Origin of the sequence: Paraburkholderia elongata (assembly GCF_013177735.1) — a bacterium.
GTDB classification, from domain to species: domain Bacteria; phylum Pseudomonadota; class Gammaproteobacteria; order Burkholderiales; family Burkholderiaceae; genus Paraburkholderia; species Paraburkholderia elongata.
This window is the reverse complement of sequence record NZ_WOEZ01000095.1, coordinates 1-44,599: the sequence shown is the minus strand read 5'-3', so window position 1 is coordinate 44,599 and position 44,599 is coordinate 1. Positions and strand designations below refer to the sequence as shown.

Genomic DNA, 44,599 nt, shown 5'->3' with positions numbered 1-44,599 from the left:
TCTTGGTGCCGTCGACCGCGACCGTGCCGAGCTTAACCAGGCCGCACTCCTTGGCCAGTTTCACCACTTGCACGAACAAGTCCGACAGTTCTTTGAGGTGAAAGGCGCGGAAGTCGCACAGCGTCCGCGACATCCTCATGCAGCTTCCTGGCCAGCTTGCGCGAGGAAAACACACCGGTCGCGTAGCCATAAACGAGCACCTTGACCATCATGGCCGGATGAAAGGGCTGGTTGCGCGCACCGCCGCCGGCATACCGGGCATGGAAGGCGGACAGGTCGAGCGAGTCGACCGTATCGCTGATGAAGTAAGCAAGGTGGCCTTCAGGCAGCCAATCTTGCAGCGCATGGGGCAGCAGGAACTGCTGTTGTGGATCGTAGGGAAGATAGCTCGTCGTCATCTGCCTACAACGTTTACAACAGGCAATCGGATGACAGCGCGGCTTCTGCCGCGCAGACTCCTAGGGTAAGTCCCGGCAGACGATCCCTTTTGAATCGCGCAACGTCACCGGCACACAACCGTATTCGCCTGTTTTCATCTGTCTATGCGCTTACTCCACCCCGATCCGCTCGGTCATGGCAATTTCCTGATTGGTGTTCGACCCAAGACGCTTGGCTCGGCGATCAGCTCAGTTGGGACTTCCGAATTTGTCAGCACCGTCGCCGCATTCGTGAACGAGAGCATCGCCGCGGATGCGGTTCACCTGGAACGGTGGCGCGCCGATGCGCGCAGCGGCTCCGGCTATCAGGTTGAATGGCTGGGCAGCGGAGGGGCGCAATACGCGGATCTTTGCAGACGGATGGACACCTACTATCAGACCTACTGCCAGATCGATCCGCTATTCCAACCGGTTCGAGGCAAAGCGGGGACGGTCCTCGTTCAGCGGAACGTGAGCGGAATTGCGGATTGCGAGTTTCGCAAGAAGATCTTCGACGAACCCGAGATAACCCAGGAATGCGTACTGGTGCACGGCACTGCAAATGTCCAGTACGCGTCGCACTCGCACGGACCAAACGGCAGTCCGCGTTCACGACGAACGAGCTGTTCTACTTCCGTCAAATGGCGGAGCTCCTTTTCCCCCTCTTCGAACTCCACGCTCGAACAACCGCCGCTCGCAGAACAACCGCTGTCCCCGTCAGCGGCACGCCGCACGCGGGATTCGATGAGCGCTTGTCGAAGCAGAATGTGCAACTTTCCCGTCGCGAGTATGAGATCTGTAAGCTGCTGCTGAACGGAAGAACGATTCCCGATGCGGCGGCCCACCTGGACGTCAAACTCTCCACGGCCGAGTCCTACGTGAAGCGGGCCTTCGCGAAACTCAGCGTTCGCACCAGGCGCGAGTTATTCGACTGGGCGTTGCTGGCGAGCTAGAGGGTTGGCGGCCAACAGTTTCGACTGTTCGATAAAGGCCGCGCTCGCATCACCAACGTGGCCTTTTCGCGAGTAGCGGTGTCATTGCAATGAGACCCAGAACGGGACCTGGCAATAGCAGCCACGCCACGTGCACATCGAGCGAGCGATACGCGCTGGTTGACAAGAGAATCGAGCAGGCCGACAGGAAAAAACCGAAGCTGTTTTGCAGTGTCAACGCACCGCCGATTTTGTCCGCCGGACACGCCCGCACGGACAGCGCCGAGAACTGCGGCGAGTCGGCCACAACGCTCACGCCCCATACGAGCAGCAAAGCGAGTTGCAGGGAAGCGCCGAGCGTCGACGCGAACGGATAGACGGCGCACAGCGTGCCTGAAGTCGCCAAGGCCAGCGCCGCTGTGCGCGCGCTGCCCGCCCGGCGGCTCAAACTGCCACCGAGCACACAACCCGCCGCGCCAATGCCGATGATCGCGAACGACCAGAACGCCACCGCGCTAGCCGATGGCTGCACCGTACCCGTCAACGCGCGCTGCACGAAGAGCGGCGTAAGCGTCCAGAACGCGTACAACTCCCACATGTGACCGAAGTATCCGAACGCAGCGGCCCGGAACTCGCGGATTCTGATCACGTTCCACACGCCGCCGGTCAGCGTCGGGCGACGCGCGGCGCCAGCGCGTGCATGCGGCCCTTCCCCAAGCACAAACACCAGCAAGGCGCCGAGCACAGCGAGCCCGGACGACGCCAGCACCACCATCTGCCACGGCACGTTTGAAAACATGGCACGAATCGCATGCACGGACGCCGTGCCGAGCGTCAGCATGGCGACCAGCAATGCAAGCGTTTGCGCTGCGCGCCCCGGCGCCCACGACACCAGCAATTTCATGCCCAGCGGATAGATACCGGCGAGCGCAATGCCCACGCCGAAGCGGAACACGAGTGCCGAGCCGAGCCCCGCGCTGCACAGCGCAAAGAGCGCATTCAGCACGGCACCGATCAGACCGCAGAGCGCGAACACGCGGCTTGCGGGCACACGATCGGCGATCCCGGTCGTAGCCGAAAGCAGCGTCCCGACGATAAAGCCCGCCTGTGTCGCGTTCGTGAGCCAACCTATGCCGGATGCGCTGAGGTGCCAATTTGCCTGCAACTCCCGCATGGCGCCGTTCGCGCTGAACCACAGGGAGGTACCGAGCAACTGCGCGACGGCGATCGCCAGTACCGCGCGGTTCGCGGCCGCCGCTTGGTCGCCTGCCCGGTCGATCTCCGGTTTGTCTCCCACTTCGCCTCCTTCTGACTGCTTGTGCGCGGCTCGTACTCTCCACGCCGCGTAGCGGTACTAATAGCACGCGCTGGCGCCTCCCACCCTGGTGCAATGAAGCACCGACCAATTGGAAACGATCGCCTCCGGGTTGTCGGCAACGCTGCGCGAATCGACGGACAGGTTGCTTGCCAAAGCACACCCCACGTAGCGGTGCCATTGCAATCCGGTTAATTGATCGAGCGTTGGAGTCGGCTCGCCGCTGCCCGCCGCGTGTGCCAGACAGCGGCTTGTTACGTCGGCGGCCGATGGTAGCGTGGGACCGTTTTCGCTTTGTGGACCGGTCGCGGTGCATGCTGCCAATAGAGTCAACGCGAATGAGACAAGAGCAAGCAGCCAGCGATTATTGTTATTCATTTGCGATTCCACTTGTCAGCCATTCTGAATGCCTGTTTGCGATTCTCGGCGATCTGCGCGCCGATGTCGATGATTGCAAACGGGCCGTGCAAAGCCGGATGCAATTGTATTTCGCGCCTTTATGCCAAAGCGCGTTTGAATTGTCTATGTCCCGTCCGTGCAAGGGCGGTTAAGCGCAACCCTGTGCGATGCGAGCGAACAAACGGACACACCGCACCGGATTTCTCTAGAGTTAAAGGATCGTCGGTCAATCCTGACTTGCGACGCTGCGCTGGCCGTTCAGCGTAACTTCAACTTAAGGGAAAACAAATGAGAACGTCTCTTCACAAGGAAATATCGACCGATTGCGACGGGCACGGCACATTTTGCTCGCACTCCAATAGTGCGCCGTTGGCACTCAAACACACAATTCACCCGGAAGAAATACGGGACAATCTTCCCGCCGGTCAAGGCGGCGTCGGCTTTTTGTTTCACGCTACCGATTGGGATACGCTTTCATTTTCATTTCACAATGTAAAAGATAGAAATGCGTCATTCGAAGAAGAGCTTTGGAGAACAAAGCCTTTCATTGCATCACCTATCTATTCGGGATCCCAGGTCATAGGGGCCAACATTGCGTGTCCGGTTCCCCTTGAGCTGTGGCTTGGAAGCCCACGCGGCATCAAGCGGTTTCGAGAGACGCAATTTTTCCCGGCCCTTGAACTGGCAAGGCAGGCAGGATTGAATATGGTGGCGATGGGCGCGTCCACGCCGTATGCCTGCAACTATGGCGCACTCCCGCGTCATACAAAGCCACCTCACATCACCACGGGTCATGCGGCTACCGCGGCGATGCTGAAAGACTGGGCCACCCACTGCTGCAATGAACTCGACCTCGAATTCGGCAGGACGAAGCTCGCTCTATTTGGCGCAGCCGGACGGCTCGGCACGACGGTAGCTAAATACCTGCTCTACAAAGATGCGCCGAAAGAGCTTGTTTTAATCGATTTGCCGGACAAGGTGAACCTGCTCACGGAACAAGCGAGAGAACTGATGGCCTCGGATCTGCTGGGACGCACCCGGGTTTCGGTCCACACCTTCAGTGCGGACACGCCACTGCCTCAGTTCGATGGTGCAATCCTCGCCAGCAGCACCAGCGTTCCCTACCTGAGCTCTTCCGACCTCAAACGGGCACAGTTCTGGATCGACGACTCCCACCCCCGGGCGGCAAGCGTCGAGGCTGAACTCGCGTCACGGGCTCATACGCTATATATTGAGTGCTTCGCGCGTGGTCCCGCCGGACTCGACACCAAGTTCCCGTTCAGACTGCCGAGCACCCGCGATTGCTATACTTGTTTCGCCGAGGGGTACGCCGCCTGGCAGGAAGGCATCGCTTCCGATTTCATCGTTGGCAGCCCGCCTGTGTGGTCCGTTTCATATACTCACGGTCTTCTGAAGAAGTACGGGTTTTCGGTCGGACCTTTTCACGGGAAAAACGGTTCGCCGATAACGCTGGACGTGCAACATCGCGACACGCATGAACTGATAGGGTCGTAAATGGCATCGGAGGCCTGATGGTGATACCGCGCGAGAGCATGCGGGATTTGCTGGAACGAAGCCGGCTAGCAATTCGATGGGGAGGCATATTGGGCCTCCTGTGCCACCCCATCTACTACGTCGTCTGGACCTACGTTCTGCCGCAGCCGTACGACAATCTCTTCCTCCGATTGAGTGCGGCGGTCATCTGCATTCCATTGATCTTTCAGGCGCGTTGGCCAAAGCGGTTTAACAGCTACCTGCTGATCTATTGGCACTGCTGCCTGATCTACGTATTGCCATTTGTTTGTACGTTCCTCGCGATCAGAAATTCATTCTCCACTATGTGGATGATGACCGAGGTCATGATGCTTTTCATCATGGCGCTATGCATCGACAACCCGCTTTTGCTGATGGCCTGTATCGGCATGGGTGTTTTTTCCGGCACGCTGGCTGCGGTGGTCAGCTCGCCGGCTCCGATCGTTCTAAGCGCGGCCAACAAGTCGGATCTCGCCGTGCTGCCCGTTGTCGTCTTGTGCAGCATGGCCTTCAGCTATGCGATCAGCAAAGGGCGCATCTTTGTCGAAAGAAACCGGGCATTGCAGGCCCTCGCGGGCTCGATCGCCCATGAAATGCGCAATCCCCTCAGCCAGCTGAAGCACGTTCTGGATCGCGTGGAAGAGGCGCTGCCTGCGACGATAGAATCCGACCGGTCGCCGGCCTTGCCGCACCACAGTGCGGCGCTGCTCTATCGTCATGTCGCCCACGGCCAATTGTCGATTGAGCGAGGCCTGCGCATTATCGCGATGACACTGGACGAAGTCAGCGCAAAACCCATCCGCTCAGATTACCTCGCCTACCTGAGTGCGGCGGTTACCACACGTAAAGCGCTAGACGAATATGGCTTCGGTGATGAAAAGGAGCGCAGCAAGGTCAGACTCGTGGTGCTGGAAGATTTCACTTTCAAAGTCGACGAAACCGTCTATCTGTTCACCCTGTTCAATCTGATCAAGAACGCGCTCCATCACATTGCCACGCATCGATCAGCAACGCTTACGCTTACGATCGACCGCCAATCGGTTATCGTTCACGACACCGGCCCGGGCATTTCGCCCGACATGCTGCCGCATCTATTCGAGCCCTTCCGTACAGCGGGAAATTCGGGTGGTACAGGACTAGGGCTGGCCTACTGCCAGCGTGCGATGCGTGCCTTTGGCGGCACCATCGGCTGCCGGTCGGAAGTCGGAAAATTCACGCAATTTACGCTGCAATTTCCAGCCGTCACGGAAAGCGAAGTCGCGGACCATGAGCACAAGATTTTTGAACGCGCCACGCCCATTTTCAAGGGGAAGCGCATCCTTCTCGTCGACGACGACGCGGGTCAGCGAGCGAAAACCCGTCGCGCATTGTCTAAGGTAGGCGCACGCACAAGCGAAGCCGAAAACGGGCAAGTGGCGTTGACCATGCTCCGAGAGTCGCCTCCCTACGACCTCGTATTGATGGACGTCAATATGCCCGTCCTGGACGGCTACACCACCGCCGAAAAAATTCGCGCCGACCATGAATATCTGGACTCGAATGTTCTGATCGCCGCCTATACGGCGGAGCCCGGCAATGTGGTGCGCGTGCTCGCCCGAAGAGCCGGCATGGACGAAATTATTAGAAAATCCTGCAGCGTGGTGGAATTGATAAGCTCGCTCCAGGCGCTCTTCGAAAACGGCAATCGGCACCATCTGAGCCAGCGGTTCGACGGGTTCTCCGGCAAATCGATCCTGGTGGCTGACGATGACACATACAGCAGGCTGGTTGCCAAAGCCTATCTGGAGCGATGCGGTGCGAGCGTTTTCGAAGCCGAACATGGGCAGGCTGTGCTGGCTCGGCTGCAGGAGAACGGCACCATCGATGCCATCGTGATGGATATGAATATGCCGGGCATGAGCGGCGTGGACACAACCGCGTTGATTCGCGCCCGCGCCGACGCGTATGCCAAAGTGCCGATCATTGCCTTGACCAGCCAGTCCGATATCAAAGCGGTGCAGGCATGCCTGAGCGCCGGCATGAACGAGGTCATGATAAAACCCGTGCAGGTCGGGTCTCTTTATGCGTGCCTTGCAAGACAGTTTGCCCAGCAACGTGGTTCGAATGCTCCAACGAAGGCAGAGCTATCAGAAACGTCGGCGAGGCCAAGCGAGAAAACCGGCAAGCTTGCGACCATCGCGGAAGGCGGCCTGCTCGATGAGAAACACCTCGAAGAACTGGTGGCGCTTGATTTGCTGGACCAATCGTTCCTCGACGGCATTGAGCAGATTCGTTTGCTGGTGGCGCGACTTGGTACCAGTGTGGCGGCCCTTGACTTCGAATCGACGCACGGAGCATTGCACGCCCTTCTTGGCGTCAGCGGCAATACCGGAGCCAAAGCGCTGCATCAATTCGCGAGGCAAATTTATCCGCGGGTGGTTGAAGGTGAATGGCCTTCGGAGGCCGGCTGGCTTGAACAAATTTCCCTGTTGGGCGGCCGCTCAGCCGACGCGCTACAGATGTATTTCGCTTCAGCCAAAGCACGTCGCGATCATCGGGACGTGCTGAGCGATGGATAGCCACTTTTGAAACCCGGAAAACCCATTGTGACTGTGGTGCCCGCACCCAATTCGGATTCGATCCGCAGGCACCCACCAAAAGATTGCATGATGCGGTTGCAAAAGATCATGCCCATGCCGTGCCCGCCGGCCCCGGCGTAAGTCGTGACGGGATCGAGCAGCAAACGCGCTTTTATCTCCGGCGCAATCCCCGGACCGTTGTCGCGAACACGGATCTCCGGTTCGCCCCCCCTGCTACTTCAAGGCACACCGAAGGCGCAGCTGAGCCATTGAGCGCACGCAAAGCGTTGGACAACAGCGAGGAGAGTACGAGCGCCACGCAATTGGGCATTGCGCGCACAACAAAATCCTCTTGCACGTCGACTTCTATCCAATCGCGCTGCGACCCGGCAAACGGATAGGTATCGAGCAAGGTGGCGATCAATCGCGTCGCCTGTGTTTCGCGGGGCCCACTGCCCGATGCAGACTGCTGCCCGCCACTTTTGTGCACCGTCGCCCAGAAAGACGAGATCAGCGTCAAGCAATACTGCGCATTGTTAAACATTGACGTTGCGGCGTGGCCGATTTCCCTTTGACGCTCCGGATCGTATTGCTCGGCAACGTCAGACTCGACGGCGCGTGCAAAAAGCGAGATCGATGCCAATGGCGTATTGAGCTCATGGGCGAGGAAGGCAAGCGTCTCATCCATCGCCAATAGCTGCTGTTGACGCGTTTCCCGCTCGGTGTAGCGCGCGATCGCCAGTTTCAGGACCTCGCGCACCGATTCCGTCCGAAGCGGCTTTTCCAGAATACGGAATATGTCACCGGTATTGACGGTCTGCAGCAGCATGTCCTTGTCAGCGTAGGCGGTCACAAGTATGCGCACGATTTGCGGATACTCCTGCGCCACCTGGCGCAGGAGATCATCTCCGTCGCGCCCCGGCATACGGAAATCGGTCACCAGTACGGCAATCTCCCGTCCGTACTCGCTCAGCACGGCAATCGCCTCGTCTGCGCCATGCGCCACATGCACACGGTAGTCCTCGCGGATCGCGCGTGCGAAATGGTTACGCGACATCTCGTCGTCATCGACGAAGAGAACGGAAAACGGCGGTTGCATCGTGTCACTCATCGTGGTCGCGGCAGGTCGAATTCGGCATCAATCCACGGACTCCTTTTATGCCAACTGGATTAGTTGTAAGGTCTTTGGTCATTGCTGTCGTTTTTACATCATATCAAGATCGACCTGGCAAACCGGGCGGTGTCTCCATCCACCCGGCGCCGAGAGCCCGACGTCAAGGCATCCGTCGGAACTGCGTGATGCGCCGTCGCGTCCGCCCGTGGTGTGAGTCTTGCACGTGTGGGTTGCGGCCTTGCGGCGCCCACGGTTACAGGCGCCGTTTCGGTATCGCGTCAATACCGCTTGCATTCGCGCGATCGTTTCTATGCGCCCTGGACGGTTCATTCGTTAGCGGTGTAGCGGCGCGCGGGCGTGTTGGACGAATGTTCCGGCAACATCGCCTGGCGCGCGGCTTCGAAGGCGTCCCACTTTGCGCCGTCGTGCAGGGACGGAATCGTGACGAGCTCGCCCCGATCAAAGCCCGTGAGCGCCGCATCGACCATGTCGCCAGCGGACATGACGATGGCCGGATCGAGGTTGTCGAGCGGCAGGCCACCGGTCTGCCAGAAATCGGTGGCCGTGGCGCCGGGCAGCACCGCCTGCACCTTCACGCCCTTGATGGTGAGCTCGTGATGCAGCGACTGGCTGAACGCAAGCACGAAGGCCTTGGTGCCGCCATACACGCCGTTCAGGATCTCCGGCGCGATGCTTACAATCGAGGAGATGTTGATGATCGCGCCCTTGCCACGCGAGACGAAGCCCGGCACCGCGGCGTACGTGAGGCGGGTAAGTGCGGTGACGTTCAGGTCGATCATCCGCGTCATGGCGTCGACATCGCTGTCGAGCAACGGCGTGTGCGTGCCGACACCCGCGTTGTTCACGAGCAGCGCGATGCTGGCGTCTTCCCTCAGCTTCGCTTCCACCCGGGAGAGCGAAGTCGGGTCATTCAGATCGGCGTCGATGATCTCGACGGACCGGCGCGTTCCGTTCGCGATGCGTTCGGCGAGACTCACGAGCCGGTCGCGGCTGCGCGCAACGAGGATCAGATCGTAGCCGCGTTTTGCGAGCCGCTCGGCATAGACCGCGCCGATGCCGGTGGATGCACCCGTAATGAGCGCCGTACCCTGATGTGCCTGAGTCATGATGTACTCCTGTTGGAAGTTCGTCGGTGATTGCGTGAGGCAATTGTGGTCCGGATTGACGCCGACGCAAATGACACATATGGTTGTGATTAAGGACATCTCTTCGCATAGAATGTCTGACTTGATGAACATCGGAGGGCCGACATGCACCGGATCGGATATTTGTTGAGCGATGGCTTCCAGGTGATGGCGCTCGCGTCACAGTCGGTTTTCGAATACGCGAACCTTGTGACGGGCGAAGCCTTCTACAAGCTCGAGAACTTTTCGGTGGCGGGTGGCGAGGTGCACTCCTCGCTCGGCATGTCCGTCGGCACGCGGCCGCTAAGCTTGCGCACCCCGATCGACACGTGGTTCGCGGCGGGCGTCAACACGCCGCTCACCTCGCCGCCAGCCGCCGAAGTGCTCGCGTTCCTGCGCAAGGCGGCTACGCGAGCGCGACGCATTGCCGGCATCTGCACGGGCGGTTTTGTACTGGCTGAAGCAGGGCTGCTCGCGAACCGGCGCGCGACCACGCATTGGGCCTTTGCCCGCGAGATGACGAGCCGGTTTCCGGACATCCATGTCGAGGAAGATCGCATCTACATTGTCGATGGACCGATCTGGACATCGGCGGGCATGACCGCGGGGCTCGACCTCGCGCTCGGGATGGTCGAGAAGGATCTCGGCGCCGATGTGGCGCGTTCGGTCGCGCACAAGCTCGTGATGCATCAACGGCGCTCGGGTGGCCAGTCGCAGCATTCGGAAATGCTCGATCTGGCACCAAAGTCCGACCGCATCCAGGACGCGCTGAACTATGCGCGCAAGAACCTGAGCCGGCCGCTTCAGGTGGAGGACCTTGCGAATGCGGCGCATCTGAGCCCGCGGCAGTTCAGCCGGGTGTTCACGCTGGAGACGGGACAGTCGCCCGCGAAGGCGATCGAAGGGTTGCGGCTTGAAGCCGCGCGGTTGATGATCGAGAAGAGCCGCCACTCGCTGGAAGTGATCGCGAAAGAGACGGGGTTTCGCGACCGTCGGCATATGCGCGAAGCGTTCATGCGCGGGTTTGGCCTACCGCCGCAGGAAGTGCGACGTGAGGCTCGTGCCGGTGATCGGATCGGTGTTTAGGTGGGGGTGGGAAGATGAGATTGCTGTCAACATGCATCAATCCTGCTCCACCAGCTCATCGTGCATCGACGCAGCGAGAAGCTCGGCGAAGCGCTCAAGCGCCGCGACTGAGCCGTGCACTGTGCGGTACTCCTGACGTCCAATCTTCGCGTCAAGAACCAACGTCATTCCCGATTTCCGAGCCAGGTCAAGGATGTCCATCTGATGCTCCACATCGTTGAATCATGCGATTCAGTTAGCACTCTGATGCGCGTGAATGGTTTGTCCACACAAGCCAGTCTAAGCACTATGCGCTGGACATCAACGCAGCCACGGTGAATTCACCGTTTTCAAAACAACAACAATAGAGACGGCAGCCGGATGCTGCAGAGTCCCAGCCACATTCCGAATGCGATGAAATACGAATCGTCGGAAGATTGGCCACGAGGTTAATCCGCGATTGCGTCGGCCAAGCGGGCCTGATATGTCCGATCCCGTATCGGCCCCGTCTGCCGCACCAACTGATACAGACGCACGCTATTCACGGTCCCGCTGCCGTCGGCTGCGATGTCGGCGCCATGCGATGCGCCCGGCGGCAGGCCGTCGATCGTGACGCGCAACCGGACAGGCTTGCCATCTGCCTGCGTACCGCCGGCTGGTTCAGCACCATGCGTCGCACAGCGCGGCTTATTCCTTCTGCTGCGCCGCCTTGATGAGATTGTCGCGCAGCTTGACGACGCCATTTTGCATGCTGGAGAACTCATCGGCCGTCAGGCCGGTGGCGTCGAAGAGACTTATGCTCAACGCGCCCTCCCGTAGTTGCCGGCCGGCGTCCGTCAGGGTGACCAGCACCTGCCGCTCATCTGCCGGATCACGCTGTCGCTGAAGGTAACCCATCCCTTCGAGCTTCTTGAGGATAGGCGTCAGGGTGTTGGATTCGAGAAACAGCTTTTCGCCCAGCGCGCTAACGGTCTGACTGCCGCCTTCCCACAGCACGATTAGGGCGATGTATTGCGTGTATGTGAGGCCAAGTTCATCGAGAATCGGCCGGTAGGCCCGGCCAAAAGCGAGATTGGCCGAATAGATCGCAAAGCACAGGAAATCCGAGAGTCTCGGGCTCGCCGTGTCTGCCGCTGCGATGCGAGCGGTAGAGGAGGTCCTTTTCATCTGCATATCCTTCGAGGGCTATGACGCGAAGTCTCGTGTCGAAGCATTATACATCGCATCCGATTTAATCGGAAATGCTTGACATTGCTCGGCGCTTGCACCACACTGCATCGCATGCGATTTAGTCGCATGCGATTTTAAATACTCTCGTCACCTACCAAGGAACGCAAAATGAGCCAGATCGAAAAAGTCCTCTACACAGGCAAAACCCACGTCTCGTCCGGCGGCCGGAACGGCACGGCACGGAGTTCCGACGGCCGTCTTGACATCAAGCTCTCGTCGCCCGGCAGCGCGGGCAACGGCACCAATCCGGAGCAGTTGTTCGCTGCCGGGTGGTCCGCGTGCTTTATCGGCGCAATCGGGCTTGCAGCCAGCGCGATGAAAGTCGAGCTCCCAGCGAACCTGGCGGTCGACGCCGAAGTGGATCTCGGCACGACGGACGGCGCCTATTTCCTCCAGGCGCGCCTGAATGTCAGCGTGCCGGGTCTGGACCGCGATGTCGCTCAGGCCCTCGTGGACGCCGCGCATCAGACTTGCCCTTATTCCAAAGCCACGCGAGGCAACATCGACATCGCGATCAATCTGGTCTAACCCCCATCTTTCACCGATCAGATCAACGCACACACCTCTTTTTCAAGTTTCAACTTTTTTCTGGAGCTCTACCATGAAGACCAAACTTGTCACCGCTCTCCTCACCGCGCTCTGCGCATCACTGACTGCGCCGGCGTTTGCCAGCGGTTACGGCCCGGCACCTTTCTACCGGCCCTCGGTCGGCGCACCGGCGTTGCAGCGCGGTCAAAGCGCAGAAACGATCGCCGCCGAGCGCCAGGATTCGGCCACCACGCAGCAAAACTATGGCGGCGTGACCGTCCAGTCCTCGCAATCGGGTGGCCCTGCGGTCACGACTCTGCGAGGTGATTTCTACGCGCACCACTAAGCGCGTCAGGAATTCATTGCGCAGCACCGCATCACCCCTTTTTCAAACTAACCCGTTGAATCAAATAAACCTCCATTTGATTCGGATTACATATCATGAACAAGAAACTTTTTGCAGCAGTCGTTGCGGCCGTTCTGAGCATTCCCGTGGTCTCGCATCCGCCCAGCAATCGAACGCCGGTGTCACGCGCGCCCAGGTGCGTGCGGATCTGGTTCAGCTTGAAAAGGCTGGCTACGATCCGGCGCGCGCCAACGGTCCGCATTACCCGGACGACATCCAGGCAGCTACCGCCAGGCTACGGGCGGCCGACAGCGCGAATCAACAGGCCGCAACCTCGGGTTACGGTGGCGTCGTGGAACAATCCTCGCAGTCGGGCCACAGTATCGCGATCCGCTCGGTGGAGCGGTCAATCTATTTCGGCCATTGAGCAGGATATTCCTTCATTAATTCCTATCGCGCGCTTCACGTGGCCAGCAGCGGACATAAATCGCGGGTACCCTGGGGTCAGTGTCGTCTGCTGTGGATTATCGAACGATGCGGACGACGCATAGCGGCGTCGTCCGCATCTTCGAGGTCAGCGCAGCGTCCGGAAACTCACGCGAACTTCTTCCGTGAACGCCTGCGGCTGTTCCCACGCCGCGAAGTGCCCGCCTTTCGGAAGCCGGTTGTAGTGAATCAGCTTCGGATACGCCTTCTCTGTCCAGCTCTGCGGGGCCGCGTAGATCTCATCCGGAAACACGCTGACGGCAACGGGAATTGCAACGTGCTTCGGCGCAAAGAAGTTGAGCTTGTTTTCCCAATACAGCCGCGCCGACGAAACGCCCGTATTCGTGAGCCAATAGAGCGTGACATTATCGAGGACGTCGTCTCGCGTCAGCCCCTCGGTCTGACCGTCAAAGACGCGCGCGATCATTGCCTGACTGGCGGCGTCGTGATCGAGCATCCATGCAGCGAGGCCGATAGGCGAATCTTCGATCCCATACAACGTCTGCGGACGGTTCGCCATCTCTTGCGCGTAGCCGAGACCGTGCTTGTAGAAGTAGTCGAGCTGATCGAACGCATGCTTCTCATCGGGCGAGAGGCCGGCCGGCGGCGGGTTTCCGTATTTCAGTGCATTGGCAATGTCGTCCGGTACGGTGGCCGGCATGTTGGTATGAATGCCGACCAGTTCCGGTGGCGCGATGAGCGCCATCTGTTCCGTGACAGCATTACCCCAGTCGCCTCCTTGCGCCACATAGCGCGTGTATCCGAGGCGCTTCATCAACACGATCCACGCGCGCGCGATACGTGCAGGATCCCAGCCGGTCGTAGTCGGCTTGCCTGAGAAACCGTAGCCCGGCAGCGACGGAATCACGATGTCGAAAGCATCCAATGCATTTCCGCCATGAGCCGTCGGGTTGGTCAGCGGATCGATGATCTTCAACTGCTCGATGATCGAGCCAGGCCATCCGTGCGTGACGATGACTGGTAACGCATTCTGATGTTTCGAACGAACGTGGATGAAATGGATGTCGAGCCCATCGATCTCGGTGACGAATTGCGGCAGCGCATTCAGTCTCGCTTCGACCTTGCGCCAGTTGTAATCTGTCGACCAATACCGCGCGAGCTTTTGCATCGTCGCAAGCTGCACGCCTTGCGATGCATCCGTGACGGTTTCGCGTTCCGGCCAACGTGTCGAGTTGATGCGTCTGCGCAAATCGACAAGCTGCGATTCCGGCACATGCACACGAAGTGGGCGAATTGCGGTCTTGTCGCCGCCCAAGGGCGGAGCAACTTCAGTAATGGGTTGAGTCGTTTCCGCAAACGCGAGCCGGCTCAATGAGGCTGCAGCAAGGGACGCCGCCGCCACACCAATAAAACGACGGCGCGACGACGTGTAGAGATCGGTAATGTCTAACACATAAACTCCTGAATCTTAGTAATCTTAACGATAAAATGGAAAACGACACAGCGTCATGCCACCTTGGGCGGCTGGTCGACGTTGGACAAGAGGCTGATCATCGACGCCGCCAGAGCGACGCCGAGAAGTGCGAGGTCTGGACAGGCCAACGGGTGGGCGCTGGCGCTCGCTTTACCAGCGTGGGGCAATACCAGGCGCCCGCATCTCGGACATCCGTCGGGAGCCCGCAATGCGTCGCATCGAATGGCCAAAGTATCATCCAGTGCAAAGATTGAAACGGAGCCGTAGGGGCGGCCTCGGCAGCCTCCGGGGCACGCCTCAGTCGTCGACGCCTGCGACGACGCGCGCGTCCCTTTCGGCACCATCCCCCAGCACGGCCAACGCCTCCTGATAAGCCTCGCTCTGATACGTGGCAAGAGCCTGCTCCAAGCTCGGGAATTCGACCACGACGGTCCGCTCCTTCAGACCCGCTTCGAATGCAACGACCTCGCCGCCTCGCACCAGGAACTTTCCGCCTGCCGCCTTCACCACCGCCGTCGCAAGGGCGCCGTACGCCGCGAGCTTGCTTGCGTCATGAATCGCTCGATACGCTGCCACCCAATATCCTTTGGCCATTTCGCTTCCTCAGTTGAAAATTACTTGACGATACAAATAGCTGAGCAATGTGCTGAAAAGATTCACCTTTGTGCCAGTTCTCCCACATCAGCGCCTTCAGGCTCTCTGCGTAGTGAATCCGCCGACGACGCGGGCGTCGCGGTCAGCGCAGTTGGCGACGCGTTTTTCACCGAGTCCGGAAGACCGCCGACGAGGATCCCCGCCTCGACAGCTACGCGCACTTCGTTCTCCGAAATGCCTACGCTGCGGAAGACCTGTTCGTTGTGCTCACCGCGAAACGCCGGCGCGCTGCGCGGGCCGAGCTCGTCGTCCGAAAATCGCCACGGATAGCCGTGGATAAGATACGAGCCACCTCGCCGGTCGGGGACTTCCTGCACGGCGCCCCACTGCTTCGCCCAGTCGGTCTCGGCGAGTTCCTTCAGCGAGCGGATCTGGCCGATCGCGATCTTCGCTTCGTCGAGCTGCGCGTCGAGCGTCTTCAGGTCGCGGAACGATAGCATCCATCTCTGGATCAACGCATGCAGCGCGCCGTAGTTCTGCAGACGCCGCTCAGCGGTACTAAAGCGCGGATCGCGCCCAAGGTCCATTCGGCGCATCGCGCGGAGATAGTTCGGAAACGTGTTGCTGCCGACGATGCTCTGCGCCGCGACGAACGCCTCGCCGCCCGGCCCGACGAAGTGCGGGCCTTCGGTCGCGCCGAGCACACCCGGCTCCGCGCCGGTATCGATACCCGCGAGATCGAGATGCGCGCGCTCGTTGATGGACAGCATCACTGCTGCCATCGCGACGTCAATGTACTGCCCCCGGCCAGTCACTTCGCGCTTGCGCACGGCGGCGAGCACCGCAATGGTTGCCTGCAGGCCCGCATAGACGTCTGCGTGTGACAGCGGGTCTGTCCATTTGCGGCCGGCATCGATACCCTCGAAGTGATGCATTGTGTTGTGCGTGAAGCCGGTTTCGGCTTGCACTGTGGGGGCATAGGCCATGCGCGACGCCCACGGCCCTTTCTGGCCATAGCCCGTGATGGACACGTACACCAGCTTCGGATTGCGCTGGCTGAGCGTCTCGTAGTCAAGGCCGAACGACCTTAGAGTTCCCGCGCGGAAATTCTCGACGATGATGTCGGCTTCATCGCAAAGGCGCAGCACCAGCTCGCGCGCGTTCCCCACATTCAAGTCGATACTGACGTTGCGCTTGCCGCTGTTCTGCTGCGCGTAGTAGCCCGACATGCCGTCTTGGTTCGGGTACGCGGCGCGCGACACGTCCGGACGCGGCGGCTCGATTTTGATCACGTCTGCGCCAAGATCGGCGAGCGTGCGCGCACAGAGCGGTCCGGCCAACACCCGCGAGAAGTCGACGACCTTGAGTCCTTCTAGTGGTCCAGCCATGTCAGTTCCCCCCGAACTCGGCCGTGCCGGGGCCGGTCTTGTCGAAGACTTCGAGCCCCCGCTTAAGATCCTGCGACGCCCAGATCGGCATTTGCAGCTCGAACATCGCTTCGTCGGCTGCGTTCAGGCCTTCGTTAAGCGCGATGCGCACAAGCTGCTTCGTAACGCCGTGCGCAATTGTCGGGCCGGCGGCCAGCTCCTGAGCGACCGACAGCGCAGCCTCGTCGAGCTTGTCGTCGGGCACCACGAGGTTGATCACGCCCCAGCGCTCAAGCGTCGCCGCGTCATAGCGACGGCCGAGCATCGACATCTCCTTGGCGCGCGCCGGTCCCGCACGCAACACCTGACGCTGGATACCGCCGAGCAACGGATGCAGGCCAAGCGCGACCTCGACCGAACCGATCTTGGCTGATTCGGCGACCACGCTGTAGTCGCAAGCGAGCACCACTTCGAAGCCGCCGCCGAGGCAGGTGCCATTGACGGCCGCGACGATCGGAACCGGCAGCGTCTCGAACGCGCGCAGCACTTCGAGCGGATCGATCAGCCCTTTGCCCTGTCGCGCAATGCGATCCGGGAACAGCGACACCTCGGCGCCTGCCGAGAAATGCCGCAATCCGCTGCGCAACAGGATTGCGCGCGAACCGCGCGTGAGCGCCGCGTCGAATTCGTCGAGTAGCGCGCGGTACATCGTTGGGCCCATCAGGTTGTGCGGACGATAATTCATCGTCAGTACGGTCACGCGGTCCTTAATCTCTGTCATAACGATCGGTTCGTTCATCATTGCTCCATGTCGTTAATACGGGTGTTGTCGAATTGAAACGGGAACACCACGAACATTAGTACGTGTCCACATACGAGCTTTTCGAGCCTCTTCTGCACGGACAACGTTCGTCGCGAATTCCCTTGGCGTGGATTCAAGTCATCAGCCGAGCTGCCAGGTTAAGTTCATCCGACTGCACCTCGGAGCAACTGGACACCCGTCAATTCGTAGAGCTCATCGAACGATATGTCGGTGCAGATCTCGATCACCTCCAGGCCCGAACGCGTGATATCGATAACTGCCAGGTCGGTGTATATCCTGCTCACGCAACCCATTCCCGTGACGGGATAGGAGCATTGTTCGACGATCTTGCTTTCGCCCTGTTTATTCAAATGCTCCATCATTACGTAGATATTCTTCGCACCAGACGCGAGATCCATCGCACCGCCAACCGCCGGAATCGCGTGTGCTTGCCCGGTGTGCCAATTCGCCAGGTCGCCCTTGACCGATACCTGGAACGCGCCCAATACGCAGTAGTCAAGATGTCCGCCGCGGACCATTGAAAACGAATCGGCATGGTGGAAGAACGCTCCTCCTGGAAGAAGCGTGACCGGCTCCTTTCCCGCGTTGATCAGGTCCTCGTCTTCTTCGCCAGGTGAAGGCGCGGGTCCCATCCCGAGGATGCCGTTTTCGCTGTGCAAAATGATTTCTCGGTGTGGATCCAGATGATTGGCCACAAGCGTCGGAACGCCAATACCCAGATTGACGTATGCGCCTTCCGGGATGTCTCGCGCGACGCGCTGCGCCATTTCGATCCGTGTAAGCTTTCTCATGTCTACGATCTCGTCTCTAACTCTTCCGCTCGACTTGCAGGAAACTACGAAACCTGCACAACGCGTTGTACAAAGATTCCTGGGGTAACAACCGCCTCTGGGTCCAAAGTACCGAGTGGGACGATTTCGTTGACTTGAGCGACAGTAGTCGTCGCCGCGCTGGCCATAACAGGACCAAAATTGCGACCGGACATCCTATAAGTCATGTTGCCCCATCGGTCTGCGCGATATGCCTTCACGAGCGCAAAATCAGCTTCCAGCGGCAATTCGAAGACGTAATTTTGGCCGTCTATCTTGCGGGATTCTTTCCCTTCCGCGAGCTTGGTGCCATAGGCTGTTGGCGTATAAAACCCACCGATTCCGGCGCCCGCCGCCCTGATACGCTCCACCAAAGTGCCTTGTGGAACCACTTCAAGTTCTACGTCTCCGGCCCGATAAGCCGCGTCAAATAAAGTCGCTCCGGCGAGCCGTGGAAACGAACAGATGAGTTTCCGTACACGCTTCTGCCGAATGAGCGCACCGAATCCCGAATCGTCGCTTCCGGAGTTGTTACTTACGATTGTGAGATCACGCGCACCCTGCGCAACCAGCGCGTCAATAAGTTGCGAGGGAAGGCCTGCCCGCCCGAATCCGCTGATCATGATGGTTGCACCATCCTTAACGTCCTCTAGTGCGGCGCCGCATGTTTCCAAAATTTTGTTAAGCATAAGAATTCAACACGCTTGCTGGAGACGGCTCCGTCCCTCGAACATCTTCTTTCGGGCATAACAACTCAAAATGCGCCGTGGAACGTCTCCGCCCAGCAATAGGCGCACATGCTCAAGGACGCAAAAGACGTCGTCCTTTTGGTAGAAAACGATACTTGAGAGAAACGAGCCGCCAGAAGGTTGGGAGAGACTGCGGTGTAGGTTCGGCCTGCACCGCAGTCTGTTGGGGTTCAGCGTCCGAGTTGTTTCAGACGAAACTGATCCATTCAACCTTCTTGCGGATCATATGGCGACGCTCGGTTTTCAAGCTTCCATTTCTTCTCAGCTTCCGTATCAGGCCGAGGTGGTCGAATGCCGTCGATCAACCAGAGTTCTTGCGGCGTTTCGCCGACATGCAACTCGTAGTGGTAACCTCGATCCTGGACAAATGGCGCAATCGCGGCGTTCGCCTTGCGGAGCCAGGACGCCGTCCACTCGACGTCCTTGGCGATGTGTCTGGCGAAGTGGTCTAATCTAATTCTGACAAAATCGCCTCGCGACTCGCCCCCCATGAAGAAGGAGTCTTTCGGCTGCTCATGAAACAGAACGCCTACGTAGAAGGGAGGAATGATGTAAATGTTGGTGATTCGCTTCGCCATCTCCTGTTTTTCATCTGCCGTGTAGGCGCCGACTGGATGATAGATATTCCACAAAGGCATTTTTGTCTCCATGCTCCAAAGATGCCGCGTTCTTTATGTCAGTACATCTGATTGTCTTGAGAAAATGGATGAACTTGACATTGATGAGGCGGCGGTATCGGTAGCCCAACAATAGGCTACCGGATGAAATCAATGCTTTTCGTAAGCACACCGTTCTTAGGGAAGGCGATCCCCGCGCTGCCCATCAGCTTCCTTTAGGCTTCGTGGGCGGAGTGCACACCGGGTCCGTCGTGACCAGCTTCTTATTAACGAATTCCTCGAAGCCAGCCATCGACAATTCCCTCCCGAATCCAGAGTTTTTGATACCGCCAAACGGTAGCTGGGGAATCGTCGCAAATGGTCGATTTACAAACACCATACCGCTGTCAATACGCGCAGCAATCTGCTCGCCGCGCTCAAGATCGGCGGTCAATATGGAGCCTCCGAGTCCATACTGTGTATCGTTTGCGATACGAATGGCGTCTTCTTCATTGGCGGCAACGAAGAAAGAAGCGATTGGGCCGAAGAGCTCTTCCCGATAAATCGGATTGCCCGTGTTGAGGTTGCTAAGTATGGTGGGTTCAATATAGAACCCTTCCCGATCGATGCGATGGCCGCCACACTCAATTACTGCGCCTGCGTCCACTGCGCGCTGGATCTGGTCAAGAAGGTGTTCAAGGGCCCTTTCTGACGAAATCGGCCCAAGCGTCGTATTCGCGTCCCCAGGGTCGCCCGCCTGCAGGGCGGTCATGGCCTTTTTGAAACCTCTGAGAAATTCCTCGCCGCGCTGCTTGCCGACGACTATGATGCGTTTCGAGCCAACGCAAACCTGTCCGCAATTGAGAGTCCGGCCGATTAACGCGGTATTGATCGCCCAATCGAGCGGAGCGTCCTCCAGAACGATCATTGCGTCATTACCACCGAGTTCGAGCACGACTTTTTTCAGGTTTCGCCCGGCGCGCTCAGCAACAGAGGCGCCGGCTCTTTCACTACCCGTGAGCGTTACTCCACGCACGCGCGGATCGTCGATGATCTTCCCGACCTGTTCAATCGACGCGAAGACGTTCGTGTAGACCCCAGGAGGCGCACCAGCCTCTTCAAACAGCCGAGCAAACGCCAAGGCACATTGCGGCACGTTTTCGGCATGCTTCAATATGAGTACATTGCCAACCATGAGCTGTGGAGCGGCAACGCGGGCAATTTGGTAGTACGGATAATTCCACGGTTCGATACCCAGCAGGACTCCAACGGGGTAAACATGGACTTTTGCGCCGGACACATCCGGCAATTGTTGCGGCGCCAGGAATTCGTGTGCGCGCTGCGCGTAATAGTCGAGGATGTTTGCCGATAGAGCCACTTCGACGCGTGCTTCGGCGATCCTCTTTCCCATCTCTCGCGTGATGGTCTGCGCATACTCTTCCGCTTTATCTCGCAGGATAGACGCCGCCTTCGCGATAACACGCGCACGATCCGCAACGGACCGATGCCGCCAATCCAGTTCAAAAACACCATGAGCCGTCGCAATAATGCCCTCGATCTCGTGGTCCTTGGCGCCTTCGAACGTCTGGACCAATTGTCCTGTCGCCGGGTTGATTGCCTTGTATTCCATCTAACAGTCCTCGCTGTGTCAGTCGATTGCCTCAATCAAATGCCTTCGCATTCGCTTTCCCGGACATCGTTCCGATCGCGCCAATGGGCATCCTGAATCTCTTAACCATCCTTGTATCGTTGGCTCATTCTGCAGTTGACCCGACCGGCTGACAATCCCATTGGGACAGGACGAGGTGTTCACCGCCAGTTAACATGGTGCCGTCAACGTCGGACTCCAAAACGGATGGCAGGGCACGTCGGCCGGTGCGCATGTTGCGTGGCATTGCGCAGCGCGGGCGGTCACTTCCGCTGCGGACCTGGCGTGAATTCCGACGGCCTGTTGGACGCAAACGCAGCGGCGGCAGCGCCGTTTGATCAGACAAAGCCAGTGGCTTTAAGGGGGATTGTGTCGCAGCGTCCGGGCTGCTTTCAACGGGATGTCATTGACGACTATCGAACTGAGACGTGAATAGCGCTCAGGCTTTGTGCGAAAAGCTTTGATATTTTCAAGCGATTTCTCGATGCCGACTGCATGGCCAGCTATCCCGGTCGCGCCAAGGCCGCCATTAGATAGAGCAACTATCAGTGGCGCAACATAAGGCGCTTATTTCCAGCTCTCAGCGTATTCCATCAATTCTTTAACAAGATATTCCATCAATGCCTGTTTTGCGGGTGAAGGAAAACGATTCGGAAGCGTGAGAATGTACAGTTTGTTAAGCTGTCCGACGATCCGATACTGCGGAAGTACGTGCTGCAGATTTTGGGCAGCCGGCCCGCTCACTGCATACGTTGGCAAAATACCGATGCCCATGCCTTCCAGTACGGCATCGAGGAGAAATGGGTAGTCTGCCGATTGTAACGTTGGCTGGATATGGATGAGCTGGGCATCCGCATCGTCACTTCGGTTTCTGAGCTCGATCGTGGACTCCTGACTTGGCGGTGCCCCAATAAAAGTCTTTGACACGAGGTCCGCAGGATGGTCAATCGGCCCGCACCTTCGAAGATAATCCGAAGATGCGGAAAGGATCCAGTCAATCGAACAAACTTCACGAGCCACGTAATCCAAAGGCGGTGTTCTCTCGATCCGAAGCGCAATGTCGATTTCGGAGGCGATAATATCTTCGATCCGGTTATTGAAGGTGATCGTCAGCGAGATTCCCGGATGACTCCGCGCAAACTCACGTAGCTTCGGTCCGACAAATGACCTGCCAATGCCGGTGGGTGCGCTGATGCGAATCCGCCCCGTCAGCGTGTGGCCAAGCGTGTCGATGGATGCACGGGCGTTATCCAGATCATCCAGCATACGTCGTCCGCTGGCGTAGAGCATCTGACCTGCTTCGGTCAGTTCGAAACTGCGCGCCGATCGTCGAACAAGCTGCGCTCCTGTTTCAAGCTCGAGAACCTTGAGTCTCTGGCTGATGTTTGACCTCGACATATTGAGCGTGCGCGCTGCTGCGGCCAAACCCTGACATTCGACAATCTCTACGAACAACGTGATCAGATTCAGGTCCATTCGGTGTACTCGATGAGTAGCGGAACCGCGAATTCGTTGAATAAGCGCTGTCATTTCAGGGCTCCATCCCTTCAGACAACCACGTGGCACTCGTAAACGTAGATTGCGCGGGGACTAACGGCTCTGGATCAATCCCGCGTTCAACCCGAACAGCCGCCACTCCGAAAGCGCGTACGTTTCGAACACGCCCTCAGCGTGGTACGGGTCCTCTAGTACCAGCGCCATCGCTTCGTCTTTCGACTGCGCCCGATAAATGAACAGCGCGCCCGAGCCGTCTGCAAAAGGACCAGCCATGATCAGCTCGCCGTTCGCCTTGATCGTCCGTGCATACGACTGGTGCGCCGGCCTCACCCGCTCGACGTGCGAGAGGTCGGAAACGTATTTCGCGTAATTGACGTAGGTTCGCGCGGCGTGCGCGTCCGGTTCGACTGGCGTAGCGCCAGATGCACGCGGTGCTTTGAGCGGAACACGCCGATCCGCCGGGACGAGCGAGGCAGCGAGCAACTCGACGTTGCTGTCGAGCACGGTCCACTCGGCCAGGCGATAGTCCGCAATCGCACCTTTCAGAACGAACGGATCTCTTTGCGCTAACGTCTCGGCTTGCTGTTTCGACACGACGTCATAAACGAGCAGGACGCCGCGGGACCGCCCGTCGTCGTCGAGCAGCGGACCGCCCATCACTAGCCGGTCGTGCTCGCGAAGCGCATCCGCATAGGCCTGATGCTCGGCTCGGGACGCGTCCACCCTGTCCCGGTCCTGAACGTACATCGCGTAGTTCACGATTTTCATTGGGCCTGGATCTCCTGAGAGCACCTCAGAAAGCGTGGGAAGCGAAGACGCCGGCCCTTGCACGGCAGCGTTTTTGGAGGGCGAGGACGCTGCCATGGCCGAGGGCATGTCGGTAAGCGCGAGGCTTGCGATGCCTGCGGCGGCGGATACGAGAAAGCGGCGGCGCGACAGATCTTGCGACACGATGTTGTCCTTGAGTGGGACTACGGCTGATGAAGGTTGGTTAGTTTTCTTCAATGCCGACGATGAGCTCGCTGCCAAGCCAGCCGGCGACGAACGCCCGGCGCATTTTCAGGTGACGTGGCGCAGCCAGATGTCGAATGTCGCTTTACTGCCCCTTCGATGCTTTCATCAACACGGCATGCACCGCCTTCAATATTTCATCGGACAACGAAGGGTCGCTTTTGGCGACGGCACGGGCGGCGGCCATAGCCCCGATTTCCGCCGCGACGATGGCCATCGCCAGACGGCGCCGTTCGGCCTCGGGGATAGCTTCGTCCAGCACCGCCTCGAATGCGCTCGCCTTGTCCTGAAACCCTTTGGCGAACCGCGCACTGATGTCCTTTCCGTGCCGCCCGATTTCGCTCGCCGACGCCGTCATCGGACAACTCATGCCGGGATCGTCCCGGTTTAGCGGCGAAAGCAGGTAGTCGAGATACCCCGACACGCTGCGCTTGCGACGCGTTCCCTTGCCCCGGAACGCTTCGCGGCTCAGCGCCAGGCCCTGCGAAAAGGCTTCCGTCGCAAGATCGTCCTTCGAGCGGAAATGCGCGTACAGCGCTCCATGCGTCAGCCCGGCTTCGCGCGCGATTTCCGCGACGCCCACGCCATCGATGCCTCGTTCGCGAAACAGCCGGCTGGCCGTGGCCAGCAGCGCTTCGCGGTTTTCGTCGGATTGCTCACGTTTTACATACACCACGGTCTTCTCCTGAAACGGGTCCTGCGAATAACTCACAAATGTCGCGCCTGATTGATGCCGGCTTACTTCAACCTTCGAACAAGCTTCATCCGCTCCCGCCAATCGCGGCCGCCAAGCGGCGCAAAGCCGCCTGCGACGGTGACACGGGCGAAGCTCAGCCCTCCGCGAACGCCAGCAGCGGTTTGGCGTCGTGTGCGGCGCGCTCCGCGGCCGTGAAGGCTTCGAGTGCGCGATCGACGTGGTAGCGGCGCGCTGCCGGCGGCTTCAAGCTGCCCGCGGCCATGCGATCAAGCAGACTGCGCAGCGCCTGGCTGCCTTCATTCACCCCCTTGCGTGCCAGCCACGAAAAGAGGAACCAGCCGCGCACCTCGGCACCTGAGTAGACAAGCGCCGGGGCGAAAATAGGCATCTCGAAGGCCGCCGGGTCGGTCTGGCGGTGCGAAGACAAGGCTCCGTAGACGAGCAGGCATCCATTCGGGGCGAGCTGACGCGCAAGCGTGGCGCCGGTGCGGCCGGCGACACAGTCGATCGCGCTCACGATGCCATTGCCGCCGGTGGCCTTCTTCAGCTGCTCGGGCCAGCTTTCGTCCGCAGTGCATATCACGACGTCACCGCCAAGATCCTGGATCTCGGCGACCTGCTCTTCACGGCGTACGAGGTTGATGGTGCGGAACCCCTCCGCTTTCGCGATCTGCAGCACGAGGCGACCGACCGTCGAGCCGGCCGCGCTCTGGACAAGCCAGTCGCCGCGTCCAAGCTGGTGCTCCGACATCGTCATTGCCCATGCCGTCATCGGGTTGACCAGGGCCTGCGCGGCGTCCTCGTCGGAGATCGCCGCCGGTACAGGTATCGCGCGGGCGGCCGGACTAATGACTTGCTCTCTCCAGGTTCCGGGCACATCCAGCAAAACGACGCGCTCTCCGATCCGCGTGCGCGGCACGTCGCTGCCCACGGCGTCGATGATTCCGACCCCCTCGGACCCGGGCGAGGCTGGCAGTTCGGGCTGACGCTGACGGGCGAAACGTCCACGGATGATGTGCAAGTCGGACGGGTGCACCGGCGCCAGTAGCATCCTCACGCGGACTTCAGCTGGCCCGGGCGTGGGCTCGGGCAAATCACGCCAGTGGACCACCTCTGACGGCTCGCCGTTTTGTTCGATGACCAAGGCCTTCATGTGCTTTCTCCTTCGCTTGAGTTGAGGTGCTAGTCATGCCCCCGCGGGCGCGACGCGATGCCAAGGCTGCGGACTCACACGTAGCCAGACTTCGAATTTTGATTATGGTCGCAATCAAGCATAGACGCAAGCCCCTCGGAAAACCATTGTCCAAAGGTATGAACGCTCGATGTCCATCGATGACTGCAGCGACCGTTCGTGGAATGGCTCGCGCGCTCGTGGCAACGATTGGTGATGCCAAGCACTTTCGCAACGGACGGCAACTCGCTGCGTAGCTCCGCCTCGTCCCACGGCAGCACTCCAGCGGCGGCAAGCAAAACCTGCTAGGCAGCAGCAAGCGTGGCGATTTCTATGTGCGGATGCTGCTGATCCACTGCGCCCGTTCGGTGATCTTATGTGAAGGGTGGGTGCATGAGCTCATTCGCCGCCGCAATCACAACGTCGCCGCGGTCGGGCATGAAAGATTGGCAAGCAGTCCCAAGCACTCCGAGCATTAAGGTCCGCTGTTTAAGCGAAGCAGCCGCTCGAGTGACCAGGTGAAGACGATGGCGAACGGCGGCAACTGGCCCATCTACGGCCGTTGGGCCGTGTTTTCATGCGGACGTTCGAACGTCGGCTTCGCCCGGTTAACGGACCTTTGCGCGTCAATGTTGTCCGGCGCGTCGTGGAACTGGCGCCGGGCGATTCGGATCGACCGTAGTAATTTTATTCGGACTGCAAAAAGTGTAGTCCATTTGTCCTTTGCCGATTGTTCGAGCTTGTGATACGGCTCAAGCGGCACGCTGATCACCAGTCATTGAGGGACGCGCGATCCGGGGCGGAAATACGCACCAGCAGCCGTCGTCGTGCCGAAAGAAAAAGATTGCGTGCGAGCCGCTCGGAGCTGATGCCTCGACGTGCACGTAGCGCCTCCTATCTTCGCGTATATGCCCAAACTGAATTACGCGAATTTGAGTGTGCGGGGCAGGCGCAAGCCACTTTTCCACCAGGTAATGCAAGGACTTCTCGGCGGTGTTCATGGTCATCTCCTTCGATCACCCACCGCTCAGCCGGCTAGAGACTCAAGTGCTGCGACCTGAGCATATGCGACGGGGATGATTACAGCGTAGACTCGGCTGTAAATTTACGATAGTTAATGTTTTTAACTGAAATAATAAGGCATTACTTATACATTGTTCCTCTTGGGCGATCGTGACACCACGCACCGGTCAGGCCGCTTAACCTTTGGAAACGACCATGGAGCCCATGTACTGTTTCACGCGAGCGAGACTTGCTGCCCTTTGAGCGGATCGGCGCAGATTTCATAGGCATTCGGTGGCTGTTGAAAAGCGAGAACGAATTCCATCATTGTTTTCTTTTAAAAGGGAGGATCAGGCAGGCGTGAACGCGGCCGCGTGGCGGCGAGCAAATTCGGCGGCGGAAATCGGCGCGCGGCCGACCAACTGCTGGAAGGTGTCGGTCATGCGGTCATAACGGTTGTCGCGATGTAGCTGCGCCATGACGACCAGGTGCGTGGTCAGATGCGCCGGCTGTTGGAGTTCCCGGAGCTTCGCCTCCCACATCTGCGGCGGCACGTTGACGTATTGGATGGTGCGGCCCAGAGCGCTGCTGAATTCCTGTGCGAACTCGGTCATCGTCAGTGACTGGGGGCCGGTCAGTTCGTAGACTTTGCCGATATGCGGCTCCGGGTTGGCCAGCACCGCAGCGGCGGCTGCCCCCACGTCGGCGGCGGCGATCGGCGAGGTCTTGCCGTCAGCGAACGGCAGGCGGATGGCGTTGTCGTCGCGGATCCCCTTGGCCGCCTGCACCAGGAACATGCCATCGAAGAAAGCGGTTGGACGCATGTAGACCACCGGCAGGCCGGACCAGCGCAGCATCTGCTCTGCGAGCCAGTGCTGCTTCTGTTGCGGGCTGCTGGTGGTCTCTGTCTCGCTCATCTGCGATAGCGTCATCTGCGACAGATTGACGAAGGCCTTCACACCCAGGCTTTTGGCTGTAACCGCGACGTTGGCGGCCGCTTCCAGGTAGTCGGGCGAAACCGACATTGTGAAATACACCACTGAGCAGTCTTGCATGGCTGCGCGCACGGCGACGATGTCGAGCATGTCGGCGACCACGACTTCGGCGCCCAGGTCACGCAGCCTGTCGGCGCGGGCGTCCAGCTTGCGCACCATGGCGCGTACGCGATGGCCTTGTTCCAGCAGGATGGCGATGGCCGCGCGCGCGGTCGAACCGACGCTGCCGGCGGCGCCGGTGACGAGAATGGTTTCTTGGGACATGGCCTTCCTGATAACATCGAGTATGTAGGAAAATACATAGTGACATGCCGTTTTTACTATGTCAAAAAAAACATAGTCATTCCGTGTGCGCGTTGACGCAATCCAGGAGCAAAGCGAGTGAGTGATCTGAAGGAAGCCGCGGCCGGCAAGGAAAAGCCGCTGAAATACGTTCTTCTTGCCGGCATCTATAACGAGCCGCGTTCCGGCTATGAACTGACCAAATGGCTGCAGATGGTGGGCCAGCATTGCTGGTCGGTTGAGCACAGCTCGGTGTACCCCGCTTTGCGCGAGCTGGAGCAGGATGAACTCATCCAGTCGGAGCGCCTGCCGGGAACGCGCGGGCCGGAACGCTCGATCTACAGCATGACCGCTGCTGGGCTCGATAAGCTGAGGGCGTGGGTGGCTAACGGTTCGCCGCGCCCTGCCATCAAGGACGAACAGATACTGCGGGTGTTGTGCTTCGATTTGCTGCCGCGCGAGACAGCGTTGCAGCAAATCCGCGAGGTGCGTGCGGACCACCAGGTCCAGCTTGAATTCTTTCTCGCAAGACAGGCCGTGCTGACCGAGCGTCAGCTTGGACCGCTGCTGGTGGCGCGCCGCGGGGTGCTGGCGGAACAGGCCTATATCGCGTGGTGTGACGAGGTGGCGGACATGATTGCTCGCAGGCCAGCCTGATGCCCGGCCGAAGACTGCTTGCGTTAAGGGTTGTTCGACGCCTGCCCCGCGCCCTCATCCAAACCGAACACAATAAGCAGGCGGCAAATGCGCCGAAATCAAATGCCAGCTTTCGCCGCCGTCGTCGGACGTCCAAAGCGCGCCGGTGGTCGACCCCATCGCGAGGCGCATGCCGGAGTCATCTACAGCGAGCCCGTGCCGATACACGAGGTGATACGCCGGTGCAGGCGGCAACCCATTCGAGAAACGCTCGAACGTGCGGCCGCCGTCGCGTGTGCGCGTGACGACGAACTGGCCGTTCACCGGGATCCGGCACTGGTCTTTCACAGCGGGCACGAACCACGCGGTGTCCGGCTCGCGCGGATGCACGGCAACCGCGAAGCCGAAGCTCGATGGCTGCGCTTCGATCCGCTGCCAGTGTGCCGCGCCGTCAGTCGAGCGGAAGATTGCGCAGTGATGCTGCGTCCACAGCGCATCTGGATTTGCCGCGCATTGTACGACCCTGTGTGGGTCTTGCACGTTGGCATCGCCGCGCCGCTCAGGCGGCATGTAGTCAGCCTCCATCCCCTCTGCAGTCACGCGCCAGGTCGCGCCGCTGTCGGCGGTTTGCCAGACGCCGCCGCACGATACGCCGATTGTCACATGCCGGCTGTCGCGCGGATCGACCATCACGGAATGGATGCCCGGCGCGTCGTAGCCGCCACCGAACCATTCGCGGCGCTCCGGGCGATCCCACAGCGCACGGTTGAGCACCCATGTCTCGCCGCCATTGTCGGAACGGAAGAGCCCGCCGGGAATCGTGCCGGCCCACAGGACGCCCGGCTCGTCCGGGCCGCCGGTTTCGAGCGACCAGATTTGCTGAAGCGTCCAGGGAGGCGGCGGCGGGCTGGGCGCGGCGGCGCTCGCATTGTCCGCGCTGGTGTTTGCACTCGCGTTCGCGCCGTCACCAGTACGTGTCTCGTCGGCGGGCTGCGGCGGGTAGACGGGGACCGCGCACTCTTCCCAATCCTCCCTGCCCGCGCGCCGGCGATGCAGCTTCACACCGAAGTGGCCGAGATTGAGCGCGGCATACAGCGATCCGTCGCGCGGATCAGGCAGCACCATGCTCACAGGCTCGCCGACGAAATACGGCGCACCGAGCGTCCAGCCGCCATCGCCATCGGCTTGCAGAACGAACAGTCCCTTGCGGGTTGCGACAAGCAATCGATCGCTCATGTCGAGTTTCTCCTGTCGACCAGAGTTAGCGCTTTAGCGCTTACTCTGGTCCCATGCAAAGCTCAAGTACGGATGAAACCCGTTATCCGCCAGACAGCGCCTGTACGACGTAAACCCGGCTTTTCTCGCCGAGCGCATCGGACAGATGTTGTCGGTCGCGCACCCGCCGGCCGTCGACAAACACGGCGAGATGCCTCCGCAGTGAGCCCTGATCGTCAAGGATGTAGCCGCGCAGTCGAGGTTGCGCGGCGAAGACGGCCTCGAGCGCTTCGCCGAGCGTGCGCGCGTCGATCTCGCGCTCGGGCGTTGCGATATGCCGCTGAATCGAAGCAGCGAAGAAGATGTGCGCCATGGCGGGTAGCGGCGCGGGAATGGCCGTGTCCGTTGATTCTGTAGTTTAGGCGATCCGCCCCGCGTGCTTCGGGGGCATCGCCATACACCAGACGATAGGTTGCGGTACATTAGGGGAATCTTTACTGACGAACTCGGCGAGTCAACCGGCGGTGGGAATTCCCGGTATAGCGATGCCCAAAGTCTGCAGCAGCAGGATGGCGTTGAGGACCAGAATCGTTGCGGTCCCCAGAATCGCGGCGAGAGATACCAGTCGGCTGTTCACGAAAGCGCCCATGATGTCGCGCCGGCTGGTAAAGATCACGAGGGCAATCATCGGCACCGGCAGGGCAAAGCTCAATACCACCTGGCTGTAGACGAGCGCATCGGTTGCGTTAACACCCAACGCTACGACAATGAATGCGGGCACCATCGTCGCAAGACGGCGCAGCCAGACTGGAAGACGAAGACCCACGAAGCCTTGCATGATCATTTGCCCTGCCATCGTTCCGACCACCGAACTGGAAACGCCGGAGGCCAGCAGCGACACCAGGAAGACCCCGGCCGCGCCGGCGCCTAGCAAAGGCGTCAACGTGTGATACGCCGTCTCGATCTCGGCCACGTCGGGATGACCTGCGTGGAATGCGCCGGAAGCCATGATGACCATCGCCATGTTGACGAGACCGGCGAGCGTCAGCGCGATGACGACTTCGCGGTTCGAGAATTGCACCAGTCTGCGGCGCGCAACATCGGTGCGCGCGGACACGCGATTTTGCGTCAGGCCGGAGTGCAGGTAGAGGGCGTGCGGCATCACCGTGGCGCCGATAATGCCTACCGCGACACCGAGCGCCCCTGAACCATGCAACTGCGGTACGAACGTTCCGTGCGCCGCCGCTCCCCACGCTACGTGGACAATCAGCAGTTCGATCACATAAGACAGGGCAATGGCGCCAATGAGACCGCCGATAATCAGCTCGACCGGGCGGAAGCCTCGCTTCTCGGCCATCAGGATCGCGTAAGTAACGAGTCCAGTTACTGCCATGCCGAAGAGCAGAGGCAGGTGAAACAGTAGTGCCAGGCCGATCGCGCCGCCCAGAAACTCTGCGAGATCCGTCGCCATCGCCGCGATCTCGCTGATTCCCCACATCGCATAAACCACTGGAGCTGGAAAATGCTCACGGGACATTTCGGCGAGATTGCGGTTCGTCACAATGCCCAGCCGTGCCGAGAGTGCCTGGAACAGCATCGCGATAATGTTGGCAGCCAGCACGACCCAAAGTAGCGAATAGCCGTACCGGGCTCCCGCCTGAAGGTTCGTGGCGAAATTGCCCGGATCCATGTACGCGATGGAAGCAACGACAGCCGGGCCGGCAAACAGCAGTGTGGACCGGATGCCGGCGCTGCGCCCAGCCAGAACCTCGCCAATGGCCAGCGTTGTTCGATCGGTCATCCCCAGACGTGCGGCTGGTGCACTCATCGCAGAAATCCTCTCGCGTCAAACAGACTGTCGGTGCTATGGCTATGGCCAGCGCCAAGGACCGGGTGGCGTGCTTCAGATGGCAATCCATCCCAGCCTTTTCGCTATCCGTTTGCATAATGCGGTGAGGAACGCGAAAAGAACAATTGAACGTTCTCATCGCTTCGATAAAGAAACCAGATTCGTGAATAGCATCGCTGACGGCGTTGCGCGATCTTCAGCGTCGGCCGCCGCCCAAGTGCCACGGCAGTTGCCCCGAACACCATCCCCCGCCCACCGCTCAGTAGGCCGCGCGCAGGGCCTCAGTGGCGAGGGCGAGCCGCGACGCGATGACCTTCACCAGAAAGCGATGAAACTGCTGCGCGGCTGCGGGGTTGTCTTGCTCGAGAGCAACGAGCGCGGCCAGCGACAGCCTGCGCACGCGCGTCGGCACCTCGGCGAACACGTCCGCGCTGCGCGGCTGCTGCGTGTACATGGCCATTTCGCCAACGACCGTGCCCGGGCCGGAAGCGCGCAGCCTCACCGACCGCCCGTCTCCGAGCGGCAGCGAAACCGCGACCCGCCCGCGCTCGATGATGTACAGTGCGTCGCCCGCCTCCCCGCGAAGAAACAGTGGCTCGCCGGCTAGCAGCTCATGCACTTCGAGATAGGTGGACAGTGTGTTCAGTGCGCTGGCCGTGAAATGCCGCGCGAGCATCGCGTGGAGGTCGTCACCGCGCTTCGGCGCAAGCGCGCTTGAGGCGAGCAGTTTGTCTTCGACCCATTCCAGGCCCGCGTCGAGCGTGTCGAATTCACGAATCCGCAGATTGAGCGTGCCGGTTTTAGTAAGCAGATCGCGCGAGCGCGGCGGCAGCGCGGTCAAGATTAAGTCCGCGTCCGTCGCCGCGCAGAGCTGCCGCAGCTTGACGAAGCTGATCGATACCGACGCGTCTATGCCTTGGGTCGACGCGAAGTCGAGCACGACGAATCGGACCGACGCCGGATCGCGCGCGGCGAGCCGCTCGCGTATGCGGTGGAGGATCGAATTGGCCGTGCCGAAGAAGAGAAACCCTTGCAGGCACATTCCGTACACCTGTGCGCCGAGTCCGCGCAGCGATTCGGTCTCCTCGATGTTGCGCTCGACATTCGATGTCCGGGTGAGGAGGTCGAACTCCATGCGTATGCAACTGGCCCGCCCGTAGAGCAGCGTGAACATCACGCACGCGGCGACGACGCCTGCGACCACGCCGATGATCACGCCCCAGGCCGCGATCGTGCCGAGAATGACGGGCACGAGCAGGTACTCGTACCAATTGAGCTTCGCATAGGCGCCGACAACCCAGTGCACGAGGAGGCGCAGCCCCATGAAAAGCTGGAGGCCGACGAGCACCGGCACGGGAAAGAGCGCGACGAGACCGGGCGACGCGGCAAGCACGACGAGGCACGCGAGCGACGCGAACACGCCCGCCATCCGACTCGTCGCGCCAACGCGCGCGTTGAGCATCGAGCGATTGAACGACTGATAGCCGACCATTCCGCCCAAAAGCCCGCTCGCGAGATTGGCGAGGCCCGCGGCCCGCATCTCGCGATTGAGATCGACCTCCTCGCCCGTCGCCGCGCCGATTGCCGTCGAATTCATCAGGATTGTGACAGCCGAGGCCGACGTGACCACGAGGCTCTCCGGAAGGTGTGCGGCGATCGCCGACCAGTCGATGCCACCCTGCGCGAGCTGCGCTGTCAGGTGCAGCTCCGGAAGCCCCGCGAGCCGCAGCGCCCCGCGCGGCAGCAGCAGCCCCATGCCGCGCGCTTCGTCGATCGACAGGCCCGCGGCGCGCAGCAGGACGTAGAAGAGGACGACCCCGAAGGCCAGCGTGAGCGGCAGCGCTGCGACGTGCTTCCAGGTGCGCATCAGGATGGTGGCCAGCACGCCTACGACGAGCGCGGGGAGCCACGCGAGCCAGTGAAGATGCGTCAACAGCACGAGCGTCTGCCATTGCAGGGACTCGCCCGTCATCACGCGGAACGCGCCGGCGAGGAGCAGATAGCCCGTGCCGGCGAGGAATCCGCCGAGGACCGGGTAAGGCAGGAACTGCAGCGAGCGGCTGCGCTTCGACGAACCGATCGCGTAGAGCACGATGCCGGTCACGAGCGAACAGAGCGCGATCGCGATCAGCACGGTCAGGAGGAGGGTCTGCGGGGAGCCGCCGTCCGCGCGCACGCTGCTCGCGACGCCTGCCGCCACACCCGCGAGAAACGCCGCCGCATTGCTGTCGGGGCCGCCGATGTTCAGGCGCATCGAGCTCGTCAAGGAAATCACGAGCGCCGTGACGACACAGCTGACGAGCGCGGTGGGTACGCCGAGCATCGCGTAGCGGGCGAGATCGGCGCTGAAGATCATCGTGCCGAGGCTCATCGCGTAGCACAGCATGACGAGCGCCGATACCGCCCCGGCCGCCAGATCGCCGGGCAGCCCCGCGACGCGCGAGCGTGGCGGGACGTCGGAGACGGAAACGGTGTTGCCCGGCTTCACGTGAATTCCCGGTGGAATGCGGAGGCGCGATGGGTGCCGTCCAGTATCCGTCCTCAATCGAAAGCCTGTCAAACGCCATACGCGGTCCGTGGCGGACGCCTACACTGGGTATTCATCGGCACGATCCGCGACAGGCTCGGGGCCATTCGCATCGGCAACCGGCGCGCGCTTTTCGTCTGCGCTTTGAGCCCATGGGAAGGAACCGGAAGCGGACCCGGGCGGCAGAGCGGCGCGCGCCGCCCGGCATTGGATGCAGGCGGCGAACATGGATATTGAGCAATGGCTGCACGTCCTGGGACTTGAGCAGTACGCGCCAGCGTTCGCGGCAAACGATATCGATCTGTCGCTGCTCGCGCAGCTGACCGATGTGGACCTGAAGGAGCTCGGGGTGCAGTCGCTCGGCCACCGCAAACGCATCCTCGCTGCCGCCGCGCGGGACTCGGCGACAGCGGCCCCGCCGGCGGCGCAGGCTCCCTTCGCCGTGGGCACCCCCGCGGACGAACGCAGGCAGGTCACGATCCTCTTTGCCGATCTCTGCGGCTTCACGGCGCTGTCGCGCACGCTCGATCCGGAGGAGCTGCGCGCGCTGATCGGCCGCTACACGGCGCTCGTCGACGGCATCGTGCTCGCCTATGGCGGCACGACCGACAGGCACATCGGCGATGCGGTGATGGCGCTGTTCGGCGCTCCCCGCGCGCACGAGACGGACACGCTGCGCGCGGCCCGCGCGGCGCTCGACATCCATGACGCGCTGACGCAGCTGAGCGCGCAGGCGGGGCGGACGTTGCAGGCGCATGTCGGCATCGCGAGCGGCGAGGTGGTCGCGGGCGCGCTCGGCTGCGTCGACGCGCGGGACTACACCGTGACCGGCAACCCGGTGAACCTGGCCGCGCGGCTCCAGGCCGCGGCGGCGGCCGGTGAGACCTGGCTTTCCGATGACGTGGCGCGCGCGCTCGGCGACGCCGCCGTCTGCGACGCGCTCGGTGAGCAGCGGTTCAAGGGCATCGACACGCCGGTGCGGGCATGGCGGCTGCGCGCCATCGCGAGCGAATCGGCGAAGGCGAGTCGGAGCCTCTTCGTCGGACGCCAGGCCGAGCTCGAGCAGTTTCACGGTATCGTCCACGCGTGCCTCGCGAGGCGGGCCGGCCACGTTGTCCATGTGCGCGGCGAAGCGGGCATCGGCAAGACGCGTCTCGTCGACGAGATGCGCCGCTACGCGCAGTCGCAGGGCTTCGCGATCCATCGGGGCCTCGTGCTCGATTTCGGCGTGGGCAAGGGGCAGGATCCCGTGCACGCGATCGTCGGCAGCCTGCTCGGCCTGCCGGCCGGCGCATCGAGTGACGCGCGGCAGGCCGCCGCCGCGCGTCTCGCCGCTGAGGGCGTCGTCAAGGACGAGCAGCACGCGTTTCTCCACGACCTCCTCGACCTCCCGCTCGCGGGCGAATGGCGAGCCTTCTACGACGCGATGGAACACGGCGCGCGCAAGCGCGGCAAGCAGGCGCTCGCCGCGAGACTGACCGACGACGCGTGCAGGCAGGCGGCGACGCTGATCGTCGTCGAAGACCTGCATTGGGCTGACCCCGAAGTGCTCGACTATTTCTCGGCCTTCGCCTCGGGCATCGCGAACGGCCCGGGCCTCCTCGTGATGACGTCGCGCGTGGAAGGCGATCCGATCGATGCGACGTGGCGAGCGCGCTGCCGGGACACCCCGTTCGCGACGATCGATCTCGGACCGCTGCGAAAGGACGAGGCCCTGAGCCTCGCGGGCAACTTCATCGATGCGACGCAGCGTGTCGCGCGCGCCTGCATCGAGCGCGCGGGCGGCAATCCGCTGTTCCTCGAGCAGCTATTGCGCAACGCAGAGGAAGGCGGCGGCAGCGCCGTGCCCGCCTCGATCCGGAGCCTCGTGCTCGCGCGGATGGACCGGCTCGCGCCGCACGACCGCCTGGCCTTCCAGGCGGCCGCCGTGATCGGCCAGCGTTTCGACATCGCGTTGCTGCGGCGGCTCATCGACGATCCCGGCTACGTCTGCGACGGCCTGCTCGCCAATGCGCTCGTGCTGCCGGAGGGCGAAGACTTCCTGTTCGCCCATGCGCTGATTCAGGAGAGCGCATACTCGACGCTGCTGCGCGCGCGCCGGCGCGAGCTGCACCGCTGCGCGGCCGACTGGTTCGCGCACGGCGACTCCACGCTGCACGCCCAGCATCTCGACCGCGCCGAGGACGAACGCGCGCCGCGGGCCTATCTGGCCGCCGCGGGCGCGCAGCGCACGGCCCACCTGGTCGAGGCCGCGCTGCGCCTCGCCGAGCGGGGCCTCGAGATCGCGCAGACCGACACGGACCGTCACGCCCTGAGCTGTTGCAAGGGCGAGCTCCAGCGCGACCTCGGCGACATCGCGGGATCGACCGCCACCTATCGCGCGGCGCTGGCGGCCGCCCCCGACGACGCCAGTCTGTGCCGCTGCCAGCTCGGGCTTGCGGAAGGCCTGCGCGTGAGCGAAGGTCTCGACGAAGCGCTAGACCTGCTCGCGGCCGCGCAGCGGATCGCGGAGCGCGACGACCGGGTGGCCGAGCTCGCGAGCCTTCACCATCTGCGCGGCAACATCCTCTTTCCGCTCGGGAAGATCGATGCCTGTAGCGCCGAGCACGAACGCGGGCTCGCCTATGCGCGGCGCCTCGGCCTGCCGGAGGCGGAGGCCCGCGCGCTCGGCGGCCTCGCCGATGCCGCGTACGCGCAGGGGCGGATGCGGACCGCGTTCCGCCATTTCAGCGATTGCGTGGCGTTAAGCCGCGAGCACGGATTCGGCCGCATCGAAGTCGCCAATCGTTCGATGCAGGGCTTCAGCCGCATCTATCTGAACGACGCGCGGCAGGCGCGCGAAGACGCCGTTGCCGCCGCGCGCGCCGCCGAGCTGATCGGGCAGCCGCGCGCGCAATTGCTGGGCGAGACGCTCGGCGTGTTCGCCTGCTACGAGCTAGGCGATGGGCAGGCTGCGCGGGTCCATCTGGAGCAGGAAATGCGGGTGATCCGGCAGTTGGGCGCGCGCCGATTCGAAGCGCAGAACCTGGAAATGCAGGGACGTGTATGGCTGGACGATGGATGCCGCGGCGAAGCGGTGAAAGCGCTTCGCGAGGCGCTCGCGATCTCGCGCGAAGTCGGCACGCAGTTCTGCGCGCCGAAGGTCCTGGGCGCCCTCTCCCGCGCGGTCGACGAGAACGACGAGCGTGCGCGGCTCCTGGCAGAAGGCGAGAACCTCCTGCGCCTCGGCGCGGTCGGCCACAACCACCTCTGGTTCTACCGCGACGCAATCGAAGCGATGCTGTCGGCCCCCGATCCGGCCGGCGTGCTGCTCTACGTGACGGCACTAGAGGACTACACGCGGCGCGAACCGCTGCCTTGGGCCGAGCTGTTCGCGGCGCGCGGCCGCGCGCTCGCGCGCACCCTGCAGGAGCCCGCGGACGAAGCCGTGCGATGCGAGCTCGGGCGCGTGCGAACCGTGCTGCTGCAGGCTGGCTTTCGGCACTACCTGGCCGCGGTCGATGCAGCGCTCGCCGCTTGATGCGAGCGTCAATCCAGCGCCGCGTGTCTATCCGTCCGGCTGCCGACACGAACGACTGTTTTTCCGGTTCTGTGTGCATATGCATGCAAGGTAGCAAGCTGCCTAGCCAGGCGGCCCCTTAGAGGAACGGCGAAATGTTCGCCATCGCACGCGTCACGTAGGTTTCCTTCTCCCCCACCGGGGCGACATAGTGAATCGCGCTGCGTGCAGCCTCGACGCCTTCCAGACGTGCGATAAACCAGGCCGCCAGATACTGCGACGACAGGCACCCGCCCGCGGTCGCGACGTTTCCCTTAGCCACGAACGGCTGGTTGAGCACAGCCACGCCGGCCTCCTCGACCCACGGCTTGGTGGTCAGGTCCGTGCAGGCCGGAACGCCGTCCAGCAGGTCTAGCTTCGCGAGTATCAGCGTGCCCGAGCACTGCGCGCCGAGCAGTTGGCGCGTCGGGTCGAGCCTCAGCTGCGACATCAACGCGGCATCGGCGACGACGTCTCGGGTCTGTATCCCACTGCCGACTAGCACCGCGTCGGCGTCGCAAGCGTCCTTCAGCGACGCTTGCGCCTCCAGCACCACGCCGTTCATCGAACGCACCTTGGCCGCCGGACTGGCGATCGACACCCGCCAGCCGGGCTTCTTGACCCGGCTGAGGATGTTGAGCGCGATCAGCGAGTCGAGTTCGTTGAAGCCTTCGAAGGTCAGGATGGCGATGTGCATGGCGTCCTCGTGCGGGTGGAGACGTTGTGTCGCTCCATGGTAGGGCCGATAATCAATACAATCAAATAATTGTCATGGATACATTGAGACATGCCTCAGCCGCGCTACAAACAACTGGTCGACCAACTCGCGGCTGACATCCGTGCAGGCCACCTGCGTCCCGGGACGCGTCTGCCAACGCACCGCGACCTCGCTGCTCGCGAAGGCCTGGCTCTGGTCACGGCCACGCGTGTCTACGCGGAGCTGCAGGATATGGGTTTGGTGAGCGGCGAAACCGGCCGCGGCACGTTCGTCAAAGAACCTCTTCCTCGCGGACAGGGCATTGACCTGCATGCCTGGAGCACGGACACGGTGGATCTGAGCTTCAACTATCCGTCTTCGCCGGGCCAGGCCGACCTTCTCAGGGCGGCGCTGCGCCAGCTCGCGGCCGCAGGTGACCTTGAGTCCCTGCTTCGATACCAGCCTCACGGTGGGCGCGAGCACGAGCGGGCGACGGTGGCGCACCACCTGGCCAGCCGGGGTCTGGCAGCAACGGTTGAAACCACCTTGCTCGTGAGCGGCGCACAGCATGGGCTGACGACGACCGCCATGGCGTTGCTCGAGCCCGGCGACGTGGTGGCCGTGGACGCGCTGACCTACCCGGGATTCAAGCTGGCTGCCGAGGCCAATCGACTGGAACTCGCACCGATCCCGGCCGCTGGGCACGGACCCGATCTGGACGCGTTAGCGGCCCTGTGCAAGCGACGGCGCGTACGCGCCGTCTACGCCATGCCAACGCTGCACAACCCGCTCGGCTGGGTGATGAGCGCAACGCGACGTCGGGAACTTGTCACCATCGCTCGACGACATGGACTGATCCTCATCGAGGACGCGGCCTACGCATTCCTTGCTGAAGATGCTCCGCCTCCGTTGGCAGCGCTTGCTCCGGAGACGACGGTCTATGTGTCGAGCTTGTCGAAAAGTGTCGCGACGGGTCTGCGCGTCGGCTTCGTCTGTGCGCCGCGCGAATGGGTCCCCAGGCTCGAACGAGCCATCCGGGCGACAACCTGGAACACCCCGGCGACCATGACAGCCATCGCCTGCGGTTGGCTGGAAGACGGCACCGTGGCCCGCCTGGAAGACGACAAGCGGCGCGATGCCAAGATGCGTCAGAGCCTTGCGGCCGACGTTTTGGGCCGGGTCAAGAGGATCAGTCACCCCGCGTCGTACTTCGTCTGGCTTCCTCTGGCGCAGGAGGTTCGCGCGGACGGGATTGCTATGGCGTTGATGCGCGAGCGGATTTCAGTGTCGACAGCCCATCCGTTCTCGACGTCGGCTCAGGTACCTCACGCCATTCGCCTGGCAATCGGCTCCGTCGACCTGGTCACGCTCAAGCGGTCGCTGGAAACAGTGGCCCGAGTTATTGCCGACCAGACCTACTGACCGGCAGACGCGACGGTGACATATTTAATAAGGTCTACCGCCCTACACGACTCCCTGAGCCACCATCGCGAGCAGCAACCGTTCTGCGCCGATGCCGAAACCCGCACCCTCCCGATAGGCACCGCCGCCGACGATCTGTTGTTGCGCCCCGAGTTCGGTGCAGCGCATCTCGAAGCCCAGGCCGTTCAGGTAATAGCTAAGACCGCGTCGAGCCGTGCTGTCGAGTTCGTAACGCAGTCCGAACGAATCCAGAAAGCCCGCCACGATCTCCTGGCTGCGCAGGTTGCGCCCGTTGAGGGTCCGGGCAAAGATATTCGAAACCGAGTTGCGAGAATTCGCGGTATCGACCGGCTTGAGGCCGCTCGTAGCGATAGCAGCGCGCGACGTAAAACAACATGCGCTCCGTCTGCTGTCCCAGCAATTCCTTGCTGCGCTCCTGAAAGAGCGCGGTGGCTTCCGGGATCAGACAGCAGGGTCTGCCTTTCTTGTCCGGGAACGCCCACATCTGTCCGATGACCTCACTGCCACCGGCTTTCTGGATGAAGGTGTCTTGTCCCCACAGAGCAGGAACAATAGCCTCCTCTGCCCCGGCTTCCATGAAGGTAGCTCCGGAAGCGGTTTTCGAGAGCACGAATCTGGGCGGCTTCGTTTCCGACGATAAAACGGGTTCCACGAATCATGGTCATGTCTGGTCTCTTGTGCGTAAAAAGTAAAAAAGGCGCCATAGGCGCCTTGGTCGTTTATGCATGAAACGGGATCAGTGAGGTCCCGATTCTCTGCTATGGACGTAACGAACCACGGCGCAACAGCATGCGGCCGTGATGGTGATGAGATTTGAACAGTACGTTACGGGGTTCCATGATGGGCATAGTCGCACATCGAATTAATTTTGGGAACACGTCGCTGCCGTCTCATTCTGCCGTGCCACGCCCCACTCAATGCCGCCACGACCCATGCGGCAACTCGACGTCCCGCTGCGCCGCTGCCAATCCTTCGGTGATGCCCGCGCGATCCAGCGCAATGCAATAGACCGGCTTCGCACGCTCGAAGCGCCAACTGTCCGCGAGCGCCCCGGCATCGACTGGATCGAAGCCGAACTGATCGAGAAGCGCGCTCACGACGTGTTTGGCCCGTTCGTCATCGCCGGCGAACGGCAGTGCCCGGCGGTTCGGCGCATCCGCAGGTTTGCCGTCCGTTTCGAGGTCTTTCGCCAGAATCGCGTTGAAGGCCTTGACCACCTTCGCGCCCGGCAACGCGGCGGCCAGCATCTGACTGGTGGTCGTCGAGCGACTGTCGAGCGCCTCGATCTGGCCATCGCGGTCGGGATAGTAGTTGCACGTGTCGATCACGATCTTGCCGTCGAGCGCCGCAACCGGCAGCGCGTCAATGTTGCTGAACGGCACGGTCACCACCACCACGTCGCCGAATTTCGCCGCCTCTTCAGCCGTGCCGAGTGCACAGCCAAGCACCGCGGCCGTACTGATCAAGGTCCGCGGATCACGGGAATTACTGATCATCACGTCGTGACCATGGTTCTTCGCGAGAGTCGCCATCGCTCGGCCGAGAAAACCGGCGCCGAGAATGCCTATCTTCATGTTTCACACTCCATGTCTATCTAAGGATCGCTCCGTTGAGCGCCCGCCCATCGGTGACAAGCACTATGATTCAAAACTTCAACCGGATAAACGGGCGTAGTTTGATGAGTGTCGAAACTGGGAGTGGGGAATCATGGACCGTTTGACCAGCATGGCCGTGTTCTTGAAAACCGCCGACAGCGGCTCGTTCGCCGCGGCCGCGCTCGCCTTCGGCATCTCGTCGCAGATGGCCGGCAAGCATGTCAGCACGCTGGAGGAGCGCGTCGGCGCGCGTTTGCTCAACCGGACCACGCGCCGCCAGAGCCTCACGGAGATCGGCCAGATTTTCTACGAACGCTGCAAGGCGCTGCTGGCGGATGCCGAAGCGGCCGAATCGGTCGCACAGGAATTGTCAGCCTCGCCGCGTGGGCGTTTGCGCATCACCGCGCCGGTGACCTTCGGCGCCTGCTGTCTCGCGCCGATGATCACGCGCTACCTGAAGGCGAATCCCGAGGTGCGGGTCGAGTTGGCGCTGACCGACCGCTTCGTCGATCTGATCGACGAAGGGTATGAAGCCGCGATCCGTTTGGGCTCGCTGTCGGATTCGTCGTTGATCGCGCGGCCGTTGATGCCGTACCGGCTGATCGCCTGCGCGTCGCCCAGCTATCTGGCCGAGCGCGGCGAGCCGCAGACCCCGCAAGCGCTGGCGGAGCACGAGTGCCTGAGCTTCGTCTATACGAGCTTGCCGGTTGCGACCGAATGGCGTTTTGCCGATGCACAAGGCGAACACGTGGTGCCGATTTCCGGCCGCTTTCAGGCCAACGACGTGAAAGCGCTGCTGGCCGCCGCCCTCAATGGCGGCGGCGTGATACTCGCGCCCGAAGTGGCGGTAAAAGACGAGCTCGCCGCAGGCCGGATGGTGCGCCTGCTGAACGGTTACGAAGCGCCCGCGCGACCTATGCATCTTGTGTTTCCGGCAAGCCGCGCCACCCCGAAGTTGCGCGCGTTTATCGACCAGGTGGTGGCCGAATTCGGGCCGCACGCCGCGTGAAATGAGCCGCCGGGCGTACCCGGCAGGCACCCTCCGCCACCCGCCAATCTCCACCCATTGAGCGCTAGAATTGCCGGCTTTGCCCGCTTCGGGCGCGCGACAAGGCAAAATACGGGTTTTGCGCGCGCCGAACGCGCCGCAGACCGGATGAATCAGACCTCGGCGGCATGCTTGCCGCCGACCCTCGCAAAGACGCATGACGACGGCCCAGCAAGCCAATCTGGCATGTCGGGCCCGACGCGTGCGACGCAGCCAGGACAGCTCGTCCTTTAACAGAGCCCCTCAGGAGCATTCATGACCGATTCGAACCCCTCTTTCCTCGGCAGGATTTCACTTGCCGTCAGTACGTTTTTCAGCATCCTCGGCGATGGCGAATTCGCCGCAGGGGTGCTGCGCCTGCGTAAGGGTGGCGCAGGTGGCGCAGGCGGCGCCGCTGCCGCGAGCCCTGCACCTGCCGCTGCACCCAAGCCCGCGCCTGCCGCTGCGCCGGCCCCCGCGCCTCAGCCGGCGCCCACGCTGAAAGAAGCGAGCCCGGACGCCGCGCTCCAGTTGCTCGGCCTGCTGCAACGCGACGCGCGCTTCGTCGATTTCGTCGAAGAAGACATCAAGGGTTATAGCGACGCCGACATCGGCGCCGCCGCCCGCCTCGTGCACGACGGCTGCCGCGCGACGTTGCGCGAGCATTTCACGATCCGTCCGGTGCGCGACGAAGCCGAAGGCAGCCGCGTGACGCTGGCCGAAGGTTTCGACGCCACCTCGATTCGCCTGACCGGCAATGTGGTCGGCAAGGCGCCGTTTAACGGCAGCATCAGCCACCGCGGCTGGCGTGTCGACGAAGTGCGTCTACCGAAGCTGACCGACAGCCATAACGCCAAGGTGATCGCACCGGCTGAGGTGGAGCTATGAGCGACGCACGCTTCTCAATCGGGATCGACCTGGGCACCACGCACTGCGCGCTGTCCTACGTCGACACCACGGCCAGCGACGGCGAAAAGACCACCCAGGGCGTGCTGCCGATCGCACAACTCACCGGCCCCGGCGCGATCGACAACCTCGATCTGCTGCCCTCGTTCCTCTACCTGCCGCATCCGGACGAACTCGCCTCGGGCGACCTGTACCTGCCGTGGACCGGCCAGCGCGAATTCGCGGTCGGTGAATTCGCCCGCAGCCGCGGCGCGGCCACGCCGATCCGGCTCGTGTCGAGCGCCAAGAGCTGGCTGTGTCATCCTGGCGTCGACCGTCGCGCGGCGATTCTGCCGAACGACGCGCCGCCTGAAGTCGCTCGCGTGTCGCCGCTCGAAAGCTCGGTGCGCTATCTGACGCACCTGCGCGAAGCGTGGGACCACGCGCATCCGGACGCCCCGTTCAGCCAGCAGGACATCACGGTGACGATCCCGGCGTCGTTCGATCCGGCCGCGCGCGAGTTGACCGCCGAAGCTGCGGAAGCCGCCGGCTACGGCCGCATGACGCTGCTCGAAGAACCACAAGCCGCGCTGTATAGCTGGATTCAGAAGAGCGGCGGCCAGTGGCGCAAGCAAGTCAAGGTCGGCGACATCATTCTCGTGGTCGACGTAGGCGGCGGGACGACCGACCTCTCGCTGATCGCCGTGATCGAGCGCGAAGGCAATCTCGAACTGCATCGCGTCGCGGTCGGCGAACACATTCTGCTGGGCGGCGACAACATGGATCTCGCGCTCGCCCATGGGGTCGCACGCAAGCTCGCCGCTCAAGGTACCCAGGCCGACGCGTGGCAACTGCGCGCCCTCACCTATGCCTGCCGCTCGGCGAAGGAAACGCTGCTCAGCGACCCGTCGACCGACACCGTGCCGCTCGTCGTGCCGAGCCGCGGCTCGAAGCTGATCGGCGGTTCGATCCGCACCGAGCTCACGCGTGCGGAGTTGACCCAGACGATCCTTGAAGGCTTCTTCCCGCAGGTAGATAGCGCTGCACGTCCGGTGAGCCGCGCGCGTGCCGGTCTGACGCAACTCGGTCTGCCGTATGCGCAGGACGCGGGCATCACGCGGCATCTGGCGGCCTTCCTTGGCCGTCAGGTGGGCGCGCTCGCCGAACTCGAAGGCTTGCGCGATATCGCCGCTCCGGAAGGCGCGAGCTTCCTGCACCCCACCGCCGTGCTCTTCAACGGCGGCGTGTTCAAGTCGCCGCTGCTGGTCGAGCGGATCATGGGCACGCTCAATGACTGGCTCAGCGCAGAAGATGCGCCGCAAGCACGCCTGCTCGAAGGCGCGGATCTTGATCTCGCCGTCGCGCGCGGCGCGGCCTATTACGGCTATGTGCGGCGCGGCCAGGGCGTGCGCATTCGCGGCGGCACGGCGCGCGCGTACTACAT

At 61.8% G+C, this 44,599-nt stretch carries 40 protein-coding genes and 4 pseudogenes; 15 read left to right on the top strand and 29 right to left on the bottom strand.

Annotated features, from left to right (window positions below; genetic code table 11):
- Positions 1-398 (bottom strand): annotated as a pseudogene (locus tag GNZ13_RS19060) (transposase); the annotation flags it as partial.
- 770 nt (positions 399-1,168) lie between these two features.
- Here GNZ13_RS19060 and GNZ13_RS52435 point away from each other — a divergent pair.
- A complete protein-coding gene (locus GNZ13_RS52435; RefSeq protein ID WP_236002077.1) occupies positions 1,169-1,369 on the top strand; it encodes a response regulator transcription factor in 201 nt (66 codons plus the stop codon).
- A gap of 49 nt (positions 1,370-1,418) precedes the next feature.
- On the opposite strand, the gene GNZ13_RS19050 is transcribed toward GNZ13_RS52435, so the two are convergent.
- The gene (locus GNZ13_RS19050) at positions 1,419-2,645 is read right to left on the bottom strand and encodes an MFS transporter (protein ID WP_172167122.1); all 1,227 of its coding nucleotides are present in this window, start codon (positions 2,643-2,645) and stop codon (positions 1,419-1,421) included.
- Positions 2,646-3,001: 356 nt separating this feature from the next.
- Here GNZ13_RS19050 and GNZ13_RS19045 point away from each other — a divergent pair, with 356 nt between their 5' ends.
- The 3 genes from GNZ13_RS19045 to GNZ13_RS19035 all read left to right on the top strand — a co-directional run bounded on the left by GNZ13_RS19045 (position 3,002) and on the right by GNZ13_RS19035 (position 7,153).
- Positions 3,002-3,214 (top strand): hypothetical protein, encoded by a 213-nt coding sequence (locus tag GNZ13_RS19045; protein ID WP_172167120.1) that lies wholly within the window; start codon positions 3,002-3,004, stop codon positions 3,212-3,214.
- 136 nt (positions 3,215-3,350) lie between these two features.
- Complete coding sequence (locus tag GNZ13_RS19040) at positions 3,351-4,577, top strand: hypothetical protein (protein ID WP_172167118.1); 1,227 nt, start codon at positions 3,351-3,353, stop codon at positions 4,575-4,577.
- Between the two features lie 17 nt (positions 4,578-4,594).
- Complete coding sequence (locus GNZ13_RS19035) at positions 4,595-7,153, top strand: ATP-binding response regulator (RefSeq protein ID WP_172167116.1); 2,559 nt, start codon at positions 4,595-4,597, stop codon at positions 7,151-7,153.
- Here the strand turns inward: GNZ13_RS19035 and GNZ13_RS19030 are convergent.
- Positions 7,126-8,264: pseudogene (locus tag GNZ13_RS19030) on the bottom strand (hybrid sensor histidine kinase/response regulator). The gene GNZ13_RS19035 and the pseudogene GNZ13_RS19030 overlap by 28 nt on opposite strands.
- Positions 8,265-8,593: 329 nt before the next feature.
- Positions 8,594-9,394, bottom strand: coding sequence for an SDR family NAD(P)-dependent oxidoreductase (locus GNZ13_RS19025; protein ID WP_172167115.1), 801 nt, complete (start codon positions 9,392-9,394; stop codon positions 8,594-8,596).
- A 144-nt stretch (positions 9,395-9,538) separates the two neighbouring features.
- Here GNZ13_RS19025 and GNZ13_RS19020 point away from each other — a divergent pair, with 144 nt between their 5' ends.
- Positions 9,539-10,498, top strand: a complete 960-nt coding sequence (locus GNZ13_RS19020) for a GlxA family transcriptional regulator (RefSeq protein WP_172167113.1) — start codon at positions 9,539-9,541, stop codon at positions 10,496-10,498.
- A gap of 36 nt (positions 10,499-10,534) precedes the next feature.
- On the opposite strand, the gene GNZ13_RS19015 is transcribed toward GNZ13_RS19020, so the two are convergent.
- From GNZ13_RS19015 to GNZ13_RS19005, 3 genes and pseudogenes are all read right to left on the bottom strand, one after another.
- A complete protein-coding gene (locus GNZ13_RS19015) occupies positions 10,535-10,699 on the bottom strand; it encodes a hypothetical protein (RefSeq protein WP_172167111.1) in 165 nt (54 codons plus the stop codon).
- 227 nt (positions 10,700-10,926) lie between these two features.
- Positions 10,927-11,127, bottom strand: a pseudogene (locus GNZ13_RS52430) (cytochrome c biogenesis protein DipZ); the annotation flags it as partial.
- 37 nt (positions 11,128-11,164) lie between these two features.
- On the bottom strand, positions 11,165-11,644 hold the full coding sequence (locus tag GNZ13_RS19005) for a MarR family winged helix-turn-helix transcriptional regulator (protein WP_172167108.1): 480 nt from the start codon (positions 11,642-11,644) through the stop codon (positions 11,165-11,167).
- A gap of 171 nt (positions 11,645-11,815) precedes the next feature.
- Here GNZ13_RS19005 and GNZ13_RS19000 point away from each other — a divergent pair, with 171 nt between their 5' ends.
- The 3 genes from GNZ13_RS19000 to GNZ13_RS18990 all read left to right on the top strand — a co-directional run bounded on the left by GNZ13_RS19000 (position 11,816) and on the right by GNZ13_RS18990 (position 13,008).
- Positions 11,816-12,235, top strand: a complete 420-nt coding sequence (locus GNZ13_RS19000) for an organic hydroperoxide resistance protein (RefSeq protein ID WP_172167106.1) — start codon at positions 11,816-11,818, stop codon at positions 12,233-12,235.
- A 73-nt stretch (positions 12,236-12,308) separates the two neighbouring features.
- Positions 12,309-12,581: a hypothetical protein gene (locus tag GNZ13_RS18995; RefSeq protein WP_172167104.1), complete on the top strand. Its 273-nt coding sequence runs from the start codon at positions 12,309-12,311 to the stop codon at positions 12,579-12,581.
- Positions 12,582-12,597: 16 nt separating this feature from the next.
- Positions 12,598-13,008: a DUF4148 domain-containing protein gene (locus GNZ13_RS18990; RefSeq protein ID WP_236002076.1), complete on the top strand. Its 411-nt coding sequence runs from the start codon at positions 12,598-12,600 to the stop codon at positions 13,006-13,008.
- Positions 13,009-13,155: 147 nt separating this feature from the next.
- Here the strand turns inward: GNZ13_RS18990 and GNZ13_RS18985 are convergent, their stop codons facing one another.
- The 12 genes from GNZ13_RS18985 to GNZ13_RS18930 form a co-directional block, all read right to left on the bottom strand.
- Positions 13,156-14,481 (bottom strand): epoxide hydrolase family protein, encoded by a 1,326-nt coding sequence (locus GNZ13_RS18985; protein WP_172167102.1) that lies wholly within the window; start codon positions 14,479-14,481, stop codon positions 13,156-13,158.
- A gap of 318 nt (positions 14,482-14,799) precedes the next feature.
- Complete coding sequence (locus GNZ13_RS18980) at positions 14,800-15,096, bottom strand: DUF1330 domain-containing protein (RefSeq protein WP_172167100.1); 297 nt, start codon at positions 15,094-15,096, stop codon at positions 14,800-14,802.
- A 62-nt stretch (positions 15,097-15,158) separates the two neighbouring features.
- Complete coding sequence (locus GNZ13_RS18975; protein WP_172167099.1) at positions 15,159-16,484, bottom strand: CaiB/BaiF CoA transferase family protein; 1,326 nt, start codon at positions 16,482-16,484, stop codon at positions 15,159-15,161.
- Between the two features lies 1 nt (position 16,485).
- Positions 16,486-17,262: an enoyl-CoA hydratase/isomerase family protein gene (locus tag GNZ13_RS18970; protein ID WP_172167097.1), complete on the bottom strand. Its 777-nt coding sequence runs from the start codon at positions 17,260-17,262 to the stop codon at positions 16,486-16,488.
- Between the two features lie 167 nt (positions 17,263-17,429).
- The gene (locus GNZ13_RS18965) at positions 17,430-18,077 is read right to left on the bottom strand and encodes a 3-oxoacid CoA-transferase subunit B (protein WP_172167095.1); all 648 of its coding nucleotides are present in this window, start codon (positions 18,075-18,077) and stop codon (positions 17,430-17,432) included.
- Positions 18,078-18,121: 44 nt separating this feature from the next.
- Complete coding sequence (locus tag GNZ13_RS18960; protein ID WP_172167093.1) at positions 18,122-18,784, bottom strand: 3-oxoacid CoA-transferase subunit A; 663 nt, start codon at positions 18,782-18,784, stop codon at positions 18,122-18,124.
- Positions 18,785-19,050: 266 nt separating this feature from the next.
- The gene (locus tag GNZ13_RS18955) at positions 19,051-19,482 is read right to left on the bottom strand and encodes a tautomerase family protein (RefSeq protein ID WP_172167091.1); all 432 of its coding nucleotides are present in this window, start codon (positions 19,480-19,482) and stop codon (positions 19,051-19,053) included.
- A gap of 184 nt (positions 19,483-19,666) precedes the next feature.
- Entirely contained in the window at positions 19,667-21,070 is a 1,404-nt protein-coding gene (locus GNZ13_RS18950; RefSeq protein ID WP_172167089.1) for an NAD-dependent succinate-semialdehyde dehydrogenase, read from the bottom strand.
- A 585-nt stretch (positions 21,071-21,655) separates the two neighbouring features.
- Positions 21,656-22,564: a LysR family transcriptional regulator gene (locus GNZ13_RS18945; RefSeq protein ID WP_172167088.1), complete on the bottom strand. Its 909-nt coding sequence runs from the start codon at positions 22,562-22,564 to the stop codon at positions 21,656-21,658.
- 114 nt (positions 22,565-22,678) lie between these two features.
- Entirely contained in the window at positions 22,679-23,353 is a 675-nt protein-coding gene (locus GNZ13_RS18940) for a YciI family protein (protein WP_172167086.1), read from the bottom strand.
- A gap of 328 nt (positions 23,354-23,681) precedes the next feature.
- On the bottom strand, positions 23,682-24,308 hold the full coding sequence (locus GNZ13_RS18935) for a TetR/AcrR family transcriptional regulator (RefSeq protein ID WP_328807255.1): 627 nt from the start codon (positions 24,306-24,308) through the stop codon (positions 23,682-23,684).
- A gap of 118 nt (positions 24,309-24,426) precedes the next feature.
- The gene (locus GNZ13_RS18930) at positions 24,427-25,446 is read right to left on the bottom strand and encodes a zinc-dependent alcohol dehydrogenase family protein (protein ID WP_172167084.1); all 1,020 of its coding nucleotides are present in this window, start codon (positions 25,444-25,446) and stop codon (positions 24,427-24,429) included.
- A 206-nt stretch (positions 25,447-25,652) separates the two neighbouring features.
- Between GNZ13_RS18930 and GNZ13_RS18925 the strand changes: the two are divergent.
- A pseudogene (locus tag GNZ13_RS18925) lies at positions 25,653-25,898 on the top strand (transposase); the annotation flags it as partial.
- Between the two features lie 318 nt (positions 25,899-26,216).
- Here the strand turns inward: GNZ13_RS18925 and GNZ13_RS18920 are convergent.
- Together GNZ13_RS18920 and GNZ13_RS18915 are read right to left on the bottom strand one after the other, a co-directional pair.
- The gene (locus tag GNZ13_RS18920) at positions 26,217-26,465 is read right to left on the bottom strand and encodes a hypothetical protein (protein ID WP_063500875.1); all 249 of its coding nucleotides are present in this window, start codon (positions 26,463-26,465) and stop codon (positions 26,217-26,219) included.
- Positions 26,466-26,816: 351 nt separating this feature from the next.
- The gene (locus GNZ13_RS18915) at positions 26,817-27,725 is read right to left on the bottom strand and encodes an NmrA family NAD(P)-binding protein (RefSeq protein WP_172167082.1); all 909 of its coding nucleotides are present in this window, start codon (positions 27,723-27,725) and stop codon (positions 26,817-26,819) included.
- A 117-nt stretch (positions 27,726-27,842) separates the two neighbouring features.
- Here GNZ13_RS18915 and GNZ13_RS18910 point away from each other — a divergent pair, with 117 nt between their 5' ends.
- Positions 27,843-28,400 (top strand): PadR family transcriptional regulator, encoded by a 558-nt coding sequence (locus tag GNZ13_RS18910; protein ID WP_172167080.1) that lies wholly within the window; start codon positions 27,843-27,845, stop codon positions 28,398-28,400.
- Positions 28,401-28,454: 54 nt separating this feature from the next.
- Here GNZ13_RS18910 and GNZ13_RS18905 read toward each other — a convergent pair whose 3' ends face one another.
- From GNZ13_RS18905 to GNZ13_RS18890, 4 genes are all read right to left on the bottom strand, one after another.
- A complete protein-coding gene (locus GNZ13_RS18905; RefSeq protein ID WP_172167078.1) occupies positions 28,455-29,615 on the bottom strand; it encodes a WD40/YVTN/BNR-like repeat-containing protein in 1,161 nt (386 codons plus the stop codon).
- Between the two features lie 82 nt (positions 29,616-29,697).
- Positions 29,698-29,967: a MoaD/ThiS family protein gene (locus tag GNZ13_RS18900; protein WP_172167077.1), complete on the bottom strand. Its 270-nt coding sequence runs from the start codon at positions 29,965-29,967 to the stop codon at positions 29,698-29,700.
- 141 nt (positions 29,968-30,108) lie between these two features.
- Positions 30,109-31,422 (bottom strand): Nramp family divalent metal transporter, encoded by a 1,314-nt coding sequence (locus GNZ13_RS18895; RefSeq protein WP_172167075.1) that lies wholly within the window; start codon positions 31,420-31,422, stop codon positions 30,109-30,111.
- A 280-nt stretch (positions 31,423-31,702) separates the two neighbouring features.
- Positions 31,703-33,931 (bottom strand): SLC26A/SulP transporter family protein, encoded by a 2,229-nt coding sequence (locus GNZ13_RS18890; protein ID WP_172167073.1) that lies wholly within the window; start codon positions 33,929-33,931, stop codon positions 31,703-31,705.
- 265 nt (positions 33,932-34,196) lie between these two features.
- Here GNZ13_RS18890 and GNZ13_RS18885 point away from each other — a divergent pair, with 265 nt between their 5' ends.
- Positions 34,197-37,490 carry an adenylate/guanylate cyclase domain-containing protein gene (locus tag GNZ13_RS18885; RefSeq protein WP_172167071.1) on the top strand — a complete coding sequence of 1,098 codons (3,294 nt, stop codon included), beginning with the start codon at positions 34,197-34,199 and terminating at the stop codon, positions 37,488-37,490.
- A 118-nt stretch (positions 37,491-37,608) separates the two neighbouring features.
- On the opposite strand, the gene GNZ13_RS18880 is transcribed toward GNZ13_RS18885, so the two are convergent.
- On the bottom strand, positions 37,609-38,205 hold the full coding sequence (locus GNZ13_RS18880) for a DJ-1/PfpI family protein (RefSeq protein WP_172167069.1): 597 nt from the start codon (positions 38,203-38,205) through the stop codon (positions 37,609-37,611).
- Positions 38,206-38,295: 90 nt separating this feature from the next.
- Between GNZ13_RS18880 and GNZ13_RS18875 the strand changes: the two genes are divergently transcribed.
- Positions 38,296-39,627 carry an aminotransferase-like domain-containing protein gene (locus GNZ13_RS18875; protein WP_172167067.1) on the top strand — a complete coding sequence of 444 codons (1,332 nt, stop codon included), beginning with the start codon at positions 38,296-38,298 and terminating at the stop codon, positions 39,625-39,627.
- 42 nt (positions 39,628-39,669) lie between these two features.
- Here GNZ13_RS18875 and GNZ13_RS52425 read toward each other — a convergent pair whose 3' ends face one another.
- The 3 genes from GNZ13_RS52425 to GNZ13_RS18865 all read right to left on the bottom strand — a co-directional run bounded on the left by GNZ13_RS52425 (position 39,670) and on the right by GNZ13_RS18865 (position 41,222).
- Positions 39,670-39,891 (bottom strand): hypothetical protein, encoded by a 222-nt coding sequence (locus tag GNZ13_RS52425; RefSeq protein ID WP_236002080.1) that lies wholly within the window; start codon positions 39,889-39,891, stop codon positions 39,670-39,672.
- Complete coding sequence (locus GNZ13_RS54300) at positions 39,824-40,225, bottom strand: ATP phosphoribosyltransferase regulatory subunit (RefSeq protein WP_236002075.1); 402 nt, start codon at positions 40,223-40,225, stop codon at positions 39,824-39,826. Before GNZ13_RS54300 ends, GNZ13_RS52425 begins: the two co-directional genes overlap by 68 nt.
- A gap of 337 nt (positions 40,226-40,562) precedes the next feature.
- On the bottom strand, positions 40,563-41,222 hold the full coding sequence (locus GNZ13_RS18865; RefSeq protein WP_172167066.1) for an NADPH-dependent F420 reductase: 660 nt from the start codon (positions 41,220-41,222) through the stop codon (positions 40,563-40,565).
- Between the two features lie 133 nt (positions 41,223-41,355).
- Here GNZ13_RS18865 and GNZ13_RS18860 point away from each other — a divergent pair, with 133 nt between their 5' ends.
- From GNZ13_RS18860 to GNZ13_RS18850, 3 genes are all read left to right on the top strand, one after another.
- On the top strand, positions 41,356-42,252 hold the full coding sequence (locus tag GNZ13_RS18860) for a LysR family transcriptional regulator (protein ID WP_172167064.1): 897 nt from the start codon (positions 41,356-41,358) through the stop codon (positions 42,250-42,252).
- 294 nt (positions 42,253-42,546) lie between these two features.
- Positions 42,547-43,158 (top strand): DUF2760 domain-containing protein, encoded by a 612-nt coding sequence (locus GNZ13_RS18855; RefSeq protein ID WP_172167062.1) that lies wholly within the window; start codon positions 42,547-42,549, stop codon positions 43,156-43,158.
- A partial coding sequence (locus GNZ13_RS18850; protein ID WP_172167060.1) for an Hsp70 family protein occupies positions 43,155-44,599 on the top strand: 1,445 nt, incomplete at its 3' end. The genes GNZ13_RS18855 and GNZ13_RS18850, both read left to right, overlap by 4 nt.

Excerpts from the sequence above, each read along its gene's own strand:
- GNZ13_RS19035 (WP_172167116.1), top strand. The coding sequence starts at position 4,595 with ATGGTGATACCGCGCGAGAGCATGCGGGATTTGCTGGAACGAAGCCGG.
- GNZ13_RS18970 (WP_172167097.1), bottom strand. The coding sequence starts at position 17,262 with ATGAACGAACCGATCGTTATGACAGAGATTAAGGACCGCGTGACCGTA.
- GNZ13_RS19045 (WP_172167120.1), top strand. The coding sequence starts at position 3,002 with ATGAGACAAGAGCAAGCAGCCAGCGATTATTGTTATTCATTTGCGATT.
- GNZ13_RS18995 (WP_172167104.1), top strand. The coding sequence starts at position 12,309 with ATGAAGACCAAACTTGTCACCGCTCTCCTCACCGCGCTCTGCGCATCA.
- GNZ13_RS18855 (WP_172167062.1), top strand. The coding sequence starts at position 42,547 with ATGACCGATTCGAACCCCTCTTTCCTCGGCAGGATTTCACTTGCCGTC.
- GNZ13_RS18860 (WP_172167064.1), top strand. The coding sequence starts at position 41,356 with ATGGACCGTTTGACCAGCATGGCCGTGTTCTTGAAAACCGCCGACAGC.
- GNZ13_RS19020 (WP_172167113.1), top strand. The coding sequence starts at position 9,539 with ATGCACCGGATCGGATATTTGTTGAGCGATGGCTTCCAGGTGATGGCG.
- GNZ13_RS18885 (WP_172167071.1), top strand. The coding sequence starts at position 34,197 with ATGGATATTGAGCAATGGCTGCACGTCCTGGGACTTGAGCAGTACGCG.
- GNZ13_RS19025 (WP_172167115.1), bottom strand. The coding sequence starts at position 9,394 with ATGACTCAGGCACATCAGGGTACGGCGCTCATTACGGGTGCATCCACC.
- GNZ13_RS18905 (WP_172167078.1), bottom strand. The coding sequence starts at position 29,615 with ATGAGCGATCGATTGCTTGTCGCAACCCGCAAGGGACTGTTCGTTCTG.
- GNZ13_RS18900 (WP_172167077.1), bottom strand. The coding sequence starts at position 29,967 with ATGGCGCACATCTTCTTCGCTGCTTCGATTCAGCGGCATATCGCAACG.
- GNZ13_RS18895 (WP_172167075.1), bottom strand. The coding sequence starts at position 31,422 with ATGAGTGCACCAGCCGCACGTCTGGGGATGACCGATCGAACAACGCTG.
- GNZ13_RS18880 (WP_172167069.1), bottom strand. The coding sequence starts at position 38,205 with ATGCACATCGCCATCCTGACCTTCGAAGGCTTCAACGAACTCGACTCG.
- GNZ13_RS18930 (WP_172167084.1), bottom strand. The coding sequence starts at position 25,446 with ATGAAGGCCTTGGTCATCGAACAAAACGGCGAGCCGTCAGAGGTGGTC.
- GNZ13_RS18915 (WP_172167082.1), bottom strand. The coding sequence starts at position 27,725 with ATGTCCCAAGAAACCATTCTCGTCACCGGCGCCGCCGGCAGCGTCGGT.
- GNZ13_RS18950 (WP_172167089.1), bottom strand. The coding sequence starts at position 21,070 with ATGGAATACAAGGCAATCAACCCGGCGACAGGACAATTGGTCCAGACG.
- GNZ13_RS18865 (WP_172167066.1), bottom strand. The coding sequence starts at position 41,222 with ATGAAGATAGGCATTCTCGGCGCCGGTTTTCTCGGCCGAGCGATGGCG.
- GNZ13_RS18980 (WP_172167100.1), bottom strand. The coding sequence starts at position 15,096 with ATGGCCAAAGGATATTGGGTGGCAGCGTATCGAGCGATTCATGACGCA.
- GNZ13_RS18875 (WP_172167067.1), top strand. The coding sequence starts at position 38,296 with ATGCCTCAGCCGCGCTACAAACAACTGGTCGACCAACTCGCGGCTGAC.
- GNZ13_RS19040 (WP_172167118.1), top strand. The coding sequence starts at position 3,351 with ATGAGAACGTCTCTTCACAAGGAAATATCGACCGATTGCGACGGGCAC.
- GNZ13_RS54300 (WP_236002075.1), bottom strand. The coding sequence starts at position 40,225 with ATGGAAGCCGGGGCAGAGGAGGCTATTGTTCCTGCTCTGTGGGGACAA.
- GNZ13_RS18955 (WP_172167091.1), bottom strand. The coding sequence starts at position 19,482 with ATGCCTTTGTGGAATATCTATCATCCAGTCGGCGCCTACACGGCAGAT.
- GNZ13_RS19015 (WP_172167111.1), bottom strand. The coding sequence starts at position 10,699 with ATGGACATCCTTGACCTGGCTCGGAAATCGGGAATGACGTTGGTTCTT.
- GNZ13_RS18965 (WP_172167095.1), bottom strand. The coding sequence starts at position 18,077 with ATGAGAAAGCTTACACGGATCGAAATGGCGCAGCGCGTCGCGCGAGAC.
- GNZ13_RS18975 (WP_172167099.1), bottom strand. The coding sequence starts at position 16,484 with ATGGCTGGACCACTAGAAGGACTCAAGGTCGTCGACTTCTCGCGGGTG.
- GNZ13_RS19000 (WP_172167106.1), top strand. The coding sequence starts at position 11,816 with ATGAGCCAGATCGAAAAAGTCCTCTACACAGGCAAAACCCACGTCTCG.
- GNZ13_RS18940 (WP_172167086.1), bottom strand. The coding sequence starts at position 23,353 with ATGAAAATCGTGAACTACGCGATGTACGTTCAGGACCGGGACAGGGTG.
- GNZ13_RS19005 (WP_172167108.1), bottom strand. The coding sequence starts at position 11,644 with ATGAAAAGGACCTCCTCTACCGCTCGCATCGCAGCGGCAGACACGGCG.
- GNZ13_RS18945 (WP_172167088.1), bottom strand. The coding sequence starts at position 22,564 with ATGGACCTGAATCTGATCACGTTGTTCGTAGAGATTGTCGAATGTCAG.
- GNZ13_RS18920 (WP_063500875.1), bottom strand. The coding sequence starts at position 26,465 with ATGAACACCGCCGAGAAGTCCTTGCATTACCTGGTGGAAAAGTGGCTT.
- GNZ13_RS18960 (WP_172167093.1), bottom strand. The coding sequence starts at position 18,784 with ATGCTTAACAAAATTTTGGAAACATGCGGCGCCGCACTAGAGGACGTT.